Raw genomic sequence first — 56,387 nt, forward strand, 5'->3', positions numbered from 1 at the left:
TACGGGCCATGTTTACCAACCGTGGGCGTGGATAAATGGACTCCCCCTCATCAATAGCGACAGGATCTCTCCGCATCGAGCAATCCGTCACTAACCAAATTATTCGCCAAGCAGCCCTCACTGTTCCCGGATGCGTTGAAAAAGCAGCAGGAGTACGAAGTGTACTGAGCAAAACTCTTCCGCAAGCCGATATCACCACCGACGGTCCATATATCGCTGCTGAAGTACACATTGCAGTAAGCTGGCCTGCCCCCGTAGCACAAGTAGCTCGAAGCGTACGCGAAGTAGTGCGATCCCATCTAGAGGCCTACATGGATGCACAAGTGACGGAAGTCTCCGTATTCGTAGACACCATCACTACCGAGCCCGCTGCAGGATCCACCTCTCGATCACCCCGTATCACTCTTGCAGACCTTGCAGATTTAGATAGTTCTCCACACGTAAAACACGTTGTTGCCCCCTGCGACGAACAGGAAGAAGACAATGATGACCCAGCCAATTGACCACGATCTCACTAAACAACCACGTCCTCCCAAAGCTCGACCTGGTTCCGCTGGATTCGTCTGGTTTCTTACCGTCCTATTCCTTGTTGTGGCAGGTATTGCTATCCACGACGCAATAGTCGCAAAAGGCCATATCGGCGGTCCATCATGGCTAGGGACAGTCTCATCAGCCATTGGAGATATGCACTACGGCACGTGGGTTCTTCCCGCTGGAATTATTCTTGTGCTAGTTGGAGTTATCACGCTCATCGGTGCCTGTATGCCAGCCGCCGTGCGCTACTTCCCCATCCACAGTTCTGCCGCAGTCTGGATGCGCCCCACCGACGTTTGCAGACTATGCACCCACACCGCACAAGAAGTATACGGAGTTACCCGCGCCAGCACAGTCGCTAGCAACAAAAAAGTTACCGTGTCCATCTACACCGCCGGCCCCACACCCGATGATGTTGTGGAACGCGTACGACAAGCTGTAAATGCACAATTGGAATACGTGAACCATCCGCTGGAACTCACCATTCGCCCTGTTAAAAAGGGAGGTCAGCACGCATGACCCGGGGAGCTGAAATCTACGTCCGTATTATCACTTTCCTTGTCGGCCTCGTTTTAACCGCCCTCGGCATAGTGTGTATCCTCTGGTATGCCGGCGTGGACCCCCTCGCCAGCTGGCTCAACGATAGCTGGCCCAAGAGCCAACTCAATGACGCCGACAACACCAGTTGGTGGTTTACCACCCTCGTCGTTACTGCTCTCATCATCATACTGTTGTGCCTTAACAGTATCGTTCAGCTATCCAAGCGACGCACTGTAGACACCCTCATTATTGATGGAGACCAACCCGGGGGAGCCATTCATATAGAACTTTCTGATGTAGGTAGAGCTATAGCGCGTGACCTGGAGACTAAACCAATTATTCGTACTGCATCCGCACACGCCGTTCGCGACCATGGCGTCGATACACTAGACATTGACGTACAAGCACCAGCTGACGTGCCGCTGACGACACTGATTAAAACAGCTGAACAAGTATCAGCTGATGTGCCTGTTGCCGTCGCATACTGCGGTCCCACAAGCCGCATTTTCCTGCGTTTGGATAAAGTACGTCGCCCCGATGGAACAACATCGTCTGCTCGGTACCGAGGAGTACAAGAAATTCCCTACTCCGATATCGAAAAAGACGGCAATGCTCTCCCCCAGCAAAACGACAGCAGCTCCACAAGAGAGGGGAAAGAAGCCTAGCTTTCCCACGGTTTATAGCACACCATGCCTATAGAACACCGTGTCTACAGAACACTGCCTATAGGACACTTGTCTACAGAAAAACAGCAGTGCATGTCGTGCACTAAGAAAATGACCATGCATGCCATGCGCTAAGAAAACAAAATAAAAGAGATAAAACAAAATAACTAATGGCCCGCTTCACATGATGTGAAGCGGGCCATTAAGAGCTTGAGCACTCAGGTGTGCTGTTACCCCTTATTGGGGAAAGGTCACCTTACTTGATGATCTTGGTAACACGACCGGCGCCAACGGTGCGGCCACCTTCGCGGATAGCGAAGCGGAGGCCTTCATCCATGGCGACGGGCTGAATGAGCTCGACGGTCATGTCGCAGTTGTCGCCAGGCATAACCATTTCGGTGCCCTCAGCGAGCTTAACAACACCAGTTACGTCCGTGGTACGGAAGTAGAACTGCGGACGGTAGTCGTTGAAGAACGGGGTGTGGCGGCCGCCTTCGTCCTTGGACAGGACGTAAACAGAACCCTCGAAGTTGGTGTGAGGAGTGTAAGCACCAGGAGCGCACACACACTGGCCACGCTCAACATCTTCGCGCTTAACACCACGGAGGAGAAGACCGACGTTGTCGCCAGCTTCGCCGTCATCGAGCATCTTGCGGAACATTTCGATGCCGGTAACGGTGGTGGTGGTGGCCTTGTCGCGGATACCAATCAGCTCAACATCTTCGTTGAGGTGGATGATGCCACGCTCAATACGGCCGGTAACAACGGTGCCACGACCAGTAATGGTGAAGACGTCCTCGATAGGCATAAGGAAGGGCTTATCGGTTTCACGGACGGGATCCGGGATAGCTTCGTCAACAGCATCCATGAGCTCGAGAATGGACTTCTTCCACTTCTCGTCGCCCTGCAGAGCCTGGTAAGCAGAAACGTGAACGATCGGGGCGTCCTCGTCGTAGTCCTGGGAAGCGAGCAGTTCGCGAACTTCCATCTCAACGAGTTCGAGGATTTCCTCATCGTCAACCATGTCGCACTTGTTCAGAGCAACGACGATGTAGGGAACGCCCACCTGGCGAGCGAGGAGCACGTGCTCACGGGTCTGCGGCATGGGGCCATCAGTGGCGGCAACCACGAGGATAGCGCCGTCCATCTGAGCTGCACCAGTGATCATGTTCTTGATGTAGTCAGCGTGGCCAGGGGCGTCAACGTGAGCGTAGTGACGCTTCTTGGTCTGGTACTCCACGTGGGAGATGTTAATGGTAATACCACGGGCCTTTTCTTCAGGGGCCTTATCGATCTCGTCGAACGCGAAGGAATCGTTGAGATCGGGATATTCCTCCGACAGCACCTTGGTGATAGCTGCGGTCAGGGTGGTCTTACCATGGTCGACGTGACCGATGGTGCCAATGTTTACGTGCGGTTTGGTCCGCTCGAACTTAGCCTTCGCCACTTTGTTGTCCTCCTGGACGATCATGAATTGTTAACACTCGCCAACAATTCTTATTTGGTTCAGATCTTTGGTCAGATGCTACCTGGTTAGTGTAGCTGTCATTTCCGCCAATTGCCTAGTTATCAGTTTCCTATTACCTAGACTCTCGGCGGGGTCAGGGCCACGAAGAATTTATTCTCCGTTAGCCTTCGCAATGATCTCCTTCGCTACGTTCTGAGGAACCTCAGCGTAGGATCCGAAGACCATCGTGTAGTTGGCTCGGCCCTGGGTCTTCGACCGGAGGTCTCCAACATAGCCGAACATCTCAGACAGCGGCACATCGGCTTTCACCACACGTGCGCCACTGCGCTCTTCCATGGCCTTAACCTGGCCACGACGGGAGTTAAGGTCACCGATTACATCGCCCATGTACTCCTCAGGGGTGACGACCTCCACAGCCATAATGGGTTCGAGGAGGACCGGTGAAGCTTTCTTGGCAGCTTCCTTCAATGCCATAGAGCCGGCAACCTTGAAGGCCATTTCCGAAGAGTCAACTTCGTGGTAGGCACCGTCAAGGAGCTCGCACTCAATATCGACAAGTGGGAAGCCTGCGAGAACACCGTACTGCATAGCATCCTGGACACCTGCGTCAACAGACGGGATGTATTCCTTCGGGATGCGACCGCCGGTAACGGAGTTAATGAACTTGTAGTGTTCTTCGTCCTCACCAATTTCGGTGAGCGGGGAAAGACGAATAATAACGCGTGCGAACTGACCAGAACCACCGGTCTGCTTCTTGTGCGTGTACTCGTACTTATCGACTACCTTGCGAATAGTTTCGCGGTAGGCAACCTGCGGCTTACCAACGTTAGCTTCAACCTTGAACTCGCGACGCATACGGTCAACCAGCACGTCCAAGTGGAGCTCGCCCATACCACCGATAACGGTCTGGCCGGTTTGCTCATCATTCTGGACAGTGAAGGTGGGGTCTTCTTCCGCGAGTTTCTGGATGGCGACACCCAGCTTCTCCTGGTCAGACTTGGTCTTAGGCTCAATAGCAACCTGGATAACCGGATCCGGGAAAGTCATGGATTCAAGAACAACCTGGTTGTTGGGATCACACAGGGTGTCACCGGTGGTGGTTTCCTTCAGACCGATAAAAGCATAGATGTGGCCAGCAAAAGCCTCGTCTACCGGATTCTCCTTATTGGAGTGCATCTGGAAGAGTTTGCCGACACGCTCTTTCTTCTCCTTGGTGGAGTTGTAGATGGTGTCACCGGACTTGACATGGCCGGAGTACACACGCACGTAGGTGAGCTTGCCGAAGAACGGGTGAGCAGCAACCTTAAAGGCAAGTGCGGAGAATGGCTCATCGAGGGAAGGCTTGCGATCGATTTCGATGGATTCATCGTTGACGTCATGTCCAACGATGTTCGGAACGTCAAGCGGGCTCGGCAGGTAATCGGCGATGGCATCAAGAAGAGGCTGAACACCCTTGTTCTTGAAGGCAGTACCGCAGATGACGGGGTAAGCTTCCGAGTTCACAGTGAGCTTGCGGATAGCGCCCTTGATTTCATCAATAGTGAGTTCTTCGCCGGCGAAGTACTTCTCCATGAGTGCTTCATCGAACTCAGCAACGGTCTCAATGAGCTTCTCATGATATTCAGCGGCACGATCGGCAAGATCCGCGGGGATCTCTTCAATGATGGTCTCTTGACCAGGCTCAACCTTACCCGGCCACATCAAGGCCTTCATGGTAAGAAGATCGACAACACCATCGAAGGAGTCTTCTGCACCAATCGGGAGCTGCAGAACTAGCGGCTTAGCACCGAGACGATCTTCAATAGTCTTTACCGAGTAGTAGAAGTCGGCGCCCATCTTGTCCATCTTGTTGATGAAGCAAATACGGGGGACGTCGTACTTAGAAGCCTGACGCCAAACTTGTTCAGACTGCGGCTCGACACCTTCCTTGCCGTCGAAGACGGCTACAGCACCGTCGAGAACACGGAGGGAACGCTCCACCTCAACGGTGAAGTCCACGTGGCCGGGGGTGTCGATAATGTTGAGTTGGTGGCCCTTCCAGTAGCAGGTGGTAGCCGCGGAGGTAATGGTAATACCGCGTTCCTTCTCCTGCTCCATCCAGTCCATGGTGGAAGCGCCATCGTGAGTCTCACCGATCTTGTAGTTAATACCGGTGTAGAACAGGATGCGCTCAGTAGCAGTGGTTTTACCAGCATCGATGTGAGCCATAATGCCGATATTGCGAACCTTGCTCAGGTCTTTAAGCACTTCAAGTGCCACTTCGAACTCTCCGTTCGATCATGGATCCATAAGGATCCTCTTTTGACATAGGTCAGTTTATGAATGTAGCTAAAGCGCAACGTTCTGGACTGCACACCCTCTAGTGTAGTGGTGCGCAGCCCCGACGTCACCAGCGATAGTGCGCGAAAGCCTTGTTGGCTTCTGCCATCTTGTGAGTGTCTTCGCGACGCTTCACAGATGCGCCAAGACCGTTGGAGGCATCAAGCAGTTCGTTAGCGAGGCGCTCCGCCATCGTCTTCTCGCGACGTTGCCGGGAAAACGCGACGAGCCAGCGCAAAGCAAGCGTAGTGGCACGGCCAGGACGGACCTCAACAGGAACCTGGTAGGTAGCGCCACCGACGCGGCGGGAACGAACTTCAAGAGAAGGACGAACGTTATCGAGAGCCTTCTTGAGAGTGTTAACAGGATCAGTGCCGGTCTTCTCACGGCACATTTCCAGAGCACCATAGACAATGCTCTCGGCAGTGGACTTCTTACCGTCAATAAGAACCTTATTTACAAGCTGGGTAACCAGCGGAGAACCGTAAACAGGATCGTTGACGAGAGGCCGCTTGGGTGCGGAACCTTTACGAGGCATGTTTACTTCTCCTTCTTGGCACCGTAGCGAGAACGAGCCTGCTTACGGCCCTTCACACCCTGGGTATCCAGAGCGCCACGGACAATCTTGTAACGGACACCAGGAAGGTCCTTAACACGACCGCCACGGACGAGCACCATGGAGTGCTCCTGGAGGTTGTGACCTTCACCGGGGATGTAAGCAGAAACCTCGATACCGGACGACAGGCGCACACGTGCGACCTTACGAAGGGCCGAGTTCGGCTTCTTAGGGGTGGTGGTGTACACACGGGTGCATACACCACGGCGCTGCGGGCTGCCCTTCAAAGCTGCAGTCTTTGTAACTGCAGTCTTATCCTGGCGGCCCTTGCGAACCAGCTGCTGAATAGTTGGCATGGACCGAATTTCCTCAATATGTTAGTTAACCCGTACCTTGTGGCAACGGGAAGGGCGTCTGGGGGCTCCCCACACGCCATAAAAGCTAATGGGGCAAAGTGTCCAGATCAAAGCCTAATTTTGAGCAAGAAAGACCGCGTCAGCCGCTCTCGCTGGCTTACCTGGGACAATAACCCGCCCACTTATGTGGGCACGGTTAATTATGCTAACGCCAAAAAGCCTGGAAACCAAACCCGTGACGCTCTCTATTACACCAGCGGAACGCCATCAGCATCGCACCGATAGGGATCTTTACCCGTCAGAATCATAATGAATTCGACCAGATTCCAAATTCCGAGAGCCGTGCCAGCCAGTATGACCATTATTAGTATTGGCGGTATCACTATCGTTAGGAACGACAAAAAGATCGTCAGTAATAAAATGCCTAGCTTTATAAAACCGAAGCTATTTTTCCCCATGTAAAAATTCGCAGCTCCAAAACCGCCCAGGAAGAAAGAAAGCAAGGCAGCGATCATCTTTTCTTTTGGCTTCGGGGCAGCCTGCGCACCGTCAGGAAAACCGTTATAACCTACACCGTTCTGCATAGGCTGACCTGCTGGATTTGGAGAAGTGTACGGAGCACCATACGCCGTGTTTTGACCCGCTCCATATCCCGCTTGTGTCTGCGGATACTGCTGCGCAGGGTAAGTATTCTGAGGGTAACTATTCTGTGGATGTCCATATACAGGAGCGGAGCCCGGTGCAGCATTGGGAACCGACATACTATTAGGTGCCGGAACCGTATTAGCAGTTGTCACAGCGTTAGGAGCCGGCACAGGGTTAGAGACCGGCACAGTGTTAGAGGCCGGCACAGTGTTAGACACTGGCGCGCTTCCGTAGCTCGGCTGAGTTTGCGGGTAAGCCTCCACCGGTTGATGAGCGATAGGGCTAGTGGCCTGTGGGGAAGCTACTGCGGCCTGTTGTACGTACGTTTGTTGGGGAGTAGTAGAGATTGGCAAGGTGGGATTAGCTGATGCAACATCAGGGGTAGTAGGAGCTACAGTGTCGGGAGTGTCGGGAGTGTTGTAGGGAGAAGTCATAGATAGATTTCTACTTTCTTTTCTGCTTTCTCATAGTTCATTAATGTGCTGAACAGTCAGAGGACACTTTATACCTTCAGCTATTACTGTGGAAAAGCTACATAACAAGAATTCTCTAGAATGGGGCTGAAAAAGGCCTTAATGTAGCGATATTGCATTACGCCAGATTACGTATCACTTTTCTGCTAATACCTGATATTTTATATATATTTACCTATATTTTATATTAATTTTTCCTATTTAAAGTAGCCTGGAGAAGATGTCTGTCCTCATCTAAGGAGCTTTAATGACTTTCATCCCATTATGGTCTTCTACTCCCCAGCACCATAAAAACTCCCCACTACTAAGAAACATCTACCAGCTCTTGGAGCTGCAGCACTCGTCCTCGCAGCAGCTCTTCCCGCTACGACAGCCCATGCTCTTCCTCTGAAAAGCTCTGCTAGCGTCCCCAAGAATATTATTGTCATGATTGGTGACGGCATGGGCTACAACACTCTTGACCTCGCTAATCTGTACCACCGCAACACCACCGGCTATCAAGTAGGCCAGCATGGTGAAAAACCGCAGAACACTCCCCAACCCGGTTTCCAAAGCTGGCAACGCGTCAGCATGAGTACTTACCCCGCATTCGGCACATACAATACGTTCGTTAACTGGTCCTCCACGGAAGGTGCTACCGGTAAACCCACTGATTCCGCCGCCGCCGGTACAGCTATGGCCACCGGACATAAAACTCTTCGCGGCGTTATCGGTATGGATATTTTCAACCGCCTGTAGAGAACCTCACCGAACGTGCCAAGAAGATGGGAAAGTCCGCAGGCGTTGTTTCCAGCGTTCCCTATTCTCACGCCACCCCGGCTACGTATGTTGCCCACGAACCGAGCCGCAAGAACTACCACAACATCGCCAACCAAATGATTAATAGCCAACTCGATGTTGTTATCGCTCCCGGCCATCCCTTCTACGACGACAACCATCGTCGTGTGAAAAAGCCTGACTACACCTACATTTCTCCCTCCGACTGGAGAGCTCTGTCATCTGGACAGACTGCATATTCTTTCTTCCAGAAAACACAAGACTTCTCCCGCATGGCCCGCACAAACATGAACTTCCATGGGAAGCGTGTCTGGGGCGTTCCTCAAGTAGGTTCCACACTGCAAGAAAAACGCAGTTCTGTCGCCAAGAAATCTACCCTCGAGCAGGTAGGTCAGACACCCTTCACCAAGGACGTCCCCACTCTCTCCGATCTTTCCCTCAGCGTCCTCAACGTCCTAGACGATAACAAGAATGGTTCTTTCCTCATGATTGAAGGTGGGGCCATCGACTGGTGTGGACACGCCAATGAAACCGCCCGCAGCATTGAAGAAACAACCGACTTCATAAAAGCTATTGACGATGTTTCCGCATGGGTAGAAAAGTACTCCAGCTGGAACGATACGCTTCTTATTGTTACCGCTGACCACGAAACTGGTTTCATCAACGGTCCATCTAAGGACAACTTCCGTACCCTCAGCAAAGATGGTTCAGCTATCCAGATGCAGTGGCTTTCGGACGAACACACCAACCAGCTAGTCCCCTTCTTCGTCCACGGTGCAGGCTCTGACACCGTACTTAATCTGGCCAAACACCACGATCTGAAGCGCGGACGCTACCTCGATAACACTGCCTTCGCTCAGCTTGTTATGAAGCATTGGTGGGTAAAGCACTAAACACTACTGAAATAACTAAAGCGGGTAATGCTTCCAGGCATTACCCGCTTTAGTTATTTATACGGAATTATTCTCCAAAGTCGAAGTCATCCAGAGGAACAGCTGCCCCAGTCTCATCGATGAAAGCATCATCGGGACCGTAGAAGCCATCATCAAAGCCCGTCGGGACAGCATACGCAGCAGCGCGTGCCTCCTCCGTTGGGCGAACCTCAATATCACGGTAACGAGCAATACCAGTACCAGCTGGAATCAGTTTACCGATGATAACGTTTTCCTTCAGACCAACGAGGTGGTCAACACGGCTGTTAATAGCTGCGTCGGTAAGGACACGAGTTGTCTCCTGGAAGGATGCTGCCGACAGCCAAGAATCCGTTGCCAGCGAGGCCTTAGTAATACCCATAAGGACTGGACGTCCTGCTGCAGGCCTGCCACCTTCGCGAACGACTGCACGGTTCGTGGCCTCAAACTCGGGACGTTCCACCAGAGAACCAGGGAGGAACTCAGTAGAACCAGAGTCAATGATGGTCACGCGACGCAGCATCTGTCGCACGATAACTTCGATGTGCTTATCGTGGATAGACACACCCTGGGAGCGGTACACGTTCTGAACCTCATTAACGAGGTGGACCTGTACCTGTCGGGGGCCCATAACGCGGAGTACATCGTGCGGATCAGCAGCGCCCTCAAGGAGCTGCTCACCAATAGTGATGTGGTCACCAGTAGCGATAACGCCTTCAGACCCATCGGCTTTCTTCACAACGTGGAGACGCTGACGCTTAGAAAGTTTCTCGTAGACGACATCATCAGAGCCATCATCAGGCGTAATGGTAATCGTCCAGAACTTCTCGCCCTCTTCCAGAGTGACAGTACCGGAAACCTCGGCGATAGGCGCCTTGCCCTTCGGCACACGTGCCTCGAAGAGTTCCTGAACACGCGGCAGACCGCCGGTGATGTCGCTACCAACACCACCCTGGTGGAATGTACGCATTGTCAGCTGGGTACCAGGCTCACCAATGGACTGGGCGGCCACAATACCAACAGCTTCACCCACGTCGACGAGCTTGCCAGTAGCCATAGAACGGCCGTAGCACTTAGCACAGACGCCATTCTTGGAGTTACAGGTAAGAACGGAGCGGACCTTAACCTCGGTAATACCGGCCGCGAGGAGTGCCTCGATCTCCGGATCACCAATGTCAGTACCGCCAGCAACGATGACGTTACCGTTTTCGTCCTTGGCATCATCGGCAAGAGTACGAGCAAAGACGCTGGTCTCAATGTGCTGATCGCGGACGAGAGTGCCATCGGGCATCTTCTCTGCGATAGGCACCATAATGCCGCGGGTAGTACCGCAGTCTTCTTCGCGGACAATGACGTCCTGTGCCACGTCAACAAGACGACGGGTCAGGTAACCAGAGTCTGCCGTACGAAGAGCGGTATCGGCAAGACCTTTACGAGCACCGTGGGAGTTAATGAAGTACTCCAACACGGTAAGACCTTCACGGAAGGAAGACTTAATAGGCTGTGGGATGAAGTTACCCTTCGGGTCCGTCACCAGGCCCTTCATACCGGACAGAGACCGCATCTGGGTCATGTTACCGGCAGCACCAGACTTCACGATCATTGGAATCGGGTTGGTGGCGGGGTAATTATCTTCCATGGCCTGGCCAACCTCTTCAGTGGCCTCGGACCAAATCTTCACAAGTGCAGCATTACGCTCATCATGGGACAGTGCACCACGCTGGTACTGCTTCTCAACCTTCTTAGCGCGCTTGTCGTAAGAGGCCAGAATTTCCTTCTTAACAGGCGGAACCTGCACGTCGGAAACAGCAACGGTAACACCAGAACGAGTTGCCCAGTAGAAACCGGCATCCTTCAGACGGTCAACGGTTTGCGCAACCATAATCATGGGATAGCGCTCTGCCATGTCATTAATAATGACGGCCTGCTTCTTCTTCGACATCTGGTCGTTGACGAAGGGGTAGTCACCGGGCAGCAGATCGTTGAACATAACGCGACCGAGAGTAGTCTTGCAGGACCACACGTCGCCGGCCTTCCAACCATCGGGGAACTGTGCTTCCTCAATATCCTTCGGCGGACGCTGATGCGTCAGGCGTACCACAATAGGTGACTGGATAGACAAGGCTCCTGCGTCGCGAGCCATAATGGCTTCGGCAACAGAAGAGTAGTAACCGTTGGTGGGGCATTCCTTGTGTAGATCCTCCTGGTAAGACCCCGGCGCGTCGGGATCTTCCGTGGTGAGGTAGTACAAACCTGTCACCATATCCAGTCGCGGCATAGCCAGCGGGCGGCCGGATGCAGGAGACAGAATGTTGTTGGAGGACAGCATGAGAACGCGGGCTTCTGCCTGTGCCTCAGCGGAGAGCGGCAGGTGGACTGCCATCTGGTCACCGTCGAAGTCGGCGTTGAATGCTTCACATGCCAGCGGGTGCAGCATAATTGCTTTACCCTCTACCAGCACCGGCTCGAATGCCTGAATACCCAGGCGGTGCAGGGTAGGTGCACGGTTGAGCATAACAGGATGCTCAGCAATAACTTCTTCCAGCACGTCCCACACCTGCGAGCGCTGACGCTCCACCATGCGCTTAGCAGACTTAATATTCTGTGCATAGTTCAGGTCAACCAGGCGCTTCATGACGAATGGCTTGAACAGCTCGAGTGCCATGAGCTTCGGAAGACCGCACTGGTGCAGTTTCAGCTGCGGACCAACGATAATAACGGAACGACCAGAGTAGTCGACGCGCTTACCGAGGAGGTTCTGACGGAAACGACCCTGCTTGCCTTTGAGGAGATCCGAGAGGGACTTCAGCGGGCGGTTACCGGGGCCAGCCACCGGGCGGCCACGACGTCCGTTATCGAAGAGAGCATCTACAGATTCCTGCAGCATACGCTTTTCGTTGTTAATGATGATTTCCGGTGCACCCAAATCAATGAGTCGCTTCAAGCGGTTATTACGGTTAATAACGCGACGGTAGAGATCATTGAGGTCGGAGGTAGCAAAACGGCCACCGTCAAGTTGCACCATAGGACGCAGCTCTGGCGGAATAACCGGAATACAATCCAGCACCATTCCAGCCGGATCATTACCGGACTGGAGGAAGGCTGCAACAACCTTGAGACGCTTCAAAGCGCGCAGTTTCTTCTGTCCCTTACCGGTGCGGATAACCTCACGCAGAACTTCTGCTTCAGCTTCCAGGTCGAAGCTCTCAATGAGTTTCTGGATAGCCTCAGCACCCATACCAGCCTCGAAGTATTCACCGAAGCGGTCATCGAGTTCGTTGTAGACGTTTTCGTCCAGAATGAGGTCCTTGGGCTCCAACTTAGTGAAGGTATCCCAGAGAACATCGAGGCGGTCGAGTTCGCGGTTAGCATCCTCGCGGATGTGCTTCATCTCACGCTCGGCAGCGTCCTTGACTTTCCGCTTGACGTCAGACTTGGCGCCTTCGGATTCGAGCTCGGCCAGGTCAGCCTCTAGCTTCTGGGCACGCTCTTCCAGATCAACGTCGCGGGCGTCCTCAATTTCCTTCTTCTCGGCAGTAACTTCTGCTTCGAGAGTGGAGAGGTCATTGTGGCGGGCTTCTTCGTCGACACTAGTGACAACGTAAGAAGCGAAGTAGATGATCTTTTCAAGATCTTTCGGGGCCAGATCAAGCAGGTAGCCCAGGCGGGAGGGAACACCCTTGAAGTACCAAATGTGGGTGACGGGAGCAGCGAGCTCAATATGGCCCATGCGCTCACGACGCACTTTGGCACGGGTAACTTCCACGCCGCATCGTTCACAGACGATGCCCTTGAAACGGACGCGCTTGTACTTACCGCAAGCACATTCCCAGTCCCTGGTAGGGCCGAAAATGCGTTCGCAGAAGAGGCCGTCCTTCTCTGGCTTCAACGTACGGTAGTTAATGGTCTCCGGCTTCTTAACCTCACCGTAGGACCAACGACGGATGTCGTCGGCCGTAGCGAGACTGATTCGGAGCGAATCGAAGAAGTTGACGTCGCGCACGTAACTTCCTTTCCCCAGTGGGATTATGGCTACCCGGTTGGGTAACCGAGGTGTATGTCTCTATCTTTCAGGTGGCTCAGGAGAGCCGAAGACTCTTAAGCGAGGTCTTCCACGGACGCATTCTCATCGTGTGAGAGGTTAATGCCCAGGTTGGAGGCTGCCCTCTCGAGGTCATCATCATCATCAGACAGGCTGACAACGTCACCGTCTGCAGAGAGGACTTCCACGTTAAGGCACAATGCCTGGAGTTCTTTCAGCAACACCTTGAAGGACTCGGGGATACCCGGTGCGGGGATATTCTCACCCTTCACGATGGCTTCGTAGGCCTTCACACGTCCCACCACGTCGTCAGACTTAATGGTGAGGAGTTCCTGCAGGGTGTAGGCGGCGCCGTAAGCCTGCATGGCCCAACATTCCATTTCACCGAAGCGCTGGCCACCGAACTGGGCCTTACCACCAAGTGGCTGCTGGGTAATCATGGAGTACGGGCCGGTGGAACGAGCGTGAATCTTCTCGTCAACCAAGTGGTGCAGTTTCAGCATGTACATGTAGCCAACTGACACTGGGTACGGGAAGGGCTCGCCGGAACGACCATCAAACAATGTGGCCTTGCCGTCGGGACCCATCATGTTTTCACCGTCGGCATTGGGGCGGACGCAGCCTAGCAGGCCTTCAATTTCGTCCGGCTCAGCACCGTCGAACACCGGGGTTGCGGTCTTGGTGTTGGGCTCCACATCGCGCATTTCGTCGGGGAGCATCTTGGCCCACTCCGGGTCACCCTCGATCTTCCAACCGTACTTGGCCAGCCAGCCCAGGTGAATTTCCATGATCTGGCCGATGTTCATACGGCGGGGTACACCGTGGGTGTTAAGAACAATGTCGATGGGAGTGCCGTCGGGAAGGAAGGGCATGTCTTCAACCGGCAGAATCTTACCGATAACACCCTTGTTACCGTGGCGGCCAGAGAGCTTATCACCGGGCTGAATACGACGCTTCTGGGCGACGTACACACGCACGAGTTCATTAACTCCCGGGGGTAGCTCGTCGTCTTCTTCACGGGAGAAGACGCGCACGCCGGTGACTTTACCGGTTTCGCCGTGGGGTACCTTGAGGGACGTATCGCGGACTTCGCGAGCTTTTTCACCGAAGATGGCACGCAGTAGTCGCTCTTCTGGGGTGAGCTCAGTTTCACCCTTCGGGGTTACCTTACCGACCAGAATGTCGCCGTCGCGGACGGTAGCACCAATACGAACGATGCCGCGCTCGTCAAGATCGGCGAGAACCTCATCGGAGACGTTCGGGATGTCGCGGGTGATCTCTTCTGCACCAAGTTTGGTGTCACGCGCGTCAATCTCGTGCTCTTCAATATGAATTGAAGTCAGTTCATCCTCTTCAACAACACGCTGGGAGAGGATGATAGCGTCCTCGTAGTTGTAGCCTTCCCACGGCATAATGGCGACCAGCATGTTCTTGCCAAGTGCCATCTCGCCCTTATCGGTGGAGGGGCCGTCAGCAATAACTTCGCCAGCTTCTACACGCTGTCCGGCGGCCACAATCGGAACCTGGTTGTAGCATGTGCCGGGGTTGGAGCGAATGAACTTTTGTAGCTGGTAGGTGGCACGGGTGCCATCATCGGCCATGACGGTGATGAAGTCTGCGCAGACTTCCTCAATGATGCCGGCTTTTTCACTGATAATGACGTCGGCAGCATCATAGGCGGCACGCAGTTCCATGCCAGTACCGACAAGCGGAGAGTCCGTCTTGAGTAGCGGCACTGCCTGGCGCTGCATGTTCGCACCCATGAGGGCACGGTTTGCGTCGTCGTGCTCGAGGAATGGAATCATAGCGGTTGCTACAGACACCATCTGACGTGGGGAAACGTCCATGTAGTCGACTTCGTCTGGGGTGACGTATTCGACATCGCCGCCACGCTTACGGACGAGCAAACGCTCGTCGAGGAAGCGACCGTTCTCGTCCATCGGCGAGTTAGCCTGGGCGACAACGTGGCGGTCTTCCTCATCAGCAGTGAGGTAGTCAACCTGGTCAGTGGCACAACCATCAACAACACGACGGTACGGGGTCTCAATGAAACCAAAGGGGTTCACGCGTGCATAGACGGAGAGAGAACCGATAAGACCAATGTTCGGGCCTTCCGGTGTCTCAATTGGGCACATACGGCCGTAGTGAGAGTTGTGAACGTCACGGACTTCCAGGCCAGCACGGTCGCGAGTAAGACCACCGGGACCCAATGCGGAAAGACGACGCTTGTGGGTAAGGCCAGACAGCGGGTTGTTTTGATCCATGAACTGGGACAGCTGGGAGGTTCCGAAGAACTCTTTAATAGCTGCCACAACTGGACGAATGTTAATGAGGGACTGGGGGGTAATTGCTTCCATATCCTGGGTGGTCATGCGTTCACGCACAACACGCTCCATACGGGAAAGACCCACCCGCACCTGGTTCTGGATAAGTTCACCAACGGTGCGAAGACGACGATTACCGAAGTGGTCAATATCGTCAGTCTCTACCGGAATTTCTGCACCATCAGGCGAGGTCATACTGGTCTCGCCAGCATGCAGCCGTACTAGGTATTCAACAGTGGTAGCAATATCTTCTTCAGTGAGAGTGAGAACATCAGCTTCACTCTTAGATAGTCCCAGCTTGCGGTTGATCTTATAACGACCAACGCGAGCTAGATCGTAGCGCTTTTCCTTGAAGAAAAGGTTCGCGAGAAGGTTCTGGGCACCTTCCTTTGTCGGAGGCTCACCGGGACGCAGCTTGCGGTAGATTTCCAGCAAGGCTTCATCGGGAGTATCGGCAGTGTCCTTCTCTAAGGTGGACATCATCACTTCAGAGAAACCGAAGCGTTCCTTAATGGACTCGTTTGTCCATCCCAAGGCCTTGAGAAGAAGTGTGACGGGCTGACGACGCTTACGGTCAATACGGACACCAACGGTATCGCGTTTATCAACGTCAAATTCAAGCCATGCACCACGTGACGGAATGATCTTCACAGAGTGAAGTTCCTTCTCCGTGGCTTTATCAATGGACTCGTCGAAATAAACACCGGGCGAGCGAACAAGCTGAGACACGACGACACGCTCGGTGCCGTTAATGATGAATGTGCCTTTATCGGTCATCATGGGGAAATCACCCATGAAGACGGTCTGACTCTTAATTTCACCAGTAGTGTTGTTCACGAACTCAGCCGTGACGAACAATGGTGCGGAGTAAGTCATATCCTTCTCACGACATTCCGCGATGGAGGCTTTTACCTCATCAAATCGCGGATCGGAGAAGGAGAGAGACATTGAGCCAGCGAAATCCTCGATGGGGGAAATCTCATCGAGGATATCTTCGAGACCACCGGTGACGCGCTGCTCACCGGTGACTTCTTCAGAATCAGACTGGGTGTATTTCTTCGTTCCGACTAGCCAAGCAAATGAATCAGTCTGAACGCTAAGCAAATCGGGAACCTCAAGTGGTTCGCGAATAGTAGCAAACGACGGCCGCTTGGGGGCTCCAGGGATCTGAGCCTTCGAACTGGTCTGGCGGGAGACTGCCAAGGTGCGTCCTTCCAGGACCTCATGCGTAAAGACAGACACAACAGTCCCGACGGGTACTGTCATGAATGTTTTCACGACGTAATCTACAGTGGTTCCGTTGTTGACCTCTACACACTTTTCACCCTAGCTTCGGACTTCTCCAACTAAAGCCGTCTACTACCGCTCGAAGTGCACATTTTTCCTGGTCAAAAGGTTCCTACAGGATTTCCAGAGGATTACCAAAAGTTACTTTTTGATCAGTGGGTCCAATTTTGGACACAATAAGGCCAACGCAAAGGTTAATAGTATAACAAAACTCGACTTATGTCTACCGGACATACACCGGCGACTGCGTACTGCCTTCTATCGCATTCACAGAGATCCCACTAGCATCTAGTAGGAATCCCACAACAGAAGGGAACTCCCCCTGTAAATTATTACCACTAACGCGGTCTTCACCATAGTCGCCCGCAGGCGCTAGATTGTCAAGAACTGGCACGGAAACACAGTGAAAATTCACTTAAAGAAAGCGATTTTTCCCCACAAATAGGCTGATGCCCCTCCCGCACAATGCGGTGAGGGGCATCAAACAGTAAGACCGAAACTTACTTGAGGGTGACGGTGGCGCCAGCTTCTTCAAGCTTGGTCTTAGCAGCCTCAGCGTCATCCTTGGAGGCACCTTCGAGAACAGCCTTGGGGGCAGCCTCAACGAGATCCTTGGCTTCCTTCAGGCCGAGACCGGAAACGATCTCACGGACAACCTTAATAACCTGGATCTTCTTGTCGCCGACGGCCTCGATAACAACGTCGAATTCGTCCTTTTCCTCAGCGGCGGCAGCGGGAGCACCAGCAGCAGCGCCAGCAGCGGCAACGGCGACAGGAGCAGCAGCGGTAACCTCGAAGGTATCTTCGAAGGCCTTGACGAACTCAGAGAGTTCGATGAGGGTCATTTCTTTGAAAGCATCGAGGAGCTCTTCAGTGGTGAGCTTAGCCATAGTGGCTTCCTTTCCTTGTGTCCTTGGTGATGGACTCTTACGTTTATGGGGGTAAGTGCCCGGGCAGCCCCAGGCGGTATTCGCTTACAACAGCGAATAGATGAACTACTCTGCGGACTTCTTCTCCTGCAGTGCGGCTGCGAGGCGAGCCACCTGCGATGCGGGAGCATTGAAGAGACCAGCAGCCTTCGCCAGGTTGCCCTTCATCGCACCGGCGAGCTTGGCGAGGAGAACTTCGCGAGACTCAAGGTCTGCAAGCTTCTCAACCTGGTCCACGGACAGCATTTCGCCATCCATGTAACCGCCCTTGATGACGAGTTCCTTGTGGTCCTTACCAAAATCACGGAAAGCCTTGGCGGCATCGACAGGTTCTCCATCGATGAATGCGATGGCGGTAGGGCCAGCCAATAGATCCTCGAGGCCTTCCACGCCAGCTTCATTAGCAGCGCGCTTGACCAGGGTATTCTTGGCGACGGAGTAGGTTGCGTTCTTTCCGAGAGCGCGGCGAAGTTCGGTCATTGCTGGGACAGAAAGACCACGGTATTCGGTGATGATAGCAGCAGACGACTTCTCGAACTGCTCCTTAATCTCGGCTACCACAGCAGCTTTCTCAGACTGAGCCATAACTTTGCCTCCTTCCTCTTGTCGTTCGCCCGAAATAAACAAACGCCTTGCGCAGGAAACGCAAGGCGTGAATTTTTAGCAAACAGACTGTTCGCCATCATCATCGACTTAGTTCTACCTGCGTGGGCCGCCGAATTATTTCGGACCTTCAACTGTTGACTAACGCCAACAGCGACCAACGGTCTTTGGTGAAACTTGATCGGGTCAAACTTCGCTATACATGCTAGTAATTGATATCGCTAAATACAAAATCGGCCCCTCCCCACAGCTATAGAAGCTGCAGAGCAGGGACCGATTAACTGGCATATTGTGTTGATGTTATACAACAACCCAACATCAGAAATTAGGCGTCATCCTCACCAAGGAAGTTACGAGTGATGCTGGGATCCACCGGGATGCCCGGTCCAGTGGTAGTAGACATCGTAATCTTCTTGACGTAGCGGCCCTTAGAGGAAGAAGGCTTAAGACGCAGAATCTCCTCGTACACCGCCGCATAGTTCTCCACTAGCTGCTCAGCATCGAAGGAAGCCTTACCGATGATGAGATGCAGGTTAGCGGCCTTATCAACACGGAAGGTAACCTTACCGCCCTTGATATCCTTAACGGCCTTCGTAACGTCAGTGGTCACAGTGCCGGTCTTGGGGTTCGGCATGAGGCCACGGGGACCGAGGATACGAGCGATACGACCAACCTTGGCCATCTGATCTGGGGTTGCAATAGCGGCATCGAAATCGAGCCAGCCACCCTGAATCTTGGCGATAAGCTCATCAGAGCCAACCTCGTCTGCGCCAGCAGCTTCAGCTTCAGCAGCTTTATCAGCAACTGCGAAAACGATAACACGGGCGGTTTTACCAGTGCCGTGTGGGAGGTTGACGGTGCCGCGCACCATCTGATCAGCCTTGCGGGGATCAACACCGAGACGCATGGCCACATCTACCGTGGCATCCATCTTGGTGGAGGAGGTTTCCTTAGCAAGCTTAACGGCCTGCGCAGGAGTGTAGAGCAGAGAATTATCGATCTTCTCTGCAGCGGCTTTATATGCCTTAGAGTTCTTGCTCATTTGATTCCATTCCTGTCACGTGTGTGACGGTTGGGGGTGGTCCGAGCCGAAGCGGGCTCTTCCACAAAGAGTGTTATGCACCCTCGACGATGATTCCCATCGAGCGAGCAGTACCGGCAATAATCTTGGCGCCGGCTTCAATGTCGTTGGCGTTAAGATCTGGTTCCTTAGTCTTAGCAATCTGGCGGCACTGATCCATAGTGACAGAACCGACCTTGTTGCTCTGTGGAGTACCTGATCCCTTAGAGATACCAGCGGCTTTCAGCAGCAGCTTAGCGGCCGGAGGAGTCTTCAGAATGAAGGTGAAGGAACGATCTTCGTAAACGGTGATTTCTACAGGAACAACATTACCGCGCTGATTTTCAGTAGCAGCGTTGTACGCCTTGCAGAATTCCATGATGTTGACACCATGGGCACCAAGAGCAGGGGCCACCAGCGGAGCAGAGTTAGCCTGTCCAGCCTGGATCTGCAGCTTGATGAGCCCGGTGACTTTCTTCTTCGGGGGCATCCGTGCTTCCTTACTAGTGTTGATTGTTAGTAGCACCTTGCAAACCGCAAAAGCTACTACTTGTTACCTCATCACATTGCATGTTGATGGCAGGACACATATTCCTGCCACACAGATAGGTGACGAAGAGATATTACCCGATAAACACAGAAAACCCCACATCGAGGCAGGGCTTCCATGGTCAAAGGGAGGTCTAAGAAATCTTTTCCACCTGGTCGAATCCAAGTTCCACAGGAGTTTCGCGACCAAAGATGGAAACCAATACCTGCAGTTTCTGAGTATCCACATCCACTTCGCTAATTGTGGCAGGCAAGGTAGCGAACGGACCATCCATAACTGTGACAGACTCGCCCACCTTGTAATCCACAGTAATGACGGGAGCGACTTCCTCCGCCGGAGCTTCCGGAGCAGCAGGCGCGGCATTATCCTTCGGCATCAGGAACTTCACAACTTCCCGCAATGACAGCGGAGTGGGATTACTAGTGGCACCAACAAAGCCAGTAACACCAGGAGTGTTACGAACAGTACCCCAGGACTCATCGTTGAGTTCCATACGAACCAATACATAGCCGGGGAGAATCTTACGCTTGACGGACTTCTTCTGGCCGTTCTTAAGCTCCACAACCTCTTCCTGAGGAACTTCCACCTGGAAGATGTAATCGCCCACATCGAGATTCTGAATACGAGTCTCAAGGTTAGTTTTCACCTTGTTCTCGTAACCAGCATAGGAGTGGATGACATACCACTTGCCCGGAAGACGACGAAGCTGCTTCTTAAACTCTGCAACCGGATCGACGGCGGGAGCAGCATCCGTCTCTTCTACCTGCTCTTCTACCTGTGATTGGTCAGCGGAATCAGAATCATCAACTGGCAGTTCCACGGCGGCAGTATCCGGCGTCTGCTCCTCAACTAGAGCGTTGTCGTCGGTGTTGCTCACTGGTTTCTTCCCTTCAAGCAGTACGGCCTGCAGCTAGGCGCGTCGAGGTCGTAGATAGCGTTCTTTTCATACGTGCTCGCGAATGATATTCGCTTACACCTACTAAGTCTATAAGTTCTCTAAAAACAATGAAGGCCCTCCGGAGAGGGCTTTCAACGGAGCTTTTACATACCAGGTATACCAGGCATGCCAGCACCCGGTACGGCACTAGCCCCATCTGGATTCTGGAAGATCACACGGACAAGCTCGCCTGCTCCCGCATCTACGCCAAACACCACAAGAACAGTGATTATTAAGAAAATAAACACCGTGAGTACCGACATCCACAGTTCCTTGCGCGTTGGCCAGACAACCTTAGCCATCTGCTCGTACACGCTCTTGAAAAACTGCCCGATACGCACGAAGAATCTCTTAGTGGCATTGCCAGAATGAGCCTTAGCGTCTTTCTCCGTGGTCTCTGCAGGAGTCTCAGCAGTTGAGTGTGCAGAAGCGCCCTTACGACGACGTTTGCCGGTTGGCTGTGTCGGTGCAGCAGCGTCAGCGTTGTCTGCAGACACCACCGGATCGACGATGTCGCCGGACGTAGTCTTCTCGTCGCTCACTCGTTGTCCTCCATGTCTTCAACGGATGTCCTGAAATTTCACAAGATCCTGGCAGGGGTGACAGGACTCGAACCTGCAACCTGCGGTTTTGGAGACCGCTGCTCTACCAATTGAGCCACACCCCTCTATTCACTATCACCGTGATACTCTCGCACCACCTGTAGGAACACCACGCGGGAATACCTACACCATAAGTGAACAAAGCAGCGCCTACAACAGTACTCCTCAACAACACTGCTGCAATACGGCTGCACTGCCAACAGTGTCAATAGTACTGACTGACAATGTCTGTACCGTCTGTACCGCGTCCGCGATGAATACGCTGCACGCGATACACACTGTAGTACACGGTAGTACACCGTAATACACCGTAGTGCACATATTGTAGGAGCACACGTAAGTACGCCTTATGCGATGATACGCGAGAATTACTACTCGTGACAAACGCCGTGCCGGCACGGCTCATTAGTACTCTTCGCCGATACCTACCCTTGTGCTAAGGACTCTCCTGAAAACTGCGAAAGCTTAGTATTACTGCGCTTCTATAGAGAAAACCCCTGGCAGCACGCTTCACCATGCTAACCAGGGGTTTTGACGAGTAGCGATGGAGGGGATCGAACCCTCGACCTCACGATTATGAGTCGTGCGCTCTAACCATCTGAGCTACATCGCCATGTTTAGTTATGTGTTAAAACCAGCGGATTTAACTGTAACTAAAGATCAAGAACTCTGGGATACATGAGATTTCTTTTACCTCTCTGTATTCAGAGCAAAAAGAGAGCCCCCTGACAGAATCGAACTGTCGACCTTTTCCTTACCATGGAAACGCTCTGCCGACTGAGCTAAGGGGGCAATCACGTTGACGGGAGATTCGCTCTCTCACCAAGCTTCTTGAAGATTACCGGACAGTGGCGTCCATGACAAATCGCCAGGACAAAGGTAACAACTCATGAACAACAAGTCTTTAAAAGAACATAAAGCAATAGGACACTCTGTGCACAACAGAACAGCGCACAGAAACGTTCCTCTAGACGACATAACCCCCGCACAGCAGAAGAATAATGCGGGGGTTATGTAACTATTGAGAGTGCCAGGTCAAGGATTCGAACCTTGGTAGGCAATGCCGACGGATTTACAGTCCGCTCCCTTTGGCCGCTCGGGCAACCTGGCGTGCACCTAATAACAGGTGCTCACAAGACTTTAGCGACTCATTACGCGATATAGCAAACCGGCAGCTAAAACCGCTAGTAGTAATAGCTACACCACTAGCTAACACGGGCCACCGTAAAATCCACAAGATGGAAGAAGGCGTCCTTCGCCGAGGAATCACGGAAGATACTCAACGCGTCTTTAGCTTCATCACGGTAGGCATAGATAGTCTCCCGGGCTTGACGCATCCCAGCGGAACCACGCAACAACGTCAGAGCCTCTTTCACCAGCTCCTCATCAGTAACAGAACCCGTCAAAATCTCGCGTAGGCGATCCCCCGCATGACTATCCTCTTCAAGGGCATACAAGACAGGCAATGTAAAGACACCCTCCCGCAAATCCGTTCCAGGAGTTTTCCCAGACTGCGTGGAATTAGACGAGATATCGATAACGTCATCAACAATCTGGAATGCCATGCCGGTAGCATGCGCCGCCTTCTTCAAAGCAGCAACCTGCTCCTCGGTACCGCCGGCGTAATAAGCACCAAAGTGGCCTGCTGTGGCAATAAGAGATGCTGTTTTCCCGTGAATGACACGTAGATAGGCCTCTACCGATTCCATGGAACCGGCGTGAACAGTTTCCTCCATCTGCCCATTCACAAGCTCTGCGAACGTTTCAGAGATCCACCGCACTGCCTGCGTTCCCATATCCGACATGATGGCGCTAGCTGCTGCGAAAAGATAATCCCCTGCCAAAATAGCGACAGAATTACCCCACCTGCTGTTAGCGGACTCCGTACCGCGACGCTGCAACGCCTCATCCATCACATCATCGTGATAGAGGGACGCCAGATGAATCATCTCAATAACGGATCCGGAACGAATAACATTCGTCTCCAGCTCATCCGTCATCCAGTTGGGATTATTCTCCGCCTGCACAACCTGTGCAGCGAGCAACACCATAAGGGGACGGAACCGCTTGCCTCCTGCCTTCGCAAGATAAGAAGCAGTAAGAGTGGGCATGGCGTGGCCATTATCCAGGCTGCTGTACATTAAATCCTCAACCGACTGCATCCCCATACGGGTACGGGAGGCCAGTGCAGCATCACCGAGGTCAATACCAGCGACCTGAGCGTCTTCTGCCATGCGTGTTACTTCCTTCGAAAGGTCTGTGATACCCGCGGGAGCATCCGGGGCCATCGTTCGGTAGGCAACACCACCAGCCTAATAGGTGGCGCGCAGTCTCAAAACAAATCCTACCGGGAGTTAGATGTTTCATTGTAAGGACGACGGCCATAATGCAACGCCACAATGCCGCCTGTCTCATTTTGGTACATTGTGTCCTCACTCCAGCCAGCGTCCTTTAATTCCCGCAATAGCTGCTCCTGATCTGGCCACGCCCGAATAGACTCGGCAAGATACACATAAGCCTCCGGATTAGACGACACCGCAGTTGCCACACGCGGAAGAGCTTTCATCAAATATTCCATATAGACAGTACGGAATGGTTTCCACGTAGGAGTAGAGAATTCGCACACAACTAAGCGACCACCAGGTTTCGTCACGCGCGCCATCTCCCGCAAGCCCGCCCGGAAATCAGAAATATTACGCAGCCCAAACGAGATGGTGACCGCATCAAAAGAGTTGTCCGCAAACGGAAGATACATGCCATCCCCCGCCACTTTAGGAACCGGACGGCTACTGCCCGCTTCCAGCATGCCAATGGAAAAATCTGTGGCAACACACCACGCACCGGACTTTGCCAGCTCCACTGTGGACACCGACGTTCCCGCAGCGAGGTCGAGAACCTTCTCCCCCGGTTTCACATTCAATAGCTCGCGAGTATGGCGACGCCATAGTTTATCCTGGCCAAACGACAGTACCGTGTTGGTAATGTCATAGCGTTTAGCAACGCCATCAAACATACGGGCGACGTCTTGCGGTTTCTTCTCTAGGCTTGCTCGTGACACAAGGCTCAGGGTACCCGTTTTGCAGGCAGAGATGTAGCTGCCCGCATCCGCGGCACAGTCCGCGAATAGTTAATATGAATCCCCGCGATAGCACCACCCCAATGAGTTCTGCGGATAAGACCACCGGCCCGCATTCGGTACCGCCCAATGACGCAATACGCCAACGCTATCCAGGGGAAACTACAGATAAGCACAGACAGTGCCGGAACAATAGATAACACCCAACTGCGCCCAGAAATGCGTGCATAGTTGGGGTTTGTATAGTCATAATCGACGCGAACAAGTTGTCCTTGCCGCACGCCCGTCGGATAAAACACACCCTCATGGGGGCTCTGTACGTTCCCGTCGCGATCGACAAAACTCACGTATGTCGTATTGCCATCAGTGGCCTCTACTCGCGCATAAGTACTGGCTAGGTGCGCATTAATGTGCTGATCGCTAATAGCGCATCCCACCACCATGCTGATAGCGAGAACAAAGATGAAACACCCCAGTGCAAGAAGAACTATTTGAGTGTAGCGCAAGGCTTTTCGGTAGCGTAAACGCACATAGGGCATCTCTTCATCATCTGGTCGCAGTTTGTGAGGAAGATCATGAAGCATCTTTCCCATGGTCTTTCCCACCGCTTTCCACCAGGCAGCACTCCGGTGACGATACGACGTGGACATCCTCACCGTCCTGACTGATCCGGCCGACCTAACCAACCTGACAAGGTAGCCGCTAATTCATACCGATGCTGACGCTGCGTACGCACCTCTATAAAACGCACACCTGGCCGCAAATTATCGTGGGGGCATGTACCCTCACACTGCGAATATGTACTGTCATGCTGCGCATACTCGCCTATAGCAGTTGGCAATTCCGCCACTGTGCATTGGCGATACTCTACTCCCCACCCAGCCGCAAGAGACGCAAAATTCACTCCGTGGGGGACTCCAAAAAGACGCTCGAATTGCGTGGCATAAGCGGGAGCACCCTGCTCCAGAGTGGCAAAAATACCACCACCGTCATCATTGGCAACCACAATAGTGAGATTCCGCGGAGCGGTTTCCAACGTGGGAATAAGCAGACCCCCAGAATCGTGGACAGCAGCTAAATCCCCAAGAAAAGCGATAACCGGGCCAGAGTGGTGGAGTGCCAAACCACTAGCTGTAGAGATGTTGCCGTCAATGCCGGAAGCACCACGATTAACCCAACACCGTGGACCCAACTCAGGATGAGTGAGAGAAATATCACGCACGGGATTAGACGATCCTACGAAAAGAAGCATGCGCGGATCCGCAGCAACTACCTCCCCTACGGCATAGGCAACATCCACACCACACGGCAACTCCACAGGAGCACACTCTGCAGAAACAGAGGAAACGGAAGACGTGGTGGGCGCGGCAGAAGAAGCTGTCTCCTCTGCGCGAAGCTCCGCCACCACCTCAAGAACATGACTCCGCGCTGCACCATCCACCTCTGCACAAGCAGCCAACCACTGCTGCGGGCACTCCCCAGTACGCGTCAAAGACGTTGCTGCAATAGTCGCATTCCCCGAAACATCCGCCCACTCTGTCGGTGAGGTTGCTGCCGTCACCACAATCTGCGTGAGAGAAGGATCTGCCAACAATCGCGTGACCGACCGATGCAGTGTCGGTTTACCCACCACCACTACTTGTTCGGGGGCGGTGAAACTATTACTCATAAGCGCAGGCGGCGTGAGGGGGTTAAAAATAGTGCCCAGCGTGCGACCACCCGGTTCGCAGAATGTGGGGACACCTGCCAACGCCGGTATCTCCCAACTACCTTGCCCCGCAATGACTACTGTTCTCCGGGAAAGATCAAGAGTGTAGTTCGGAACGTATTGCGTCCACGGTTGTCCATCGCGACGCCCCTGCCACGGTGCAGGCAATAACGGTAACACTGCCGGTGATACTGCCGGTGATTCTGTCGGAGGGACAAGTGGCTCGCGGAAAGGAACATCAATATGGATAGGTCCAGCACTGATAGCTGACTGCGTCATAATGCGGCACAGTGCGGAACGCCAATGCGCATTCCACCCTAGTGAATCCTCTTCACTATTTATCTCGGGGCCTGCCGGAGTCATAACAAGCTCAGAAACAACATCGTGGGCAAAAATACCGCGCTGCACAATAGTTTGCTGCGCCCCCACCCCCTCCATCTCCGGAGGACGATTAGCGGTAAGGAACACAACACGACGATGGTTAAACCGCGCCTCCACTGCGGCGGGATGAAAATTGGCAACAGCTGAACCAGAAGTGCACACCACCGCAACCGGCGCATCACTAGCCGCAGACAATCCCAAAGCGAGGAAGGCGGCACTTCGCTCATCGACGCGTACATGCAAAGCAATACGCCCTGCAGATTCGGCGTCCGCCAAGGCAAAAGCTAACGGGGTGGAACGGGAACCTGGGCAGAGGACTGCCTCACGCATACCATTACGGATAAGCTCATCCACCACTACTCGTGCATGCACAGTAGCCGGCGGTAATGCCACCGGATATGTCACGGTTCACTCACCCATTCAACTATTGCCACCGGGTTTCCTCCTTGTGCACTGCCATTCTTTTTGCACTCACACCGAACTGTATACCCATGTGGTACATCAAAAAACGGCATACCTTGTGGCTCCGCTACCGGATAATCGTCGGCTGGATCCTGCGCAATAGCTTGGGCAGTACTAGGCTGATCCTCCTCCGGCAACTTATCCGCGGCAGCAACGAACACAATTCCTGGAAAGTTCGGAAGAGTGAGTTCAGCGGTACCTGCAACAACCGCAAGGCGATGCAAACCATTAAGCGTGCCCTGTATTTCTACAGTGCTACCCGGCTGCAGAAAATGCGTACGGCTAGTAACCCGCGGCAATTCCTCAATGACTGTTGACGTAGGGAGTTTAGGAAGAATATGGCGGCCATTCTCCCCGTTCCGTAGCTGTGCTACTCGTAATTGTGCCGTCCGCAGCGTGGAATACAACTGAAATACAAGTCCGTAGCGAGACGACGGGATACGGTCCGGGATATGCCCGTCCACTGACATATTGGAAATCTCGTTGAGGGTAATGGCTAGTTGTCCAGTGGGTTCCTTACTGCTTTCCGCCATGGACATAGCAAGATCCGGCATCTCATTCGTCAGGATACGGGCAGCTTCCTGCGCATACATGATTGTCATAGGGCGGTCTTGGGATACCCGCGGATGCTTCCCGGCGCTAATAGCGTCACACAATTGGGCAATAAGAGCGCCCTTCATAGCGGGGAATCCCTCCCCGAAAACCTGCGGGAATTGCAGTTCCATATAGCGGGTGGCGGCGCCACTGGTCGCCTGCTCGATAAGAACTGCCGCTTCCGCCAATGCCTGCCCCACCTCCGTAGTGTTACCGGCACTAATGGAGCTTGCCAGTACAACTGTTGCGGGCATAACAGGAAGTGTCTCTATAACGTTGACGACAGCCTCCGTTGTGGCGCGAATTTCTTGTGCCAGTTCCGTATCAGTGGGTGTATGAGAAGGATCCTGTGGTGTCCACAAGCGTGCATCGGCAAGATAGATCAGACTGTCAAAATGAAAAGACGGACAACTACTATTCCCCGCTGCTACTACTGCCCCCGATACTGTCTCCGCCGTATCGTTCCACGTAGCGTTCTCGTCTGCAGCACCATTGGCAGCTGTAGCATTGTCTACCGCTACGGGACTACCTATGGGACTGCCTGCGGGAAGTGAGGACGTTCCGCTATTGGCATCATCATTCTCAGCGTCATCACAGATAACGTCAATATCGTCATCAGTGGGAATAGTGGCAAGGAAAACACGCGGGTCAACAACCTCTAACGTGTGCCCTGCCTGTGCAGCCTGCAACTGCATGCGCCAAGCCAAAACACTGCGATTTCCACACACAAGAGATGTCATTGTTCCATCCTCACTCTGTAGCTTAATTGTTTTTCTTCCCGCTTCTCAGGCGGATCTGGAATGGGCCAAGCGGCAAAAATACATGCAGGTACCATCACCGGAGCCAGCGCCCATAATGGTGCATGGGCTCCCCCGCACACGCACGCAATTCCTATGGACACCAACTGGACCATGACGACCACACCCACTGTTTTTCGGTGGGAATTAAAGTAACGCTGCAGCTTCTGGTAGTTATGCTCGCGGTGCATACGCATGAGGTTACGACGATAAAAAATGCTCTTTATGAAAGTGAACAGCACGTCCGTCCAATAAATGGTGAAAGGAGCAATAGTGGCAGGAATAGACACTCCCCGCACCATCAGCACCATGCACATTATCAACGTGACAGCTCCCGCTACATAGGCGCCGCTCTCTCCTGGGAAAATTCGGGCTCTCGGCAAATTCCACGGGAGGAACCCCAGGAATCCGGCAATGAAGATTAACGCCAATACTTCTAACGTTTTATCTGCAAAATCTCGGCACAAATACAGGGTCCATACTCCACAAATGATGACGTAAAGGCACGTGATGCCATTAATACCATCCATGAAGTTGGTGGCGTTCGTTACCCACACGGTAAAAGGAACTACCAGCACAGCGGTCGTTATCATTGCCGCGGCACCATACTCTCGAGCTCCCGTCGCCATAAGGTAAACACTCATGGCGGAAATCCCCACTCCACCCAAGGCGAGAAGAACCACACCAGCGGCCGTCTTCAAACCGTAAATATCGTCGAAAATACCTACTGCGGTAAACCAGGCCACAATAATGCCAACACCCATAAAAAGAGGCGGAATTTCTTCCCACCCTTCCGTAATGAGGTAAACAACATGAACCAAAATACCGGAGAGGATAGCTAGCGAAATGCCGATGCCACCACCGCGCACTGTCGGAACAGAATGCGCACGACGCTTGCCGGGCATATCAACAAGACCCTGACCACCCAGGAAAGAAAGCAACATGATGGGCATGGCCAAAGACATCACGAGCGTGATAAAAGGTCCCAACATACCGAACTACATGCCTCACTGTTCCATGCTGTTTCATACTGATTCATACTGTGGGCACAGCACTCATACAGTCTCCATACAGTCTCATAGTGGCGTTCATGGTAACGGCGCCATGCACATGGTGACATTACAGATACTACATATTCTATGAGGTGGCAGAACGAGTGAGAAGAACTGCACGAGAATAACAACGCTCCAGGCGTTCCCTCCACCACTGCTCCCGCTTCGCAGGTGCACGTAACTCTACCAACCGAGCCGGATCCGGGGTAGCCATGCGGTAAGGCAAAGAACCATCAACAAGCGTGTGCGCTTCGCATACATCCGTCACGAAGAAATGTCCTGTTCCTAACCCGCATGCGGCTACGTGTGGCAAAGCAGCGGCAGCCGCAATACCGGCATTCATCCCCACTGCTGAGTCAAGAGCGCTAGAAACGGTAAGGGGATAAGGGATGTGGCTAGATAAGTGCAACAGCTGCCGGGGGCCACCCAAGGGCGCAGCTTTCACAACCACGCGATCGACTGCACCCGCTTGAATAACACGCAATGGGTCAGAAGCACGACGGATAGACTCATCTGCGGCGAGAGGAATACTCCCCGCCAGACTATCGTGCAGTTCTACCAGTTCAGGAACAGTTCGGCAGGGCTGCTCGGCGTAGTCAAAAAATTCCTCCCCACCAGCGGCCTCCACAATACGCGGCAGAATCTCCTGCGCCTCACACACCGTCCACCCCATATTCGCATCAACACGAATACGTGCAGTGGGAGCCAATCGATGCACAAGCGCTACCCGTGCAACATCATCTGCCCACGTTTGACCCGCCTCCGCCACTTTCACTTTAAACGTATGAACCCCCGCAAAATCATGAACCAGACGGCGGATAACACCCTGCTGGGTAATAACGTTGAGGGCCGGAATTGTGCCATTGACAGGGATACGATCGCGCACAGCCGCAGGCGGCCCCTGCCACGCCATCTCCATTCCACACGCTAACCACCTGGCCGCTTCAGCGTCATCATATTCGGGAAAGGCGGAGAATTCCCCCCACCCGGCGGGACCATTGAGAAGCAGTATCTCGCGGTGGGTAATTCCCCTAAATTTCACTCGCATAGGCAATGTGACTACTACTGCCCGTTCCTGCAGCTCCTCTAAGGAAGGTAAGGATACGGACGGGGAAGAAGGATCGCGTGACACTGATGCTGACATAGTTCCAACTCTACTGTCTTGCTCTGTTGTCCCGCTCTGTTACCGTGCTCTACTAACATGCTCTGTTACCGTGCTGTGCTGCGACCGTCTACTGGGTTACTGTAGCGCTACAGGGATCCAGCCAGGCCATAGTTATGTGCAGTATGGTGAAGGAATGGAACCTTCGCCCAACATTAAGCGCTCCGGCGCCGATGCCCTCCACCCGCTGGAACCGCAGCCGCATATTACTGATAATCCTTTTGACCCCACGCAGTGGTGTACGGTTCCCGGATTCGACGATCTTACTGACGTCACCTATCACCGGCATGTGGGGAAGGGACGTGAATACGGAATTGTTCGCGTCGCCATTGACCGGCCTGAGGTATACAACGCCTTCCGCCCCCACACGGTAGATGAGCTACTGCACGTTCTTGACCATGCACGTTGCACTCCCGATGTGGGTGTTGTCCTTCTTACCGGGAATGGACCGTCACCAAAAAATGGAGGATGGGCTTTTTGTACGGGTGGCGACCAACGCATTCGTGGTAAATCGGGTTACCAGTATGCGCAAATAACAGAGACAGGTGCTCCGGCTGGTGATGATGCCTCCACCGTCGATACTGCCCGGGCGAAGGCAGAGGGTGGCCGTCTGCATATTCTGGAAGTGCAGCGACTTATTCGCACTATGCCGAAGGTTGTTATCTGTTTAGTTAACGGTTGGGCGGCCGGGGGCGGACACTCACTACATGTGGTATGTGACCTGACTTTGGCAAGTAGAGAATGCGCCCGCTTTAAACAGACCGATGCCGATGTAGGCTCCTTTGACGCTGGCTTCGGTAGCGCTTACCTGGCAAAACAGGTAGGGCAGAAGCGTGCTCGCGAGATTTTCTTCCTAGGCCGTTCCTACACTGCGGAAGAAATGTATCGCATGGGTGCCGTGAACGAGGTTGTTGACCATGCAGATTTGGAAGCTGTCGCTATTGAATGGGCCCGGGTTATTAATAAGAAGTCACCCACGGCACAGCGCATGGTGAAATTTGCACTTAATCTTGCCGATGACGGTTTAATGGGGCAACAAGTTTTTGCCGGTGAGGCAACTCGCTTGGCCTATATGACCGATGAGGCGGCAGAGGGACGCGAAGCTTTCCTAGAGAAACGGACTCCGGAATGGGAGCAGTTTCCCTTTTACTACTGATGTCGTTTATGCCATTGGAGAGTAAACACTGGATATATTTTTACTTTTCCTTAACCGTATCAAGTTGTGATTTTATTCCTTCTGTAATCTATTGTTATTGCACAGTATAGATACCCCATCTGTATCTTTAAATTACTAGTAAGACAATACTTTTCGAGTTATTTTGTAGTTTTGAACACAAAATTAAAATTCCAAAATTGTTGCATTGCTTAGTATTTAATCAAATTAAGTAGATGACCTGGCTAAATAAAGGGTGAACTACATTGTGAATCGACGTCCGGTAGACAATAATCAACTCCGTGAGTCCTGAATTATTCACCCTCTGTGTCGTGGTCGTTACTGCCTTAGCATTCGACTTCACCAATGGATTCCACGACACGGGTAACGCAATGGCGACATCCATTGCCACTGGAGCACTGAAACCAAAAGTTGCCGTCGGCTTATCTGCAGCACTTAATCTTGTCGGAGCATTCCTCTCTGTAGAAGTAGCAGCCACTGTCGCTAAAGGCATCGTCAATCTTGACAAGGTCAACATTGGCCCCGGCGATGGCAAAAACCACATGCTACTTCTTATCGTCTTTTGCGGCCTTGTTGGCGGTATCCTCTGGAACCTCCTCACATGGCTATTTGGACTTCCCTCCAGTTCTTCACACGCCCTTTTCGGTGGACTCATTGGCGCCGCTCTTATCTCCCTCGGAAAAGACGGCGTTGTCTGGGGCGGCGTTGTAGGAAAAATTATTATCCCCGCCGTTCTTGCCCCCATTGTTGCGGGAATTGTCTCCGCTATTGCTACTGCCCTGGTGTACCTCATTACCCGAAAAGTAGAGCACGAAAAACAAATTAAAGGCTTCCGCTGGGGACAAATCCTTTCCGCATCTCTCATTTCCCTCTCACACGGTACTAATGACGCCCAAAAAACTATGGGCGTCATTTTTCTTGCCCTCGTCGCCTACGGCCGCGTTAACCCCGAAGACGGCATCCCCGTCTGGGTAAAAATCTGCTGCGCCCTCGCCATTGCACTAGGAACCTACATTGGCGGATGGCGCGTTATTCGCACTCTGGGCAAAGGCCTCGTCGAAATTGAATCCCCCCAAGGTATGGCCGCAGAAATGGCTACGGCATCAGTTATCCTCACCTCATCGCACTTTGGCCTTGCCCTCTCCACCACACACGTTGCCACCGGTTCTATTCTTGGTACCGGACTTGGGCGCAAAAATGCGGAAGTACGGTGGGGAGTTGCCGGAAGAATGGTCATCGCCTGGATTATTACACTTCCCACCGCGGCCATTGTTGGTGCACTTACCTACCTGCTAGGCCACTACATTGGTCTTTATAACGAAGTTCTAGGCGTTATTGTCGTCTTCATCATTCTCGTTATCGCTGCTAGCTACATCTTCTACCGCAGCCGCAAGACCCCTGTGAACGCCAACAACGTTAACGACGACTGGGACGACCACAAATCCTCCAAAGACTCCAGAGCATCCAAACTCTCCACACAGCTTCCAACTGCTGAGAAAAATATCATTCCCCAGCAGCAGGAAATTACCCAACAACAGGAACAGGGAGATAACCACTAATGCTTATGGAAACTCTCAGCCATCTACCGGCTGTCCTCCTCTCCGGCCTTTTCTTCGGCGCCGGACTCCCCGTCCTCTTCGCCCTCGCCATGGCGGCCGGATCCGGCAAAACAGAGAAAATTGATGGCAAAATGGTGGAGGTAAAACCCCCCACTCTCCCCATGAAGATCCTCTCCTACGTGCTATTTGCCCTTGTTATTCTCCTTATTCTGGTGGGCGTCTTATGGGTATCGCAGCACTTCATTTACAACACTTTTGGCCTAGACATCTTCCACAATGGGGGTAAAGGATAAGCAAGGATACAAGGCTCCACATGCAGCTTCGCGCACTCACTCTTCTTCCTACACAAGAAAGCTACCGCCACGCCTATCCATGCTTACAAAGCATGCTGCGCGACGACACCACCACTGCCTTCCTTCCCCTTCCCACACCCGCAGACAGCGAAGAAAGCACCCGCACACTAGCCTCCCTGCAGGCCTACCACAACCACTTAGCGCCACACACCACCCTCATCGTCGCCACCTCCGGAACAACTGGCACACCCAAATATGCACAGTTAGGGGCACACCAACTACGCGCATCTGCAACAGCTACCCACCATGTTCTCGGCGGTCCCGGCGCCTGGTTGCTTCCCCTTCCGCCCTACCATATTGCGGGTATACAAGTTCTTCTCCGCAGTCTTGCTGCCGGCTATGAGCCCGTTCTACAAGACACTCGCCACGGCTTTGCATTATCAGATTTCGCTGCCGCTACCACACAACTTCTTGACTCCACTCCCCACACTCGCCACTACACCAGCCTGGTTCCCACACAACTGCACAAAATAGTGTCCGCCGCACAACGCGGTGACGCCGACGGCCTAGCAGCCCGCACCGCCCTCACCTATTTTGATGCGATTCTGGTAGGGGGAGCAGCACTATCCACTGACCTTTTACATACAGCCCGCACCGCTGGAGCACATATCGTATGCACCTATGGGGCGTCCGAGACAGCTGGCGGATGCGTCTACGATGGCTACCCACTGCCCGGTACACGTGTTGATATTGATGAAGAGGGACGTATTTGGTTGGGAGGCGACACTATTGCCTCCGGTTATCTCAATATGTCAGACCATATAGCTTGGCGACGCCCCGGTTGGTTCCGCACAGATGACCATGGACACTGGAACACCAGCTGCACCGATAGCGGCCGCAGAGATAACAAGGAAATCCTCCACTCGCCACGTCTCTGCGTTGATGGGCGTCTTGACGATGCTATCTGCAGTGGCGGACTGACCATTTTCCCCCACGTGGTAGAAAATGCGTTAGCCACCCACCCTGCCATTTCCCAGGTAGTTGTTATCGGAAAACCCGACGCACGCCTAGGGGAACACGTCACTGCCGTTATTGTTCCGGCAGTTCCTTCTGCGAATACGTCTGTTGCCGCAACCACGGATAATCTTGCTGACGCTCTTACTGTGGAGAGTCTGCGACACTGGGTGAGTGCTGCCGGACTGCCCCCTACCGCTGCACCCCGGGAAGTGATTATTCGCGCAGATTTACCAGTAAAAGGTATTGGGAAGATTGATCGTCGCCACCTCCGCGACATTCTCTAAATGCCCCTTACTATCTCTTCCCCGACCTGCTTAACATGATGAAATATGGAAAGTGTAAAAATAGAGTCGTGAATACTGCTACAACCACCTCCCCCGATAAGCACTACACTGCAACTTTCCACGATTGGGTCATTGGGGCGCGCACCCACACGTGGCCCAACGCAATTGCCCCAGTTATTATTGGTACAGCTGCCGCTATCCGTATTCTCGGTTCCGGCTGGCTCCATGACCTTATCTGGGTGAGGGCAATTCTTGCCATGGTAGTGGCATGGGCCCTTATTGTGAGCGTGAATTTTGCCAATGACTACTCAGACGGTATCCGCGGCACAGACGATGACCGCGTTGGCCCACAACGTCTTACCGGCTCTGGTTTAGCTAAGCCCGCGCATGTCAAGGCAGCAGCTTTTAGCTTCTTCGGCATTGCCGGTATTGCCGGTATCGCACTGAGCATAATGTCCGGTTTCTGGTGGTTGATCCTTGTTGGCATCTGTTGCGTCCTGGCCGCATGGTTCTACACTGGCGGAAAACACCCCTACGGCTACCGCGGACTAGGTGAAGTCATGGTCTTCATCTTCTTCGGACTAGTTGCGGTGATGGGTACTCAGCTTACCCAACTAGGTCGGATTACCTGGGAGGGTGGCCTCACTTCCATTGCGGTAGGAGGCTTTTCCTGCGCTAATAATCTTGTTAATAACCTGCGAGATATTCCCTCTGACCGTGAATCTGGGAAAATAACATTAGCGGTACGACTGGGGGACAAGCGGACCCGTATCCTTGACGCAGTCCTTATATTCGGGCCATTTATTCTCAGTTCTCTCGTAGCGTTGAGCTCCATCTGGACACTCCTGTCACTGCTTGCCCTTCCCCTCGCATGGAGCGCCTACACTCCTGTTCGTACTGGTCAAAGCGGACAAGCACTCGTCGTATCGCTACGACGGACTGGTAAAGCCATGCTAGTGTGGTCCCTGCTCCTGGGGCTTGGTCTTATACTTGGCCCGATTACTGGCGTATTCTGATTCGCCCCCAGATAACAACTGTTACTGTGAAGATGAGGTGTTTTTCCGCAGGTTTACATAGATTCATGAGGAGGAGCAATCATGGTTACTGGTGCCCCCAAACGACTCTCTCGGATAGTTTCTCTCGCAAGTGCGATGACACTCGGATTAGCCGCCATTATGCCAACCTCTACAATGGCAGCCGCATACGCCTCCCCTCAACCACCTGCCTCTCACTGGATTACCTCCACTAACTACCGCTACCCCGGCAACGATGGGAAACACCACGCAGTCTCGTGGGACAAGTACTCCTACATGATTGACGACCATCACCTGAATATCTGGTCGGGGGAAGTCCACTACTGGCGTCTCCCCTCTCCCCATCAGTGGCGTGACGTCCTCCAAAAGATGAAGGCTGCCGGCTTCAACGCCGTCTCCTTCTACTTCTTCTGGGGCTACCACCAGAGCGCCCCAGATAGCCCCTTCGATTTTTCGGGAATTCGCAATATAGATCTTCTTCTCCGCATGGCAGCAGAAGAAGGACTCTACGTCATTGCCCGCCCCGGCCCCTACATTAACGCCGAAATTTCCATGGGTGGTATGCCCGCCTGGCAAACCAACAGTTCCCTCCCTCTCCGCAATGCCTGGGACAACACTAACTGGCAACAGCAGCGCGCCTGGCTACATGCTGTCAACAAGATTATTGCCCGCCACCAAGTGACCAATGGCGGCGGATCTGTCCTCCTCTACCAGGTAGAAAATGAGGAACTTGCCTCCGTTGGTCCCTACGCCGACTATGTCAAGAAGATCATTAAAGCCGCGAAAGAGGACGGCATTAATGTTCCTATTTTCCACAATGATTACGCACCCGTGGGTAACTGGGCATTCACCACTAAAGACACGGGCCTAGACGTCTACTCCTACGACGACTATCCCATCCGCTTCGACTGCTCCGCGACACGCCACAAACTCCAAGACCACAACTGGCATATTGATCCAGCCTTCCGCGCCGCTCACCATTCCCCCCATTTCATTGCCGAGGCACAAGGCGGTGCTTTTACCCCATGGGGAGCCTCCTTCAACGCCTCCGCCTGCGAAAAGTTCGTTGACGCCAACTTCTACCGGCAATGGGCTGCCCTCAACAATGGAGCCGGGGTTACCGCCTTCAACTACTACATGATTTTTGGCGGCACGAACTGGGGATGGACAGGATCCGCCCACTCCGGATTCACCTCCTACGACTATGGCGCCTCCCTCTCCGAGGACCGCAACCTGCGCGACAAACTCTCCGCACAAAAGGAAAACGGCTACTTCCACCGTGCTTTCCCGCAGCTCACTGTGATGGACGGCGCTACCGACCCCACAGTCCGTGATGTTCGTGGCGCCGCGGTAAAGAGTTACCTGCGAAAAGCCGCCGGCTTGCACTCCCTCTCCATGTCCGGCAAAGGATCCCAATACTTGGCTTTCCGCCTAGCGGACTCCAACGACATTACCCGCACCTCATTCACCACCACCCTCAACACTTTTGGGCCCGGTGGTAAAGCCGTCACCTTCCCCACCGTTCCACAAGAGGGGAAACTTATTCTGCACGGACGCGATGCACTGCAAATGCCGGTGGACTTTACTATCGGCGACTGGGGAGCCTACTACTCCACAGGGTTGTTATTCTTTAACTCCCCAATGAAGGGGCATCCGCTAGCCGTCCTTACCGGGACAGGTGGGGATCGCGGCGAAATTGTGCTGGACGCACCCCACAAACCCATGGTAACGAGTACTCACACCAACACTGCCAACACCTCCGTCACCTCCACGTGGGATAAGGAGAAGAAACAACTCCGCATTAACTACACGTGGGGATCCCCCTACGACATCACCGTGTCTATGCAGGGCAAAGCGCCCCTAACACTACGCATTGCGGACCGCCATAGCCTTATCCGTGCCTGGTCGCCGGAAAACCTCTTAAATGGCACAATGCAGGGGCTCCTCGTGGAGAATGCGGATCTTGTTCGCTCCGTCCACTACACCGGACACACCGCCCACCTTGTGGGCTCCACCACCGCACCACAAAAAGTACGGATCTGGCTCCCAGCAGGTATTACCCGGGCTACCTGGAATGGCCAGCCACTGCAGTTAACAGCAGTAAACGGGCATTATCGTGCACTTCTTCCCGGACCAGCCCCTGTCACCCTACCGAAACTCACGTGGGTAAAGCATGAGGAAAACTACGAGGCTAACCCGAATTTTGATGACTCCGCATGGCGCGTAGCCAACATTAAACACCCACGGAACTTCCGACAGGGGCCAGCATTCTTCCAGCATGTTGTCCTTGACGCGAACGCCTACAACTTCCATGAAGGTGACGTCTGGTACCGCGCCCACTACACCGCCAACACCGATGACCCCCGCATCTGGATCAAAGTCTTCGGCGCGGAAGGATCCAACTTCCTTGTCTGGATAAACGGGCATTATCTGGGTGCGTCCGCCGCTGTGAAAGGTGGCGTAGCCGATACTGGCCTGGACGATAAATCCTCCAAAGACCCCACCTCCAACCTGCAAGCCCAACCCAAAGCCGTCACCTTCACTGTCCCTAAGGGCACTGTGAAGAAAGGTGAGAAGGTCACCCTCGCTATTCTGCTACGCAATAATGGGCAGCGCGTGGACTGGGAAGGCATTGGCAATAACCTGCACCCCATGGGTATTCTCGATGCCCGCCTTGGAGAACAGGGTAACGCCGTATGGAAGATTCAAGGTGTACGCGGCGGCATACACCCCGCCGACACAACCCGCGGCATCTACAACAATGGTGGTCTCTACGGTGAAAGAGCCGGCTGGTATCTTCCCGGATTCCCCGACGCCACCTGGAAACACGCCACCACCATGCACGCCAACACCGCAGGCGTCACCTGGTACCGCACCCACTTCACCCTCAAATACCCCACCAACCAGGATGTCATGCTGCGGCTGAACGTCCTCTCCAAGCGTTTCAGCCCGGATCGCAAAGACAATGCCCACACCGTCATGTTCATTAACGGATGGAACGTGGGAACCTGGGTGGGCAACGTGGGCCCGCAAGAATCCTTCACCATTCCGTCAGGCTTCCTCAACCCCACTGGGCAGAATGAGATCGCTGTTGCGGTAACAGCAGAGGACGCCTGCTACGGCCCAGAGGATATTCAGCTTGGGCTTGTTGGTAACTGGTTAGGTTCTGTTCCGTGGGTGGAGAACACTGCCCCCACCTACCGGCAGCTGCAGCATTCCCTCCTGCCGGCCTACCCTCTTCTTCGTGTAGCTACTGCCAAATAGGACAAGCAGACAACAAGTAGGGCAAGCAAGCAGGCAGTGAATTCGTTTTAGGCTTGTAGCCCGCGCTGCATGTCCGATTTCAAACTGGCTGGATCGGACATACCCGACGGCTCCTGATACTCCAGCCGGGAGATGATGTCACCATCAAAAACGAGCGTAGTGATGGATCCCAGAGAACAGTTACGCTTGCCGGGATGGTGCCCCAGCCTCTTCTCCTCCACAAAACGACGCAGTACCCAGATAGCGCACTGGTGCGACACGCAGACAGCCTCATGCCCGCGGTTATCGTCCACTGCTCGATGGGCCATCGCTAGCATTCGCTCTGCCATCTTGCAGTAGTGTTCGCCCCATGACGGAGTGTTGAGATCACCAATCATTGGCCAAATATGCGGGGAGGTAAGAATACCCTTCGGCGTGAGGAGCTCATTCTCCAGATTGGAGCCCGCCTCAATAAGCAGAGGATTAGTAATAATACTGAGCCCATAGTCGTGAGCAACAGGATAGGCCGTCTGCTGGGCGCGTTTCAAGGGAGATGCGTACACAGCTGTTATATCGTGCCCCCGCAATGCCCGCGCCACGTTAATAGCATGCTGTTCCCCACGCTTCGTGAGCTTATAGCCACGCTGACGACCGTAAAGACGACCAGATGGGTTATCAACTTCACCGTGCCGCACAAAGTGCACTTTTGTAATAATCCCTGAGGATCCTGGAGGATACTGCCACTCCTGATCTTCCCCCGGCAGTGGTGACGGGTACGCGGGCTCGGTCGTCGGCGAAGTTATCGGCGAGGTCATTGGAGAGGCTCCTTAACGCAATCTTCTTTCCTGCAGTTTACCAACCAGGCAGGGAAAAACAGTGCTACGCCCACCGCAACCGGAGGGAATTGCCCACAACGAAAAGATCCGAGCACACCATGGCAAGACCAGCCATCATCGGGTTGAGGAAACCCAGCATCGCCAGTGGAATCATGGCCACATTGTAGATAAAAGCCCAGAATAGGTTTCCCCGCACAATGCGGTTCATCCGGCGTGCTAAATGCAAAGCTTCGGGAACAGCCTCCACATCACCACGCACCAGTGTGAGGTCCGCAGCCTGCATGGCCACATCCGTCCCCGTCCCCATCGCAATACCTAGATGAGATAAAGCAAGCGCGGCAGCATCATTAATACCGTCCCCCACCATAGCGACAGTGTTCCCACCCTGCTGCAGCTCCGTAATCCTATCGGCTTTCTGGGTGGGGAGTACGTCCGCGATAACATCGCTGGCCGATATGCCTACTTCCGCGGCAATCTGTTGGGCAGCTTCATAATTATCCCCCGTTAATAGTATTGTGCGGCAGCCTTGCTGGTGCAGCTTAGCGATAGCGTCGGCAGAAGTAGGTTTGACGGTATCCGCCACCGTAATACTGCCCACAAAAGTATCATTCTGGTACACCGCAACATGGGAAGCGGCCACACCGTGCGCACTGGCAGCACGGCGTAACGCCGCACGGCCAACCTCGTCTCGTGGTTTTCCCACAAAAACAGTGCCAGTAAAGGCAGTGCCGTCGGGTAGATCACCTTGTACGCCCTCACCTGGTATGGCGCTAATATTGTGAGCTCGCACTGTTTGCACTGTCTGCGCCGTTGGCATTGCTGAATCCGTCTGTTCTGCTGAGTCTTCTCTGCGCTGGGTGGCTGCTTTTACAATGGCGGCGCCAATGGGATGTTCAGAACCGTATTCCACCGCCGCCGCTAATGCCAGCACGTCGGTAGCAGACATACCCTCCACTGGTAAGACCTCACTAACCGACATTTCGCCCGTGGTAATAGTGCCAGTCTTGTCGAAAACGACTGTATTAATGTCGCGAACTTTCTCTAGGGTTTCTTGCGAACGCACAATAATGCCGCGTTGTGCCGCACGGCCTGTCCCCACCATGAACGCTAGCGGAGTCGCTAACCCGAGTGCGCATGGGCAGGCAATAATGAGGACGGCTACGCCGGCGGTAAAGGCTGCGGCAGCAGATTCTCCCGCAATAAGGTGCCCTGCTAAAGCCAGAAACGCCAACGCAATAACAATGGGCACGAAAACACTAGAGATACGGTCCGCGAGACGCTGTGCATGGGATTTACTCTCCTGCGCGCGCTTTACCGCATCGGTAATAGCTGCCAGTTGTGTATCCGCCCCCACGGCGGTGGCACGCACCAGCAGGGTACCGGTGGTGTTAATGCAGCCGCCTATCACACTGTCCCCGGGGGCTACCGACTGGGGAATGGATTCGCCGGTCATAGCGGAGGCATTGACGGAACTAATACCCTCAATAACTTCCCCATCAGTGGCAATCTTGTCTCCGGGTAGGACACGGAAAAGATCTCCCGCGCACAGTGACGCCACGGGGATACGGTGCTCATCCCCTTGCTCGTCAACGAAGAGAGCGTCCTTAGCGCCCACATCCATAAGAGCTGATAGCCCGGCGCGCGCTGAACGTTTCGCACGGTGCTCCACGTACCGCCCCAGGAGGAGGAAGAGGATAACGCCGGAGGCGGACTCAAAATATACTTGTCCGCTGGGGTCCACATCGGGGTTCCACAATTGCATACTGTGATGCATGCCAATATGCCCGGCGGTGCCGAAGAGCATGGCGCCCAGACTCCACAAGTAGGCGGCAAGTGTTCCGAGGGTCAGCAGGGTGTCCATGCTGACGGTGTGGTGTTTAGCGTTGGCAATGGTGGCGCGGTGGAAGAGCCAGCCGGGATAGAACACGACGACCGTGCTAAGAGCGAGGCATACCCACTGCCAGCCGGGGAATTGTGCACCGGGCGTCATGGAGATAACCATGACGGGGATGGCGAGAACTGCCGCCACAATAAGGCGAGTTACGAGATCCCGGTTAGCGCGCTGTTCCGCTGCAACAATTTGTTTATCGGCGTCGGCAGCAGAGACAGTGTTCCCGTCGGAGAGAAGACGGGCATCGTAGCCAGCACCTTTCACCGCATCAATAAGGTCTTGCGCACTGTAGCTATTGGCAGCGTCAAGTGAGGCGCTTTCCGTCGCATAGTTGACGGTGCATTCCACGCCCGCAAGTTTATTGAGAGTGCGTTGGACGTGGTTGGCACAGTTAGCGCAGGAGAGCCCCAGGAGGGCAAGTTCTACATGCCTGCTGCCTGTAGGGGAGGGAGCCGGATTTGTCATTGTCGCCAGTCAGTAGTGTTAGTTGGGAGTGGGAAGCAGGGGCGTCTAGCCGATACTGTTTAGGCGAGGGTGAAGCCGGCCTCATCGATGGCCGCGGCTAGGGCATCGCGGGGGATATCGTTTTCTGAGTCAAACGTGGCGGTGCCGGCGGCAAGATCGACAGCGACAGTGGACACTCCTGGGATTGTGGAGATTTCCTTAGTGACACGTTTGACGCAATGATCGCACGTCATACCATTAATTTTTATAGTGGTCGTAGCCATAGTAGAGCTCCTTTGCAAGACATATATACGCTGCCGTAAAGCACACATACGTTGTATGAAACACGGAGGAGCTGATTATTATTCCGGTTTAGGACGCCGTCCGGGGGTGGCAAATGTCACATCTGGGTAGAACCAGCGGACGGTACTGGGCCACATGAGCAACACCAGAACAACCAATATGACGCAAAGGTGGACAAGCGGGAGTCCGCCCTTGCCCAGAATGGAGACAATAACTAAAGCGATAAGGGAGACAACCGCTATACCCACATGGATTTTCCATCCCAGCACAGATTTTTGGTAGGTTGCACTGGCTACTACACCCACTAAAAGGCCACTGAGAATACAGATAATGGCGGCTGTGCGAGCCTGCGATACTTGGAAATTCGACGTGGCGTAGCGGTCGATAGCACGCAGCATGATGAAGCCGCCAGAAACTCCGAGTATCGTGGCAACGAGAGAGAGATAATAGGCGAATGACACACTTGTTGGACGGGTTGTCTTCACGCTAATTACCTTAGTGGAAAGTGTGTCAGATAGTCTTTTCACCCACATATTAGGAGATGACCATGGTCGACTCTCATCAGCCGCAGACGCTTGCCGCTACCGCAGCGCCCCGCCTACTGGTGAGCCGCCCCGCCGGTGACCCCTTCAGTGCTGCTCTGGAAAAGGCAGGCTATACCGTAGTCTCTACCCCCTTTAACCATTGTTGTGTTGCGGGCGATCCGCATGGCCCCAACATTTCCACCGTTAACGTGTGGGAGGAACCCCTCCGCAACGGCCACGTTATGTGGGTTGTTTTTGCGTCCCGCCGCGGCGTGGAAGTATTCAATAAACTCTTTCCCGATACTCTGGCAGCTGCCGCTAAAGCCGGTACTCACTTTGCTGTTATTGGCCCCGCTACCGGGGTGGCTTTACGCCACCTTGGCCTAGAACCCGACCTCACTATGCCGGCTTCGGCCGCCACTGGCCAGCAACTGGGCCAGGCTCTTCGCGAACGCGTCGATTATCCTCCGCAGAAACCCACTAAAAAGAAGCCGCCCGTACCCACTGTCCTCTGTATTGGATCTGCGCTATCTCGCTGGGATTCCACGGTATCACTCCATGAGGCGGGCTGGGACGTTACCTGCCTGCCGGTGTATACGATGATGCCGCTAACAGCCGATGAACTTCCCGCCGGCACCATTGCGGACTGGCAGGACGGTCAATTCGCGTGCGCAGTGGTGACGGCCCCCTCCGCCGCCCGTGTTCTTGTCACCTTGTGCGGAAAAGGCAATGTTGTGTGCATTGGTGATACAACTGCCGCCACCGCTAAAAAAGTGGGACTAAATATTAGCCGCGTTGCTAAAACTGCTGACCCGGCGGGGGTGGTGGAAGCTGTCCAGCTCGCTTTCCCCCTCACTGAATCAGCTGAGCTAGCTGCACCGTCTGAACTAACTGAGCCGGCTGCACCATCTTCCCAGCTGCAGACCCCATCGACGTCACAGCCGCGAACGTCACTTATAGCTACTAGTGCGACCGCGGACCGTTCGGGGGAACAGGCGGAAGCGGGGGCATAGGCGGCATCGCTGTGGGCGGTGTCGGTGGATGACGCTGCTCAGCTATCGCGTTAAACCATTCGTCAGCTTCCGGTTTCCGCATTTGTGACAGTGCGGGTACTGCCATTATGCCCTCCAGAATGACGATGCACAGGATAACGAAAGAGAACACGTTACCCCCGGCAGCGCTACTGTCCTTCGAGAGGTAGTAGGCGATAATGCTGAAACTACTGGTGTTGTCCTGAAACGCCATAATAATGGCGGATATGCCCTGTACTGCCATGTAGCAGCCAATAAAAATGAGGACAACACGCGCCCATTTCCGCCCCCGGCTCATTCGCCAAATAATAATGCTGAATACAGCAACAAGAAGTATCTCCACGAAAATGGCCATGAACGGAAGTGCGACGGCCATCGTGTGTATTTCCGCGGATGAGTATCCTGCACCAGCATTATTCGCCTGGTTCTGTACCTGGTTTTGTGCAGTACCAAGGTGCGCAGTGAGGTCGTCAGAGATAACGTTTGTGAGGGTCTGTGAGTGCAGTACGCTTACAACAATTTCGGAAATAATCTGCACGATGGTGAGTATCAGTATCCCAATCCAGAGAATGAGGGCAGTACCAACACAATAAGGACGACGCAGTTTTTCCATATCCCTAGACTAGCGAACAGCGTTGGCAGTACTGGTACTGAAGTATTTCTCTACCTTGGTACGGATATCGTCATCGGTGAACTCGCCCGCGTCGGGTCCAATACCCGTCACGGTGTATGAGGCAGTAGCAACTCCCCACACGGCAGCTTCCTCGGGGCTGTAGCCTTCGGCAACACCTTTGAGGAATCCTGCAGAGAAAGCATCTCCTGCACCATCTGTAGAGACTATTTTTGTGCGCATGGCGGGGATAGTGGTGGCAGAGTCGCGTGTAACAACGACGGCACCGTCTTTACCGGTGGTAGCGGCCACACAGCCAACTCCGTAGTCAATCATTCGCCGGCAGGCCGCAATGAGGTTGTTTTCGCCCGTGTAGCCAAGGATCTGTTCCTCATTGGGAAGAAGATAGTCAACATATGGTAGAGCATCCTGAATCCACGTGACTACCGCTTTAGAACCATTGGCAAGAAGATCCGTAGAGGTGATGGCTCCGCCGTCTTTTGCAGCACGAAGTACTTTTGCGACGGCCTTACCTCCCTGGAATTCGGGGGCACCGTAGTGCACAACATCGACGTCGGCAATAAGATCCCACGGTGCATTGTCCACGTCATAGAGAATCTCTGTTCCTACCAGGTGCAAAGTGGGGTGTGAGCCATCTTTACGAATAGGGACAACAGAACCCGTGGTGGCGGTACCGTCAACAATTTGGAACGTGTCTGTATTAATACCGCGTTCGTTGAGGAGCTGCCGCAAAATCTGGCCACGAGTGTCATCGCCGCATGCAGACGATACGTATGTGTCGAACCCCAGTTTTTGGAATGTGAGGGCGGTGGCAGCGGCAGTACCCGATGGAGTGATGTGGATATCATCGACGAGCGCAATGCTCTGTCCCTGAGGAATACTATCTACCGGCTGGACCAGGACGTCCAGTGCACTAGTACCAATCGCGAGGGCTTTCATAGCCATGGGAACTCCTTTTTCTTTAGTTCACCGTAACGCACGGCAGTAAAGACAGCGTTGTACTGCAGTGAACACAATATGGCGAACACAGCGTGGCGACACAGTGGTGAACCTTGTGTACTCATTCCATGGGTGCAGCTGTTCTATTAACAAAAAGTAGCAATATCGACATAAATCGTACCGCGTATGGCGGAAAAATCTTGTCTATTGTGGAATCTCGTCCATCAGACCCGTAAAAATTCTAGTCGGTAATACGGAATCCGGGTATGGTTCGACTGGCTCGACTGTAGATAGATTCAATGGGAACGTATGTGGTAATGCCGTCACGACCACCGGAGAGAATACCAATGACACCTTTGTCTGTGTAGACAGCGGAGCCGGAATCTCCGGAGATGGAGCGCAAGGTAGCAGAGGTACCAATAACGATGCCCGGCACAAAAGCTCCGCGCATATAGGTAATTTCATTCTCCCGATTTACTTTTCCGCAGCGCACACCAGATTTAGTGCCGTGGAAGCAGATTTGTGAATCGGGGGAGACTTGGCCGAGGTAGGCAAAGTGGGGAACGTCGTTGTGGCCGACCTTAACATTCGATTGCAATTTGATAACCGCATAGTCAGCAATTTCGAATTGGGCACTTCGTACATGCCCAATTAATTTCTGATTATGGTAGATGGGCTGGCCAACAATTTCTCCCAATTTTCCGTTGACACAATGCCCGGCGGTAAGGAGATACAAACCCCCATGATTATCTCGAACTGGTGCTGCCGCAGTACAAGTAGACGTAGCAACAAGGTACTTCGCTTTAATGGTATCGCCAGGCATAATGACGGTATTCTGCGGTACAGCATAAGCTGCGGTAGGGGCCGCAATAGCCGCAAGGGCACAGGCGAGGGCAAATGTAGCCTTGGCGATGCGCATTAGTACTTCTCTTTTCTAAATGTGACAGTCCGCTATTCATCTTATGGGCTCATATTGAATTTTGTTACCTCGGTTTAAAAAACTTCTTATAAATAAAATGCAGCCGCCTCATTACCTGAGGCGGCTGCATAAAGATCGGTCGAGGTGTGATTACTTGCCGAGCTTACGACGCTGAACACGCGTACGGCGAAGCAGCTTGCGGTGCTTCTTCTTCGACATGCGCTTACGACGCTTCTTAATCACTGATCCCATGGAGATCCCTCACTGTTCTGTATGGTTTTATGCTTATGGCGTACGGGGCGCGATGAGTAATCTTCGCAGTGTTCTCTTCGCAGTGTCTCTGAGAACCAAGGGGTTCTCACGTTATTAATACTCCCGTGGACTAGTAAAGCTTACCCCTACCAGCACGTCATATAAAATTTTTGTTGTTAACCAACCTCGTAGAATGAGGATTTTAGGTAGTCGTCAACTACTCGAGAATCAACTCGGAAGGAACGACCAAAACGAGCCGCGGGCAGCTCTCCGCTATGGACCATGCGATAGACAGTCATTTTTGAGACACGCATAATCTCCGCAACTTCTGCAACAGTGAGAAACGTGGGAGCTTCTCCGCCTTGCGCGGTGAGCGTTTCGTTAGCACCAGTCGATGCCATGACATACACCTCCAGCACGAGCTGTGGCACGAGCTTCCCCACTCGTGGGCCAGTCACACACGTGCTGTATGTAGCCTAACGTGTCTCATGTTAAAAATGCGACACAAGAAACTAATTCACCCAAAGTTTATTCATGGAGTTCCCCTCCAACAGCCCCCATTACCGGAAAGCCCATGACAAACACAGAAGGTGCCTACCCCCGAACAGGGGTAGGCACCTTCTTGTTGCCACTTTTTACATCTTGGGACGCAACTGTTCCGACTTTTTCGCCGCCGCCTCAAGAACGTTATACACCGTGGATCGGAAACCACCATCCTCAAAAGCCCGTAATCCGGCCGCAGTCGTTCCCCCGGGAGAAGTAACAGCCTCCCGTAACTGCGTGGCAGACTTCCCACTATCCTGCAGCATTTTTGCAGATCCCGAGATAGTACCAACCGTCAGTTGTGTTGCTACCTGGCGCGTAAGCCCCATTGATACACCGGCCTCAACCATCGCCTTCACCATAAGGAAAAAGTAGGCGGGGCCAGAACCGGAAAGAGCGGTCACAGTGTCCATATCGGCCTCTGGAACCTCCAAAACAGTACCCACCTCCCCTAGTAGCCGGCAGACCTCTTCCATGTGCTCTGGGCGTGCATAGCGCCCCGCAGACACAGCACACACACCCTCCCCCACCAACATAGGAGTGTTAGGCATAACGCGGACAACAGGGGCCCCCGCAGACAACTGATTCTCATAGAACGCAGTAGGAATACCCGCCGCAATAGAAACGACAACAAGCTCGTTGTCTAAATTCGGTGCTACCTCCGACAAACCCTGTAACACTGCCTTCACGTCTTTAGGTCTGACGGCAATGAACACGTAATCTGCACTCTCCACTGCCTCGTCTATCTCAGCAGCCAGAATGTCATAACGCTTCGTCAGCTCAAAGGCTCTTTCTGCATTATTTTCACAGACAATAATGTTTTCTGGTGCTAAACCACCCTTGATAGTGCCGGCGATGAGCGCCTCGCCCATCTGTCCACCACCAATTACAGCAATCCGTGTCATGCCTATAACAGTGCCATAACGGGAGGACAGATGTCACAACCACGTGCCAGAAAAGTTAGTTTTCAAACTTGTAGCCAAGCCCGCGCACAGTCACAAGATGCACTGGGGAGGAGGGATCTTCCTCAATCTTGGATCGCAGCCGCTTAATGTGAACATCAAGAGTCTTCGTATCCCCGACATAATCGGATCCCCACACGCGGTCAATCAGTTGGCCACGCGCCAGCACACGACCTGCATTCCGCATCAAGTACTCAAGAAGATGGAATTCCTTCAGCGGAAGCTGAACCTCCTCGCCCCGGACAAGCACCCGGTGGGCGTCCACTTCCATGACAACCGGCCCAGCGCTAATAGTCGTTTCCTCCGGGGTGGGAGCCTCGGCGGAACGCTGACGGCGCAGAACGGCATTAATACGCGCAATAAGCTCACGGGATGAATATGGCTTGGTGACATAGTCATCCGCACCAATTTCTAGCCCCACAACCTTATCGATCTCGGCGTCGCGCGCCGTCACCATAATGATGGGAACATCTGAGACCGCACGCAATTCCTTGCACACGTCTGTCCCAGATTTGCCCGGCAGCATAAGATCTAGCAGCACAAGATCCGGCTGGACCCGTGCAAACTTATTAAGGGCGGTCACACCATCGCCCACGATGTCAGCATCGAAGCCTTCCCGCTGCAGTAGAAAACCTAGCGGTTCAGCCAGCGACATTTCATCTTCCACGATCATGATGCGGCTCATTTATTTTTTCTCCTCTTGAGTGGTTACACCAGATAATTCCTGGGTATCTGCGGGCAGAAACCCCAGAGTAAACGTCGATCCAACACCCGGCTTGGACCATACCATCACTGCACCGCCCATATTGAGGGCAATCTGCCTGACGATAGCTAGACCTAAACCAGTGCCGCCCCGTCCACGTGAGCGGGCTTTATCAACACGGTAAAAACGTTCAAAAATGCGATTAATGTGCTGGGGAGGAATACCCATCCCCTTGTCCGAGACCTGCACAATGCACAGTTCTTGTTCATCGCGCAGTGTGTGGTTAAGAGACATGTAGCAGTTAGTGCCGGACATTCTCTCCCGCAACGTTCCAACCCGGATACGCTCCCGGGACACCACTACCCGCTTACCTTCCTCGGAATAGCGGATAGCGTTCTCGATAAGGTTATGAATGGCCATAACGAGAAGTGCCTGATCCCCCCACACCAGGAATCCCTCGTGGCTATCGAGACGGACCGCGACATCATATTTGTCCTGCGAGTGACGCGACCGAGAAAGCGCCTCTGACACAACATCATCAAGATTGACGATCTGCGGATCTGTAAGCTTCTCGGCTCCTTGCAGGCGGGACAATTCCATCAACTCAGAAATAAGCTGAGCCAATCGCATTGCCTCGGACTGCAATCGTTCACCAAAGTATTTAACCTGCTGCGTATCCGTAACATCGGCAAGAAGTGCCTCCGCTAAAAGGGCAATAGCACCCACGGGAGTTTTCAGCTCATGCGAAACATTGGCGACAAAATCACGCCGTGTTTTTTCCAGGCGAGCTTCCTCAGTTGCATCGATACAGTAAATAACGACAAACTGAGAATCCCCCTCCTCCAAAGGCTTCATCATGACGCGCAACGATTCCACAGGCTTCGCAATGCGGTAGGACGTCTTTGGCTGCATGTGGAATATGACGGGTTCTTTACTGGAGAATACTTGCTCCACCGTAGACCACAGTTTGTCATTGACATGCCGATTTTCCACAAGGCCAAGGAGACGGGCTTGTTCATTCGTCAGCACAACATCTTGCATGCGATCAACTAAGGCCACTCCAAAAGGAGCAGTGTCGGCAATACGGCGCAGCGCGTCAAGTTCACTAATGCCAGTGTCATCATGATGGTCAACATGGACAGGGCGATCTAAGAAATGATGAATAATACGTGGGCAAAAGACACCGAGAACAACGCCCACAATAAAAACGATGAGAGCGATTAGTGTCACATATCCAGCCTTCACACTTTCCATGGTACGAAATATTCGAGATGAAGGATGAACTAGAAAACCTCAAATTTGCTCGAAATCTATGTTTTACCCCCTATTTCAATGCGATGTCACTAATAATTCATCTCTCTGTAAATAGGTAGAGACACGCAGGAAACCGCTAAGGAACAACGAAAAACGGGAGACACCCCACCGAAAGGTGGAAAGTCTCCCGTTTAACGACGGTATAAAAACTCTTACTTATTACCCTGAGCAGCCACAGCAGCAGCTCCAGCAGCAGCAGCCTCGGGATCGAGGTAGTCGCCACCAGGGTTGGTAACCTTCAGCTCGCCATTAGCAAGCTCGAAGTGGTAAACCAGCGGAATACCGGTAGGAATGTTCAGTCCTGCAATATCGTCATCAGAGATATTGTCGAGGTACTTCACCAGTGCACGCAATGAGTTGCCATGAGCAGCAACCATAACGTTCTTTCCGGCCTTCAGGTCCTGCTCGATGCTCTCGTGGTAGTAGGGCACCAGACGGTTCACAACGTCCAGCAGGCACTCGGTAAGCGGAACCTCATCGAGGTTGGCGTAGCGAGGATCATGAGTCTGCGAGTACTCGTTCTCGGGATCGATAGCCGGCGGCGGGGTGTTGTAGGAACGACGCCAGAGCATGAACTGCTCGTCACCAAATTCCTTCTTGATCTCAGCCTTGTTGAGACCCTGCAGTTTGCCGTAGTGACGCTCATTCAGACGCCAGTCACGCACGACCGGAATCCAGTGGCGGTCAGCTGCATCCAGTGCAATCTGTGCAGTCTGGATAGCACGACGTAGAAGGGAAGTGTAGAGGACGTCAGGCAGGACGTTCTTCTCAACGAGAAGTTCGCCACCGCGCTTTGCTTCAGCCTCGCCCTTTTCCGTCAGACGAACATCTACCCAGCCAGTGAACTGGTTGGAAGCGTTCCACTCTGACTGACCGTGACGAAGCAGGATCAGAGTTCCAGGTTTATTTTCAGCCATGCCCCTATTCTGCACCGTCAGCACCCCATTGTAAAAGGGGAATATGTCACAAAAGGAGGGCACCACAATGAACATTAGGTGTAGGTGTTAAGGCTTGAGCACTGAACAACTGAGCACTAAGACAGTGACGGCCCGTAATAGTTATCCCGCGCCCGTCGATAACAATCCACCAGCTTCGAGCCCGTCCGTGACCATGAAAAATTCGCCGCATGCCGTGACGCCGCCACCGCCAAAGCAAACCGCAACGCATCATCATCCAATACCCTGCCGAGCACATCCGCCCAATGCAGCGGATCATGCCCATCAACGAGAAGCCCACTGACCCCATCATCAACAGCTAATGGCAGGCCACCCACATTAGTGGCTACTACCGGCGTGCCACAGGCTTGTGCCTCCAACGCCACCAGTCCAAAAGACTCATTATGGGAGGGGACGGCCACTACATCAGCAGCGCGGAATACCTGCACCAACTTTTCCGGTGGCATGGGACGGAAGAACTTTACATGTGCTTCTATTCCCAGCCTGGCCACTTGCTCCTGCAATACCGTGGGGGCATCTAGACCAGAACCGGAAGGCCCGCCCACAATAACAACAGTAAGGTAACGATCCGGATGACGGCGCAACAGTTCCGCAGTGGCGTCAATCAACACATCTGGTGCCTTCAAACGCTGAATACGCCCCACAAAAGCAATGATCTGATCCTCTAGAGGCAGCCCCAACTCACGTCGAGCTACCTCCGTTGCCCCCGGACCACCAGGCGAAAAAAGACTGAGATCCGCACCCGGAGGAATAACGTCAATACGCTGCGCCCGCGCCCCCAACATATCCACGAGCTCTTGTTTTTCCGCCGGAGTGTTAGCAGTAAGACGCGTCGCGGACGCCGCAATCTTATGCTCCGCCACAAGCCGATTCTGTGGTTCGGGCGTATCCCCCTCCGCCAAACTGGCATTCTTCACCGCCGCCACAGTGTGAAAAGTATGTACAAGCGGCACCTGCCACAATTGCGACGCGATCCGCCCCACCTGCCCTGATAGCCAGTAGTGGGAATGGATAAGGTCGAAGTATCCGGCCCCATGCCGCGCCTCCACCTGCATGACCCCATGCGCAAAAGAACAGAGTTCCTGCGGCAAATCATACTTGTTGAGGCCTTCTAACGGGCCAGCGAGAATATGCCGCACACGCACACCCGGTTCCTCTTCCTCCAGAGGATCCCGAGACGATTCGGTAGCGCGGGTAAAAATCTCCACCTCAATACCGCGACGCGCTAGCTGACGCGCTGTCTGCAGTACAAAAACATTCATTCCTCCAGCATCTCCAGTTCCGGGCTGCGCCAGAGGCGATGTGTGCATAGAAAGGAGTGCCACACGGCGTATTAAAGGACCGCGAACATGGGGGGAAGCGGAAGGCATAGTCCTATTCAACACCGAATACGACGCATCGTCTATGCTGCCGCGACTCTCCCGAGATGCTTTTTCTACAGAAAATATGGCAACAAATAAATAATTGCCACTACCAGGCATCACAGGTATTTACTACTAAGTAACTCGTTTCCGCAGGTAACCATACTTCGACCATTTGAATCAATGTAGATTAATCTATTAACCATGAGTTCACCACTACCGCCCAACGGGGAACCCACCGATCGTCAGAAGATTTGGTGCGGTAACTACGAAGACGGCGTTCCCGCGCGCCTTGAACAGGCAACGCGTACCATCGTCGACATCTTCGATTCCAGTGTGTGTCAGTGGGCTGCCAAAGATGCTCTCGAATTTTTCGGCAAAACTACCACCTTTGCAGAACTAGCAGAACAGGTAGACCGCTGCGCGGAAGGGCTCCGCCGTATGGGAGTCACCAAAGGCGATCGCGTGGCTCTCCTCCTCCCCAACTGTCCAGAAGCCGTCATCGCTTTCTACGGCATTCTACGACTAGGCGCAGTAGTCGTGGAACATAATCCGCTCTATACAGAACATGAACTCGCCCAACCTTTCTACGACCATGGCGCACGCGTAGCGATCTGCTGGGACAAGATCGCCTCAAAAATTGTGAAACTGCGGCGCACCAGCGATCTGGAAAACGTCGTCACCGTCGACATCACCCAATCACTGCCGAAAAAACTACAATTCGCCCTGCGTCTTCCCTTCCGGAAAACTCGCAAATTACGCGAATCTATGACGTCTCCCACCCGGCACACATTCCCCTGGGAACGTCTCCTCGACCATCCCCGCATCGCGGTTGAGCATCCCCGTCCCTCTATTGGGGATCCTGCTCTCATGTTGTACACCTCGGGTACCACCGGAACTCCCAAAGGAGCCGTCCTTACCCACTTCAACCTCGCCTCCGAACTCGCCATGTCGCAGGCATGGATCCAAAAAGCTATCCCCGGGAAAGAAACTATCCTTGTCACTCTTCCCCCCTTCCACGCTTACGGCATACTCTCCTGCACGCTTCTGGGAGTCAGTATTGGGGCTAAACAAGTCCTGCTCCCCAGCCCCGATATCAACCTCATTATGAAGGTATTTAAACGGGAAACCCCCACCTTCATTCCCGCTGTGCCACCCATTTACCAGCGCATATTGCGCGAATCTAAAAAGCGGAAGATCTCCATTAAAGGTGTCCGCCTCGCTTTCTCCGGCGCTATGTCTCTTCCCATGGAACTTGTTGAAGAGTGGGAAAACGCCACCGGTGGCATCATTACCGAAGGATATGGGCTTACAGAGACGTCTCCCATTATCGCCGGCAACCCCATGGATCCGGCACTCCGTAAAGCAGGTTCCGTTGGCGTCCCCTTCCCCGAAACTGAAATCCGCATTGTGGATGTAGCTGACGGTGTCACAGAACTAGACTTCAATGAACCCGGTGAACTCGTTGTGCGTGGCCCGCAAGTATTCTCCGGCTACCACAACATGCCCGACGCCACCGAAAAGGCCATGCACGGCGGCTGGTTCCACACCGGCGACGTTGCGGTGATGGATGAGCACGGCTACATCACCATCGTTGACCGCCTGAAAGAAATGATTATTACCGGCGGTTTCAACGTCTACCCCTCCGAAGTGGAAGAAGAACTAGCTGAACACCCCTCCATTGCAGAATGTGCAGTAGTAGGAGTACGCAACCGTAATGGCGGCGAAATGGTAGCCGCTGCAGTTGTTTTAGAGCATGGTGCACGGCTCAATGAAGAAGCCCTACGCGACCATTGCCGTAATTCCCTCACCCGCTACAAAGTCCCCAAACGCATTGTGGCATTGGAGGAAATCCCCAAGAACGTGATGGGCAAAGTGCTCCGTAAAGAAGCCTCCAAACAGGTGCAGGAATTCATTGACCAGCACCCCACTCCCATCGTTCCCACGCAGGAATCACACGACCGAGACAGCAAATAAGTCGCCAGCGGGAATAAAGCGAGAATAAAGCAGCTCACCACTCAAGCCGTTCGGCTGACTGCGCAGCCAGGTTAATCGAGAGGTGGAAGCGCACATCCCACGAAAACAGGTTCGGGGACAAGCTCCACCCCGAAACGCTCCCACACACCATCGCGTACCTGCTGTGCCACCTCTAGAAGCTCCGCTGTGCCCGCAGAGCCCCGGTTAGTAAGAGCCAACGTATGACGGGTACTGAGCGTGGCAGGGCTCCCCTCCCCCGGGAAACCTTTTGTAAAACCAGCCTTATCGATAAGCCAGGCCGCCGACAGTTTCACCCCACCCTGTCCGGGGAACTTCGGCATCACATCGGTATCAATACCAGCCGCCGCCAACTGCGCCAGCACATCCGCAAACATGCTTTCGGAAATAATGGGATTCGTAAAAAACGAGCCGGTAGAAAAAGTATCCGGATCCGGTGTAAAAGTCCCGGCTACCGTCTCACACCACACACCCGCCGATGATGGCTCCCCAAAACCCAGAGCGCGCACCCCCGCACCACACACCACCATGCCTTTACCGCGACGCAACTCCAGCACAGTTTCCCGCGCCACACCTACTGGTACCCGCTCCATCGGCTGACACCCCAAACGGCGCGCCAACTCCCGGTAGCGGATTGGTGCCGATAAACCATCCCGGCGCAGCCGCAACTCCACCGCTGTCACCACCGCGCGGTGCGTGAACTTCATATTCGAGTAGCGGTACCGCAGATCTAGCCGATCAGCCGTTTCCCACTCCACTGCCCCCGTCAGCCGGTCCACAAGCTGCACCCGCTGCAGCACAGACTCCATCTCCACCCCGTAGGCACCCACATTCTGCACCGGAGTAGCCCCCACCTGGCCAGGAATACCCGACAAGCACTCAATACCGCCCCAGCCGCGTGCAACCGTCTCCGCCACACACTGATCCCACGTAAGCCCAGCCGGAACCTGCACCGTCACCGAACTATCCGACTCGCGCACTACCTGCAGATGCGCACCTGCATGGTCAGCGTCTACAACGGACTGGCGCAGCAGCACCATTTCATGTCGAGGTACCCCGGTAGATTCATCCCCCACAATAAGATTCGAGCCGCCACCGACAACAAAAAGCGGTACATCGGCCCGCAATGCTGCCTTTACCACTGCACTAACCTGGGTAGGAGTTGTGCACGTTACCATTCCACGCGCCGGCGCACCCACCTGGGACGTGGTGAAATCGGCAAAACTCACCTCTTTAGCTACCTGCGCGCCAACCGCACGGGCAGCCTCCCACACGCCCTCTAGAGCGCTGCTGGACAGAATGGCTTGATTGTTTGGCATGCTCTCAGGATACCCGTTTAGCCAGGAAACACCGGTAGGCTTGCTACTAT

At 53.6% G+C, this 56,387-nt stretch carries 49 protein-coding genes and 4 tRNA genes (1 of these 53 only partly in view); 14 read left to right on the plus strand and 39 right to left on the minus strand.

Annotation, left to right across the window (positions count from 1 at the left end):
* The 4 genes in view from QZV76_RS02610 to QZV76_RS02625 are tightly spaced (each overlapping or abutting the next) and all read left to right on the plus strand, a layout consistent with a single transcriptional unit that may run on beyond the window.
* Positions 1-35, plus strand: partial view of a DUF2273 domain-containing protein gene (locus QZV76_RS02610; protein WP_290595817.1) — the end only. 145 nt of this gene lie to the left of the window's left edge; 35 of the gene's 180 nt are visible here — the last part of the coding sequence; its start codon lies beyond the left edge, outside the window; it ends in the stop codon at positions 33-35.
* Positions 36-503, plus strand: a complete 468-nt coding sequence (locus tag QZV76_RS02615; protein ID WP_290595819.1) for an Asp23/Gls24 family envelope stress response protein — start codon at positions 36-38, stop codon at positions 501-503. It abuts the gene before it with no gap.
* Positions 484-1,053, plus strand: a complete 570-nt coding sequence (locus tag QZV76_RS02620; protein WP_290595821.1) for a DUF6286 domain-containing protein — start codon at positions 484-486, stop codon at positions 1,051-1,053. The genes QZV76_RS02615 and QZV76_RS02620 overlap by 20 nt, the downstream gene beginning before the upstream one ends.
* Positions 1,050-1,739 (plus strand): hypothetical protein, encoded by a 690-nt coding sequence (locus tag QZV76_RS02625; protein WP_290595823.1) that lies wholly within the window; start codon positions 1,050-1,052, stop codon positions 1,737-1,739. The genes QZV76_RS02620 and QZV76_RS02625 overlap by 4 nt, the downstream gene beginning before the upstream one ends.
* Before the next feature lie 256 nt (positions 1,740-1,995).
* Here the strand turns inward: QZV76_RS02625 and tuf are convergent, their stop codons facing one another.
* The 5 genes from tuf to QZV76_RS02650 form a co-directional block, all read right to left on the minus strand.
* Positions 1,996-3,186, minus strand: a complete 1,191-nt coding sequence (gene tuf / locus QZV76_RS02630; RefSeq protein WP_290598287.1) for an elongation factor Tu — start codon at positions 3,184-3,186, stop codon at positions 1,996-1,998.
* 171 nt (positions 3,187-3,357) lie between these two features.
* A complete protein-coding gene (fusA, locus tag QZV76_RS02635; protein ID WP_290595825.1) occupies positions 3,358-5,466 on the minus strand; it encodes an elongation factor G in 2,109 nt (702 codons plus the stop codon).
* Between the two features lie 127 nt (positions 5,467-5,593).
* Positions 5,594-6,064, minus strand: a complete 471-nt coding sequence (gene rpsG / locus QZV76_RS02640; RefSeq protein ID WP_290595828.1) for a 30S ribosomal protein S7 — start codon at positions 6,062-6,064, stop codon at positions 5,594-5,596.
* 2 nt (positions 6,065-6,066) lie between these two features.
* Complete coding sequence (rpsL, locus tag QZV76_RS02645; RefSeq protein ID WP_053961761.1) at positions 6,067-6,438, minus strand: 30S ribosomal protein S12; 372 nt, start codon at positions 6,436-6,438, stop codon at positions 6,067-6,069.
* 248 nt (positions 6,439-6,686) lie between these two features.
* Positions 6,687-7,517 carry a TM2 domain-containing protein gene (locus tag QZV76_RS02650; RefSeq protein WP_290595831.1) on the minus strand — a complete coding sequence of 277 codons (831 nt, stop codon included), beginning with the start codon at positions 7,515-7,517 and terminating at the stop codon, positions 6,687-6,689.
* 459 nt (positions 7,518-7,976) lie between these two features.
* Here QZV76_RS02650 and QZV76_RS02655 point away from each other — a divergent pair, with 459 nt between their 5' ends.
* Positions 7,977-8,294, plus strand: coding sequence for an alkaline phosphatase (locus QZV76_RS02655; protein WP_290598288.1), 318 nt, complete (start codon positions 7,977-7,979; stop codon positions 8,292-8,294).
* 26 nt (positions 8,295-8,320) lie between these two features.
* On the plus strand, positions 8,321-9,226 hold the full coding sequence (locus QZV76_RS02660) for an alkaline phosphatase (RefSeq protein WP_290595834.1): 906 nt from the start codon (positions 8,321-8,323) through the stop codon (positions 9,224-9,226).
* A 67-nt stretch (positions 9,227-9,293) separates the two neighbouring features.
* Here QZV76_RS02660 and QZV76_RS02665 read toward each other — a convergent pair whose 3' ends face one another.
* The 19 genes from QZV76_RS02665 to QZV76_RS02755 form a co-directional block, all read right to left on the minus strand.
* The gene (locus QZV76_RS02665) at positions 9,294-13,247 is read right to left on the minus strand and encodes a DNA-directed RNA polymerase subunit beta' (protein WP_290595836.1); all 3,954 of its coding nucleotides are present in this window, start codon (positions 13,245-13,247) and stop codon (positions 9,294-9,296) included.
* Between the two features lie 95 nt (positions 13,248-13,342).
* On the minus strand, positions 13,343-16,813 hold the full coding sequence (locus QZV76_RS02670) for a DNA-directed RNA polymerase subunit beta (RefSeq protein ID WP_290598289.1): 3,471 nt from the start codon (positions 16,811-16,813) through the stop codon (positions 13,343-13,345).
* A gap of 584 nt (positions 16,814-17,397) precedes the next feature.
* Positions 17,398-17,787 carry a 50S ribosomal protein L7/L12 gene (rplL, locus tag QZV76_RS02675; RefSeq protein ID WP_290595838.1) on the minus strand — a complete coding sequence of 130 codons (390 nt, stop codon included), beginning with the start codon at positions 17,785-17,787 and terminating at the stop codon, positions 17,398-17,400.
* Positions 17,788-17,892: 105 nt separating this feature from the next.
* Positions 17,893-18,411 carry a 50S ribosomal protein L10 gene (rplJ, locus tag QZV76_RS02680; RefSeq protein WP_290595840.1) on the minus strand — a complete coding sequence of 173 codons (519 nt, stop codon included), beginning with the start codon at positions 18,409-18,411 and terminating at the stop codon, positions 17,893-17,895.
* A 343-nt stretch (positions 18,412-18,754) separates the two neighbouring features.
* Positions 18,755-19,471, minus strand: a complete 717-nt coding sequence (gene rplA, locus QZV76_RS02685; RefSeq protein ID WP_290595842.1) for a 50S ribosomal protein L1 — start codon at positions 19,469-19,471, stop codon at positions 18,755-18,757.
* Between the two features lie 73 nt (positions 19,472-19,544).
* The gene (rplK, locus tag QZV76_RS02690) at positions 19,545-19,979 is read right to left on the minus strand and encodes a 50S ribosomal protein L11 (RefSeq protein WP_290595844.1); all 435 of its coding nucleotides are present in this window, start codon (positions 19,977-19,979) and stop codon (positions 19,545-19,547) included.
* A gap of 193 nt (positions 19,980-20,172) precedes the next feature.
* Positions 20,173-20,916 (minus strand): transcription termination/antitermination protein NusG, encoded by a 744-nt coding sequence (gene nusG / locus QZV76_RS02695; RefSeq protein WP_290595846.1) that lies wholly within the window; start codon positions 20,914-20,916, stop codon positions 20,173-20,175.
* A 164-nt stretch (positions 20,917-21,080) separates the two neighbouring features.
* A complete protein-coding gene (gene secE / locus QZV76_RS02700; protein WP_290595848.1) occupies positions 21,081-21,518 on the minus strand; it encodes a preprotein translocase subunit SecE in 438 nt (145 codons plus the stop codon).
* 49 nt (positions 21,519-21,567) lie between these two features.
* Positions 21,568-21,643: transfer RNA gene (locus tag QZV76_RS02705), tRNA-Trp, on the minus strand.
* Between the two features lie 474 nt (positions 21,644-22,117).
* Positions 22,118-22,191, minus strand: a tRNA-Met gene (locus QZV76_RS02710).
* Positions 22,192-22,297: 106 nt separating this feature from the next.
* Positions 22,298-22,370 (minus strand) — tRNA-Thr (locus QZV76_RS02715).
* Between the two features lie 236 nt (positions 22,371-22,606).
* Positions 22,607-22,688 (minus strand) — tRNA-Tyr (locus tag QZV76_RS02720).
* A gap of 95 nt (positions 22,689-22,783) precedes the next feature.
* A complete protein-coding gene (locus QZV76_RS02725) occupies positions 22,784-23,812 on the minus strand; it encodes a polyprenyl synthetase family protein (protein ID WP_290595850.1) in 1,029 nt (342 codons plus the stop codon).
* A gap of 110 nt (positions 23,813-23,922) precedes the next feature.
* Positions 23,923-24,636 carry a demethylmenaquinone methyltransferase gene (locus QZV76_RS02730; protein ID WP_290595852.1) on the minus strand — a complete coding sequence of 238 codons (714 nt, stop codon included), beginning with the start codon at positions 24,634-24,636 and terminating at the stop codon, positions 23,923-23,925.
* Positions 24,637-24,641: 5 nt separating this feature from the next.
* On the minus strand, positions 24,642-25,304 hold the full coding sequence (locus QZV76_RS02735) for a DUF3592 domain-containing protein (protein ID WP_290595854.1): 663 nt from the start codon (positions 25,302-25,304) through the stop codon (positions 24,642-24,644).
* Between the two features lie 2 nt (positions 25,305-25,306).
* Positions 25,307-27,148 carry a 2-succinyl-5-enolpyruvyl-6-hydroxy-3-cyclohexene-1-carboxylic-acid synthase gene (menD, locus tag QZV76_RS02740; protein ID WP_290595856.1) on the minus strand — a complete coding sequence of 614 codons (1,842 nt, stop codon included), beginning with the start codon at positions 27,146-27,148 and terminating at the stop codon, positions 25,307-25,309.
* The gene (locus QZV76_RS02745) at positions 27,145-28,539 is read right to left on the minus strand and encodes a hypothetical protein (RefSeq protein ID WP_290595858.1); all 1,395 of its coding nucleotides are present in this window, start codon (positions 28,537-28,539) and stop codon (positions 27,145-27,147) included. The genes menD and QZV76_RS02745 overlap by 4 nt, the downstream gene beginning before the upstream one ends.
* Positions 28,536-29,588, minus strand: a complete 1,053-nt coding sequence (locus QZV76_RS02750) for a hypothetical protein (RefSeq protein WP_290595860.1) — start codon at positions 29,586-29,588, stop codon at positions 28,536-28,538. The genes QZV76_RS02745 and QZV76_RS02750 overlap by 4 nt, the downstream gene beginning before the upstream one ends.
* 145 nt (positions 29,589-29,733) lie before the next feature.
* A complete protein-coding gene (locus QZV76_RS02755; RefSeq protein WP_290595862.1) occupies positions 29,734-30,792 on the minus strand; it encodes an o-succinylbenzoate synthase in 1,059 nt (352 codons plus the stop codon).
* Positions 30,793-30,946: 154 nt separating this feature from the next.
* On the opposite strand from QZV76_RS02755, the gene QZV76_RS02760 reads away from it, so the two are divergent.
* The 6 genes from QZV76_RS02760 (at position 30,947) to QZV76_RS02785 (ending at position 39,435) form a co-directional block, all read left to right on the plus strand.
* Entirely contained in the window at positions 30,947-31,966 is a 1,020-nt protein-coding gene (locus QZV76_RS02760) for a 1,4-dihydroxy-2-naphthoyl-CoA synthase (RefSeq protein WP_290595864.1), read from the plus strand.
* Between the two features lie 299 nt (positions 31,967-32,265).
* Entirely contained in the window at positions 32,266-33,543 is a 1,278-nt protein-coding gene (locus QZV76_RS02765; protein WP_290595866.1) for an inorganic phosphate transporter, read from the plus strand.
* Between the two features lie 5 nt (positions 33,544-33,548).
* On the plus strand, positions 33,549-33,836 hold the full coding sequence (locus tag QZV76_RS02770) for a hypothetical protein (protein ID WP_290595868.1): 288 nt from the start codon (positions 33,549-33,551) through the stop codon (positions 33,834-33,836).
* 20 nt (positions 33,837-33,856) lie between these two features.
* Positions 33,857-35,137 (plus strand): o-succinylbenzoate--CoA ligase, encoded by a 1,281-nt coding sequence (gene menE / locus QZV76_RS02775; protein WP_290595870.1) that lies wholly within the window; start codon positions 33,857-33,859, stop codon positions 35,135-35,137.
* A gap of 68 nt (positions 35,138-35,205) precedes the next feature.
* Positions 35,206-36,153 carry a 1,4-dihydroxy-2-naphthoate polyprenyltransferase gene (locus QZV76_RS02780; RefSeq protein WP_290595873.1) on the plus strand — a complete coding sequence of 316 codons (948 nt, stop codon included), beginning with the start codon at positions 35,206-35,208 and terminating at the stop codon, positions 36,151-36,153.
* Between the two features lie 81 nt (positions 36,154-36,234).
* Complete coding sequence (locus QZV76_RS02785) at positions 36,235-39,435, plus strand: beta-galactosidase (protein ID WP_290595875.1); 3,201 nt, start codon at positions 36,235-36,237, stop codon at positions 39,433-39,435.
* Between the two features lie 47 nt (positions 39,436-39,482).
* On the opposite strand, the gene QZV76_RS02790 is transcribed toward QZV76_RS02785, so the two are convergent.
* The 4 genes from QZV76_RS02790 to QZV76_RS02805 all read right to left on the minus strand — a co-directional run bounded on the left by QZV76_RS02790 (position 39,483) and on the right by QZV76_RS02805 (position 43,373).
* Complete coding sequence (locus QZV76_RS02790) at positions 39,483-40,130, minus strand: histidine phosphatase family protein (RefSeq protein WP_290598290.1); 648 nt, start codon at positions 40,128-40,130, stop codon at positions 39,483-39,485.
* 163 nt (positions 40,131-40,293) lie between these two features.
* Positions 40,294-42,606 carry a heavy metal translocating P-type ATPase gene (locus tag QZV76_RS02795; RefSeq protein WP_290595877.1) on the minus strand — a complete coding sequence of 771 codons (2,313 nt, stop codon included), beginning with the start codon at positions 42,604-42,606 and terminating at the stop codon, positions 40,294-40,296.
* A 59-nt stretch (positions 42,607-42,665) separates the two neighbouring features.
* Positions 42,666-42,869 carry a heavy-metal-associated domain-containing protein gene (locus QZV76_RS02800; RefSeq protein WP_290595879.1) on the minus strand — a complete coding sequence of 68 codons (204 nt, stop codon included), beginning with the start codon at positions 42,867-42,869 and terminating at the stop codon, positions 42,666-42,668.
* Between the two features lie 78 nt (positions 42,870-42,947).
* Positions 42,948-43,373: a hypothetical protein gene (locus QZV76_RS02805; RefSeq protein WP_290595881.1), complete on the minus strand. Its 426-nt coding sequence runs from the start codon at positions 43,371-43,373 to the stop codon at positions 42,948-42,950.
* 62 nt (positions 43,374-43,435) lie between these two features.
* Here QZV76_RS02805 and QZV76_RS02810 point away from each other — a divergent pair, with 62 nt between their 5' ends.
* On the plus strand, positions 43,436-44,425 hold the full coding sequence (locus QZV76_RS02810; protein ID WP_290595883.1) for a uroporphyrinogen-III synthase: 990 nt from the start codon (positions 43,436-43,438) through the stop codon (positions 44,423-44,425).
* Here the strand turns inward: QZV76_RS02810 and QZV76_RS02815 are convergent.
* From QZV76_RS02815 to mshA, 10 genes are all read right to left on the minus strand, one after another.
* Positions 44,376-45,056 (minus strand): hypothetical protein, encoded by a 681-nt coding sequence (locus QZV76_RS02815; protein WP_290595885.1) that lies wholly within the window; start codon positions 45,054-45,056, stop codon positions 44,376-44,378. The two genes, QZV76_RS02810 and QZV76_RS02815, sit on opposite strands and share 50 nt — an antisense overlap.
* Positions 45,057-45,065: 9 nt before the next feature.
* Positions 45,066-46,019: a carbohydrate kinase family protein gene (locus QZV76_RS02820; RefSeq protein ID WP_290595887.1), complete on the minus strand. Its 954-nt coding sequence runs from the start codon at positions 46,017-46,019 to the stop codon at positions 45,066-45,068.
* A 235-nt stretch (positions 46,020-46,254) separates the two neighbouring features.
* On the minus strand, positions 46,255-46,932 hold the full coding sequence (locus QZV76_RS02825) for a trypsin-like serine protease (protein ID WP_290595889.1): 678 nt from the start codon (positions 46,930-46,932) through the stop codon (positions 46,255-46,257).
* Positions 46,933-47,082: 150 nt separating this feature from the next.
* Complete coding sequence (locus QZV76_RS02830) at positions 47,083-47,184, minus strand: AURKAIP1/COX24 domain-containing protein (protein ID WP_003402602.1); 102 nt, start codon at positions 47,182-47,184, stop codon at positions 47,083-47,085.
* A 176-nt stretch (positions 47,185-47,360) separates the two neighbouring features.
* Positions 47,361-47,585: a helix-turn-helix domain-containing protein gene (locus QZV76_RS02835; RefSeq protein WP_290598275.1), complete on the minus strand. Its 225-nt coding sequence runs from the start codon at positions 47,583-47,585 to the stop codon at positions 47,361-47,363.
* Positions 47,586-47,819: 234 nt separating this feature from the next.
* A complete protein-coding gene (gene proC, locus QZV76_RS02840; protein WP_290598276.1) occupies positions 47,820-48,632 on the minus strand; it encodes a pyrroline-5-carboxylate reductase in 813 nt (270 codons plus the stop codon).
* Positions 48,633-48,687: 55 nt separating this feature from the next.
* Positions 48,688-49,374 (minus strand): response regulator transcription factor, encoded by a 687-nt coding sequence (locus tag QZV76_RS02845; protein ID WP_290598277.1) that lies wholly within the window; start codon positions 49,372-49,374, stop codon positions 48,688-48,690.
* Positions 49,375-50,622 (minus strand): ATP-binding protein, encoded by a 1,248-nt coding sequence (locus tag QZV76_RS02850; RefSeq protein WP_290598278.1) that lies wholly within the window; start codon positions 50,620-50,622, stop codon positions 49,375-49,377.
* Between the two features lie 236 nt (positions 50,623-50,858).
* Positions 50,859-51,623 carry a phosphoglyceromutase gene (locus tag QZV76_RS02855; protein ID WP_290598279.1) on the minus strand — a complete coding sequence of 255 codons (765 nt, stop codon included), beginning with the start codon at positions 51,621-51,623 and terminating at the stop codon, positions 50,859-50,861.
* 116 nt (positions 51,624-51,739) lie between these two features.
* Positions 51,740-53,032, minus strand: a complete 1,293-nt coding sequence (gene mshA, locus QZV76_RS02860; protein WP_290598280.1) for a D-inositol-3-phosphate glycosyltransferase — start codon at positions 53,030-53,032, stop codon at positions 51,740-51,742.
* A 195-nt stretch (positions 53,033-53,227) separates the two neighbouring features.
* On the opposite strand from mshA, the gene QZV76_RS02865 reads away from it, so the two are divergent.
* A complete protein-coding gene (locus QZV76_RS02865; protein WP_290598281.1) occupies positions 53,228-55,000 on the plus strand; it encodes a long-chain-fatty-acid--CoA ligase in 1,773 nt (590 codons plus the stop codon).
* 71 nt (positions 55,001-55,071) lie between these two features.
* Here QZV76_RS02865 and QZV76_RS02870 read toward each other — a convergent pair whose 3' ends face one another.
* Complete coding sequence (locus QZV76_RS02870; protein WP_290598282.1) at positions 55,072-56,337, minus strand: UDP-N-acetylmuramate dehydrogenase; 1,266 nt, start codon at positions 56,335-56,337, stop codon at positions 55,072-55,074.
* Positions 56,338-56,387 lie beyond the last annotated feature (50 nt).

It is taken from the genome of Lawsonella sp. (assembly GCF_011525565.1).
In the GTDB taxonomy this organism is placed as follows: domain Bacteria; phylum Actinomycetota; class Actinomycetes; order Mycobacteriales; family Mycobacteriaceae; genus Lawsonella; species Lawsonella clevelandensis_A.

What these genes read in the sequence shown, in the direction of transcription:
- QZV76_RS02615 (WP_290595819.1), top strand. Translation starts at nt 36, where the DNA reads ATGGACTCCCCCTCATCAATAGCGACAGGATCTCTCCGCATCGAGCAA.
- QZV76_RS02620 (WP_290595821.1), top strand. Translation starts at nt 484, where the DNA reads ATGATGACCCAGCCAATTGACCACGATCTCACTAAACAACCACGTCCT.
- QZV76_RS02625 (WP_290595823.1), top strand. Translation starts at nt 1,050, where the DNA reads ATGACCCGGGGAGCTGAAATCTACGTCCGTATTATCACTTTCCTTGTC.
- rpsG (WP_290595828.1), bottom strand. Translation starts at nt 6,064, where the DNA reads ATGCCTCGTAAAGGTTCCGCACCCAAGCGGCCTCTCGTCAACGATCCT.
- rpsL (WP_053961761.1), bottom strand. Translation starts at nt 6,438, where the DNA reads ATGCCAACTATTCAGCAGCTGGTTCGCAAGGGCCGCCAGGATAAGACT.
- QZV76_RS02650 (WP_290595831.1), bottom strand. Translation starts at nt 7,517, where the DNA reads ATGACTTCTCCCTACAACACTCCCGACACTCCCGACACTGTAGCTCCT.
- QZV76_RS02660 (WP_290595834.1), top strand. Translation starts at nt 8,321, where the DNA reads ATGGGAAAGTCCGCAGGCGTTGTTTCCAGCGTTCCCTATTCTCACGCC.
- rplL (WP_290595838.1), bottom strand. Translation starts at nt 17,787, where the DNA reads ATGGCTAAGCTCACCACTGAAGAGCTCCTCGATGCTTTCAAAGAAATG.
- rplJ (WP_290595840.1), bottom strand. Translation starts at nt 18,411, where the DNA reads ATGGCTCAGTCTGAGAAAGCTGCTGTGGTAGCCGAGATTAAGGAGCAG.
- rplA (WP_290595842.1), bottom strand. Translation starts at nt 19,471, where the DNA reads ATGAGCAAGAACTCTAAGGCATATAAAGCCGCTGCAGAGAAGATCGAT.
- rplK (WP_290595844.1), bottom strand. Translation starts at nt 19,979, where the DNA reads ATGCCCCCGAAGAAGAAAGTCACCGGGCTCATCAAGCTGCAGATCCAG.
- QZV76_RS02725 (WP_290595850.1), bottom strand. Translation starts at nt 23,812, where the DNA reads ATGGCAGAAGACGCTCAGGTCGCTGGTATTGACCTCGGTGATGCTGCA.
- QZV76_RS02735 (WP_290595854.1), bottom strand. Translation starts at nt 25,304, where the DNA reads ATGTCCACGTCGTATCGTCACCGGAGTGCTGCCTGGTGGAAAGCGGTG.
- QZV76_RS02745 (WP_290595858.1), bottom strand. Translation starts at nt 28,539, where the DNA reads ATGACATCTCTTGTGTGTGGAAATCGCAGTGTTTTGGCTTGGCGCATG.
- QZV76_RS02750 (WP_290595860.1), bottom strand. Translation starts at nt 29,588, where the DNA reads ATGTTGGGACCTTTTATCACGCTCGTGATGTCTTTGGCCATGCCCATC.
- QZV76_RS02755 (WP_290595862.1), bottom strand. Translation starts at nt 30,792, where the DNA reads ATGTCAGCATCAGTGTCACGCGATCCTTCTTCCCCGTCCGTATCCTTA.
- QZV76_RS02760 (WP_290595864.1), top strand. Translation starts at nt 30,947, where the DNA reads ATGGAACCTTCGCCCAACATTAAGCGCTCCGGCGCCGATGCCCTCCAC.
- QZV76_RS02770 (WP_290595868.1), top strand. Translation starts at nt 33,549, where the DNA reads ATGGAAACTCTCAGCCATCTACCGGCTGTCCTCCTCTCCGGCCTTTTC.
- menE (WP_290595870.1), top strand. Translation starts at nt 33,857, where the DNA reads ATGCAGCTTCGCGCACTCACTCTTCTTCCTACACAAGAAAGCTACCGC.
- QZV76_RS02785 (WP_290595875.1), top strand. Translation starts at nt 36,235, where the DNA reads ATGGTTACTGGTGCCCCCAAACGACTCTCTCGGATAGTTTCTCTCGCA.
- QZV76_RS02795 (WP_290595877.1), bottom strand. Translation starts at nt 42,606, where the DNA reads ATGACAAATCCGGCTCCCTCCCCTACAGGCAGCAGGCATGTAGAACTT.
- QZV76_RS02800 (WP_290595879.1), bottom strand. Translation starts at nt 42,869, where the DNA reads ATGGCTACGACCACTATAAAAATTAATGGTATGACGTGCGATCATTGC.
- QZV76_RS02810 (WP_290595883.1), top strand. Translation starts at nt 43,436, where the DNA reads ATGGTCGACTCTCATCAGCCGCAGACGCTTGCCGCTACCGCAGCGCCC.
- QZV76_RS02815 (WP_290595885.1), bottom strand. Translation starts at nt 45,056, where the DNA reads ATGGAAAAACTGCGTCGTCCTTATTGTGTTGGTACTGCCCTCATTCTC.
- QZV76_RS02820 (WP_290595887.1), bottom strand. Translation starts at nt 46,019, where the DNA reads ATGGCTATGAAAGCCCTCGCGATTGGTACTAGTGCACTGGACGTCCTG.
- QZV76_RS02825 (WP_290595889.1), bottom strand. Translation starts at nt 46,932, where the DNA reads ATGCGCATCGCCAAGGCTACATTTGCCCTCGCCTGTGCCCTTGCGGCT.
- QZV76_RS02830 (WP_003402602.1), bottom strand. Translation starts at nt 47,184, where the DNA reads ATGGGATCAGTGATTAAGAAGCGTCGTAAGCGCATGTCGAAGAAGAAG.
- QZV76_RS02835 (WP_290598275.1), bottom strand. Translation starts at nt 47,585, where the DNA reads ATGGCATCGACTGGTGCTAACGAAACGCTCACCGCGCAAGGCGGAGAA.
- proC (WP_290598276.1), bottom strand. Translation starts at nt 48,632, where the DNA reads ATGACACGGATTGCTGTAATTGGTGGTGGACAGATGGGCGAGGCGCTC.
- QZV76_RS02845 (WP_290598277.1), bottom strand. Translation starts at nt 49,374, where the DNA reads ATGAGCCGCATCATGATCGTGGAAGATGAAATGTCGCTGGCTGAACCG.
- QZV76_RS02855 (WP_290598279.1), bottom strand. Translation starts at nt 51,623, where the DNA reads ATGGCTGAAAATAAACCTGGAACTCTGATCCTGCTTCGTCACGGTCAG.
- mshA (WP_290598280.1), bottom strand. Translation starts at nt 53,032, where the DNA reads ATGCCTTCCGCTTCCCCCCATGTTCGCGGTCCTTTAATACGCCGTGTG.
- QZV76_RS02865 (WP_290598281.1), top strand. Translation starts at nt 53,228, where the DNA reads ATGAGTTCACCACTACCGCCCAACGGGGAACCCACCGATCGTCAGAAG.
- QZV76_RS02870 (WP_290598282.1), bottom strand. Translation starts at nt 56,337, where the DNA reads ATGCCAAACAATCAAGCCATTCTGTCCAGCAGCGCTCTAGAGGGCGTG.